The sequence below is a fragment of the Shewanella sp. NKUCC06_TVS genome (assembly GCF_019345515.1).
In the GTDB taxonomy this organism is placed as follows: domain Bacteria; phylum Pseudomonadota; class Gammaproteobacteria; order Enterobacterales; family Shewanellaceae; genus Shewanella; species Shewanella oncorhynchi.
Map to the genome: position 1 here is coordinate 1 of NZ_JAHKQX010000021.1, position 57,671 is coordinate 57,671.

48 protein-coding genes, 3 tRNA genes and 1 riboswitch are annotated in these 57,671 nt (G+C 44.5%); of the genes, 13 read left to right on the forward strand and 38 right to left on the reverse strand.

The annotated features are described in order from the left end of the window. Positions 1 to 33 precede the first annotated feature (33 nt). The 12 genes from KO531_RS19605 to motY all read right to left on the reverse strand — a co-directional run bounded on the left by KO531_RS19605 (position 34) and on the right by motY (position 9,765). Positions 34 to 109: transfer RNA gene (locus KO531_RS19605), tRNA-Lys, on the reverse strand. A gap of 37 nt (positions 110 to 146) precedes the next feature. Next, positions 147 to 236 (reverse strand) — tRNA-Lys (locus KO531_RS19610). 58 nt (positions 237 to 294) lie between these two features. Beyond that, positions 295 to 370, reverse strand: a tRNA-Lys gene (locus tag KO531_RS19615). A 142-nt stretch (positions 371 to 512) separates the two neighbouring features. Next, positions 513 to 1,259: a tol-pal system protein YbgF gene (gene ybgF, locus KO531_RS19620; RefSeq protein ID WP_028760345.1), complete on the reverse strand. Its 747-nt coding sequence runs from the start codon at positions 1,257 to 1,259 to the stop codon at positions 513 to 515. Positions 1,260 to 1,283: 24 nt separating this feature from the next. After that, positions 1,284 to 1,817, reverse strand: coding sequence for a peptidoglycan-associated lipoprotein Pal (pal, locus tag KO531_RS19625; RefSeq protein WP_028760346.1), 534 nt, complete (start codon positions 1,815 to 1,817; stop codon positions 1,284 to 1,286). 46 nt (positions 1,818 to 1,863) lie between these two features. Beyond that, positions 1,864 to 3,192 carry a Tol-Pal system beta propeller repeat protein TolB gene (tolB, locus tag KO531_RS19630; RefSeq protein ID WP_219234548.1) on the reverse strand — a complete coding sequence of 443 codons (1,329 nt, stop codon included), beginning with the start codon at positions 3,190 to 3,192 and terminating at the stop codon, positions 1,864 to 1,866. Positions 3,193 to 3,201: 9 nt separating this feature from the next. Next, the gene (gene tolA, locus KO531_RS19635; RefSeq protein ID WP_219252049.1) at positions 3,202 to 4,269 is read right to left on the reverse strand and encodes a cell envelope integrity protein TolA; all 1,068 of its coding nucleotides are present in this window, start codon (positions 4,267 to 4,269) and stop codon (positions 3,202 to 3,204) included. Further along, a complete protein-coding gene (gene tolR / locus KO531_RS19640; protein WP_028760349.1) occupies positions 4,270 to 4,704 on the reverse strand; it encodes a protein TolR in 435 nt (144 codons plus the stop codon). Beyond that, the gene (gene tolQ / locus KO531_RS19645) at positions 4,704 to 5,390 is read right to left on the reverse strand and encodes a protein TolQ (protein ID WP_028760350.1); all 687 of its coding nucleotides are present in this window, start codon (positions 5,388 to 5,390) and stop codon (positions 4,704 to 4,706) included. The genes tolR and tolQ overlap by 1 nt, the downstream gene beginning before the upstream one ends. Further along, positions 5,380 to 5,781, reverse strand: a complete 402-nt coding sequence (ybgC, locus tag KO531_RS19650; RefSeq protein WP_006081251.1) for a tol-pal system-associated acyl-CoA thioesterase — start codon at positions 5,779 to 5,781, stop codon at positions 5,380 to 5,382. Before ybgC ends, tolQ begins: the two co-directional genes overlap by 11 nt. A 171-nt stretch (positions 5,782 to 5,952) precedes the next feature. Beyond that, positions 5,953 to 8,136, reverse strand: coding sequence for a prolyl oligopeptidase family serine peptidase (locus tag KO531_RS19655; protein WP_168823900.1), 2,184 nt, complete (start codon positions 8,134 to 8,136; stop codon positions 5,953 to 5,955). A 759-nt stretch (positions 8,137 to 8,895) separates the two neighbouring features. Beyond that, complete coding sequence (gene motY / locus KO531_RS19660; RefSeq protein WP_113938782.1) at positions 8,896 to 9,765, reverse strand: flagellar protein MotY; 870 nt, start codon at positions 9,763 to 9,765, stop codon at positions 8,896 to 8,898. Between the two features lie 141 nt (positions 9,766 to 9,906). Between motY and rnt the strand changes: the two genes are divergently transcribed. After that, positions 9,907 to 10,578 (forward strand): ribonuclease T, encoded by a 672-nt coding sequence (gene rnt / locus KO531_RS19665; protein ID WP_219252050.1) that lies wholly within the window; start codon positions 9,907 to 9,909, stop codon positions 10,576 to 10,578. Positions 10,579 to 10,678: 100 nt separating this feature from the next. Here the strand turns inward: rnt and KO531_RS19670 are convergent, their stop codons facing one another. Further along, positions 10,679 to 11,284 carry a peroxiredoxin C gene (locus KO531_RS19670; RefSeq protein ID WP_006081247.1) on the reverse strand — a complete coding sequence of 202 codons (606 nt, stop codon included), beginning with the start codon at positions 11,282 to 11,284 and terminating at the stop codon, positions 10,679 to 10,681. A 385-nt stretch (positions 11,285 to 11,669) separates the two neighbouring features. Between KO531_RS19670 and KO531_RS19675 the strand changes: the two genes are divergently transcribed. Next, a complete protein-coding gene (locus KO531_RS19675; RefSeq protein WP_028760354.1) occupies positions 11,670 to 12,989 on the forward strand; it encodes a Na+/H+ antiporter family protein in 1,320 nt (439 codons plus the stop codon). A 152-nt stretch (positions 12,990 to 13,141) separates the two neighbouring features. Here the strand turns inward: KO531_RS19675 and KO531_RS19680 are convergent, their stop codons facing one another. Continuing rightward, entirely contained in the window at positions 13,142 to 14,557 is a 1,416-nt protein-coding gene (locus tag KO531_RS19680) for a GGDEF domain-containing protein (protein ID WP_219252051.1), read from the reverse strand. Positions 14,558 to 14,810: 253 nt separating this feature from the next. After that, the gene (gene upp, locus KO531_RS19685; protein WP_011789711.1) at positions 14,811 to 15,437 is read right to left on the reverse strand and encodes a uracil phosphoribosyltransferase; all 627 of its coding nucleotides are present in this window, start codon (positions 15,435 to 15,437) and stop codon (positions 14,811 to 14,813) included. Positions 15,438 to 15,767: 330 nt separating this feature from the next. Between upp and purM the strand changes: the two genes are divergently transcribed. The 5 genes from purM (at position 15,768) to asnB (ending at position 22,527) form a co-directional block, all read left to right on the forward strand. Beyond that, positions 15,768 to 16,805 carry a phosphoribosylformylglycinamidine cyclo-ligase gene (gene purM / locus KO531_RS19690; protein WP_219252052.1) on the forward strand — a complete coding sequence of 346 codons (1,038 nt, stop codon included), beginning with the start codon at positions 15,768 to 15,770 and terminating at the stop codon, positions 16,803 to 16,805. Continuing rightward, positions 16,805 to 17,449 (forward strand): phosphoribosylglycinamide formyltransferase, encoded by a 645-nt coding sequence (purN, locus tag KO531_RS19695; protein WP_028760357.1) that lies wholly within the window; start codon positions 16,805 to 16,807, stop codon positions 17,447 to 17,449. Before purM ends, purN begins: the two co-directional genes overlap by 1 nt. A gap of 159 nt (positions 17,450 to 17,608) precedes the next feature. Further along, positions 17,609 to 18,355, forward strand: coding sequence for an HAD-IIA family hydrolase (locus KO531_RS19700; RefSeq protein WP_028760358.1), 747 nt, complete (start codon positions 17,609 to 17,611; stop codon positions 18,353 to 18,355). 231 nt (positions 18,356 to 18,586) lie between these two features. Then, a complete protein-coding gene (locus KO531_RS19705) occupies positions 18,587 to 20,263 on the forward strand; it encodes a M28 family metallopeptidase (RefSeq protein ID WP_219252053.1) in 1,677 nt (558 codons plus the stop codon). A 599-nt stretch (positions 20,264 to 20,862) separates the two neighbouring features. Beyond that, the gene (asnB, locus tag KO531_RS19710; protein ID WP_105252850.1) at positions 20,863 to 22,527 is read left to right on the forward strand and encodes an asparagine synthase B; all 1,665 of its coding nucleotides are present in this window, start codon (positions 20,863 to 20,865) and stop codon (positions 22,525 to 22,527) included. Positions 22,528 to 22,710: 183 nt separating this feature from the next. Here the strand turns inward: asnB and KO531_RS19715 are convergent, their stop codons facing one another. From KO531_RS19715 to KO531_RS19725, 3 genes are all read right to left on the reverse strand, one after another. Beyond that, a complete protein-coding gene (locus KO531_RS19715; RefSeq protein WP_219252054.1) occupies positions 22,711 to 23,829 on the reverse strand; it encodes a patatin family protein in 1,119 nt (372 codons plus the stop codon). A 243-nt stretch (positions 23,830 to 24,072) separates the two neighbouring features. After that, positions 24,073 to 26,319 carry a TonB-dependent receptor gene (locus KO531_RS19720; protein ID WP_219252084.1) on the reverse strand — a complete coding sequence of 749 codons (2,247 nt, stop codon included), beginning with the start codon at positions 26,317 to 26,319 and terminating at the stop codon, positions 24,073 to 24,075. Positions 26,320 to 26,715: 396 nt separating this feature from the next. Continuing rightward, a complete protein-coding gene (locus tag KO531_RS19725; RefSeq protein ID WP_219252055.1) occupies positions 26,716 to 28,506 on the reverse strand; it encodes an acyl-CoA dehydrogenase C-terminal domain-containing protein in 1,791 nt (596 codons plus the stop codon). 246 nt (positions 28,507 to 28,752) lie between these two features. Between KO531_RS19725 and KO531_RS19730 the strand changes: the two genes are divergently transcribed. Further along, positions 28,753 to 29,601, forward strand: a complete 849-nt coding sequence (locus KO531_RS19730) for a D-hexose-6-phosphate mutarotase (protein ID WP_219252056.1) — start codon at positions 28,753 to 28,755, stop codon at positions 29,599 to 29,601. 205 nt (positions 29,602 to 29,806) lie between these two features. On the opposite strand, the gene KO531_RS19735 is transcribed toward KO531_RS19730, so the two are convergent. From KO531_RS19735 to yceD, 11 genes are all read right to left on the reverse strand, one after another. Beyond that, complete coding sequence (locus tag KO531_RS19735; RefSeq protein ID WP_219252057.1) at positions 29,807 to 30,682, reverse strand: NAD(P)-dependent oxidoreductase; 876 nt, start codon at positions 30,680 to 30,682, stop codon at positions 29,807 to 29,809. A gap of 168 nt (positions 30,683 to 30,850) precedes the next feature. Next, positions 30,851 to 31,330, reverse strand: coding sequence for an acyl-CoA thioesterase (locus tag KO531_RS19740; RefSeq protein ID WP_105252855.1), 480 nt, complete (start codon positions 31,328 to 31,330; stop codon positions 30,851 to 30,853). A gap of 117 nt (positions 31,331 to 31,447) precedes the next feature. Continuing rightward, complete coding sequence (locus KO531_RS19745; protein WP_028760367.1) at positions 31,448 to 31,816, reverse strand: hypothetical protein; 369 nt, start codon at positions 31,814 to 31,816, stop codon at positions 31,448 to 31,450. 232 nt (positions 31,817 to 32,048) lie between these two features. After that, positions 32,049 to 33,287 carry a beta-ketoacyl-ACP synthase II gene (gene fabF, locus KO531_RS19750; protein WP_219252058.1) on the reverse strand — a complete coding sequence of 413 codons (1,239 nt, stop codon included), beginning with the start codon at positions 33,285 to 33,287 and terminating at the stop codon, positions 32,049 to 32,051. Between the two features lie 236 nt (positions 33,288 to 33,523). Then, positions 33,524 to 33,757: an acyl carrier protein gene (gene acpP / locus KO531_RS19755; protein WP_006081231.1), complete on the reverse strand. Its 234-nt coding sequence runs from the start codon at positions 33,755 to 33,757 to the stop codon at positions 33,524 to 33,526. A 164-nt stretch (positions 33,758 to 33,921) separates the two neighbouring features. Then, entirely contained in the window at positions 33,922 to 34,668 is a 747-nt protein-coding gene (gene fabG / locus KO531_RS19760; protein WP_006081230.1) for a 3-oxoacyl-ACP reductase FabG, read from the reverse strand. 9 nt (positions 34,669 to 34,677) lie between these two features. Next, entirely contained in the window at positions 34,678 to 35,604 is a 927-nt protein-coding gene (fabD, locus tag KO531_RS19765; RefSeq protein ID WP_028760368.1) for an ACP S-malonyltransferase, read from the reverse strand. Between the two features lie 62 nt (positions 35,605 to 35,666). After that, the gene (locus tag KO531_RS19770; protein WP_028760369.1) at positions 35,667 to 36,626 is read right to left on the reverse strand and encodes a beta-ketoacyl-ACP synthase III; all 960 of its coding nucleotides are present in this window, start codon (positions 36,624 to 36,626) and stop codon (positions 35,667 to 35,669) included. Between the two features lie 9 nt (positions 36,627 to 36,635). Continuing rightward, positions 36,636 to 37,664, reverse strand: a complete 1,029-nt coding sequence (plsX, locus tag KO531_RS19775) for a phosphate acyltransferase PlsX (RefSeq protein WP_028760370.1) — start codon at positions 37,662 to 37,664, stop codon at positions 36,636 to 36,638. A gap of 15 nt (positions 37,665 to 37,679) precedes the next feature. Beyond that, positions 37,680 to 37,850, reverse strand: a complete 171-nt coding sequence (gene rpmF, locus KO531_RS19780; protein ID WP_006081226.1) for a 50S ribosomal protein L32 — start codon at positions 37,848 to 37,850, stop codon at positions 37,680 to 37,682. A gap of 16 nt (positions 37,851 to 37,866) precedes the next feature. Continuing rightward, entirely contained in the window at positions 37,867 to 38,391 is a 525-nt protein-coding gene (gene yceD, locus KO531_RS19785; RefSeq protein WP_028760371.1) for a 23S rRNA accumulation protein YceD, read from the reverse strand. Between the two features lie 262 nt (positions 38,392 to 38,653). Here yceD and KO531_RS19790 point away from each other — a divergent pair, with 262 nt between their 5' ends. Next, positions 38,654 to 39,238 (forward strand): nucleoside triphosphate pyrophosphatase, encoded by a 585-nt coding sequence (locus KO531_RS19790; RefSeq protein ID WP_219252059.1) that lies wholly within the window; start codon positions 38,654 to 38,656, stop codon positions 39,236 to 39,238. Positions 39,239 to 39,410: 172 nt separating this feature from the next. On the opposite strand, the gene KO531_RS19795 is transcribed toward KO531_RS19790, so the two are convergent. After that, positions 39,411 to 40,127, reverse strand: coding sequence for an HAD-IA family hydrolase (locus KO531_RS19795; protein ID WP_219252060.1), 717 nt, complete (start codon positions 40,125 to 40,127; stop codon positions 39,411 to 39,413). A 22-nt stretch (positions 40,128 to 40,149) separates the two neighbouring features. Continuing rightward, positions 40,150 to 41,109, reverse strand: coding sequence for a 23S rRNA pseudouridine(955/2504/2580) synthase RluC (rluC, locus tag KO531_RS19800; protein ID WP_219252061.1), 960 nt, complete (start codon positions 41,107 to 41,109; stop codon positions 40,150 to 40,152). Between the two features lie 542 nt (positions 41,110 to 41,651). On the opposite strand from rluC, the gene rne reads away from it, so the two are divergent. Next, a complete protein-coding gene (gene rne / locus KO531_RS19805; protein ID WP_219252062.1) occupies positions 41,652 to 45,092 on the forward strand; it encodes a ribonuclease E in 3,441 nt (1,146 codons plus the stop codon). A 1,004-nt stretch (positions 45,093 to 46,096) separates the two neighbouring features. Here the strand turns inward: rne and KO531_RS19810 are convergent. From KO531_RS19810 to KO531_RS19825, 4 genes are all read right to left on the reverse strand, one after another. Continuing rightward, the gene (locus tag KO531_RS19810; protein ID WP_011789734.1) at positions 46,097 to 46,306 is read right to left on the reverse strand and encodes a cold-shock protein; all 210 of its coding nucleotides are present in this window, start codon (positions 46,304 to 46,306) and stop codon (positions 46,097 to 46,099) included. Positions 46,307 to 46,613: 307 nt separating this feature from the next. After that, a complete protein-coding gene (rlmA, locus tag KO531_RS19815) occupies positions 46,614 to 47,429 on the reverse strand; it encodes a 23S rRNA (guanine(745)-N(1))-methyltransferase (protein WP_219252063.1) in 816 nt (271 codons plus the stop codon). Positions 47,430 to 47,468: 39 nt separating this feature from the next. Then, positions 47,469 to 48,296, reverse strand: coding sequence for a hypothetical protein (locus tag KO531_RS19820; protein ID WP_219252064.1), 828 nt, complete (start codon positions 48,294 to 48,296; stop codon positions 47,469 to 47,471). 288 nt (positions 48,297 to 48,584) lie between these two features. Beyond that, the gene (locus KO531_RS19825) at positions 48,585 to 48,992 is read right to left on the reverse strand and encodes a DUF1398 family protein (RefSeq protein WP_219252065.1); all 408 of its coding nucleotides are present in this window, start codon (positions 48,990 to 48,992) and stop codon (positions 48,585 to 48,587) included. Between the two features lie 452 nt (positions 48,993 to 49,444). On the opposite strand from KO531_RS19825, the gene KO531_RS19830 reads away from it, so the two are divergent. Beyond that, a complete protein-coding gene (locus tag KO531_RS19830; RefSeq protein ID WP_219252066.1) occupies positions 49,445 to 50,368 on the forward strand; it encodes a hypothetical protein in 924 nt (307 codons plus the stop codon). A gap of 174 nt (positions 50,369 to 50,542) precedes the next feature. On the opposite strand, the gene KO531_RS19835 is transcribed toward KO531_RS19830, so the two are convergent. Continuing rightward, a complete protein-coding gene (locus KO531_RS19835) occupies positions 50,543 to 52,807 on the reverse strand; it encodes a TonB-dependent receptor (RefSeq protein ID WP_219252067.1) in 2,265 nt (754 codons plus the stop codon). Positions 52,808 to 53,018: 211 nt separating this feature from the next. On the opposite strand from KO531_RS19835, the gene KO531_RS19840 reads away from it, so the two are divergent. Beyond that, a complete protein-coding gene (locus KO531_RS19840) occupies positions 53,019 to 53,480 on the forward strand; it encodes a Fur family transcriptional regulator (protein ID WP_219252068.1) in 462 nt (153 codons plus the stop codon). A gap of 335 nt (positions 53,481 to 53,815) precedes the next feature. Here KO531_RS19840 and KO531_RS22495 read toward each other — a convergent pair whose 3' ends face one another. Together KO531_RS22495 and KO531_RS19850 are read right to left on the reverse strand one after the other, a co-directional pair. Continuing rightward, positions 53,816 to 54,034, reverse strand: a complete 219-nt coding sequence (locus KO531_RS22495) for an Arm DNA-binding domain-containing protein (RefSeq protein ID WP_251069025.1) — start codon at positions 54,032 to 54,034, stop codon at positions 53,816 to 53,818. 953 nt (positions 54,035 to 54,987) lie between these two features. Next, the gene (locus KO531_RS19850; protein WP_219252069.1) at positions 54,988 to 55,728 is read right to left on the reverse strand and encodes a carbonic anhydrase; all 741 of its coding nucleotides are present in this window, start codon (positions 55,726 to 55,728) and stop codon (positions 54,988 to 54,990) included. A 550-nt stretch (positions 55,729 to 56,278) separates the two neighbouring features. Further along, positions 56,279 to 56,390: riboswitch (yybP-ykoY riboswitch) on the forward strand. 11 nt (positions 56,391 to 56,401) lie between these two features. Here KO531_RS19850 and KO531_RS19855 point away from each other — a divergent pair. After that, the gene (locus KO531_RS19855) at positions 56,402 to 57,487 is read left to right on the forward strand and encodes a hypothetical protein (RefSeq protein WP_219252070.1); all 1,086 of its coding nucleotides are present in this window, start codon (positions 56,402 to 56,404) and stop codon (positions 57,485 to 57,487) included. Positions 57,488 to 57,671: the final 184 nt, after the last annotated feature.

The following is a 57,671-nucleotide window of genomic DNA, read 5'->3' on the forward strand; positions in this document are numbered from 1 at the left end:
GGTATAACGCTGATTTATGCACTTTCAGTAAAGTGGTGGGTCGTGAAGGATTCGAACCTTCGACCAATTGGTTAAAAGCCAACTGCTCTACCGACTGAGCTAACGACCCATCTGATGTTGCGCTGATTTATGCACTTTCAGTAAAGTGGTGTGTCATTAAGGATTAGAACCATTCGACTGATTGGTTAAAAGCCAACTGCCCTAGCTTTATAAAAAAGCGACTGAGCTAACGACCCATTGTACTACTGACTATCTCACTAAATACCACTAACTTATTCTATTCATTAGAGTAAGTGGTGGGTCGTGAAGGATTCGAACCTTCGACCAATTGGTTAAAAGCCAACTGCTCTACCGACTGAGCTAACGACCCATTTACTGGTATTTCACGCCCCGAACGACCTCGCCGCTCTGAGGGCGCCTATAATACCTTTTTCATCTTCTCATGCAAGCGCAAATTCCCAATTTTTTGTCGTTTGCATGAAAAACAGACTAAGAGTATGTTTTTTAGTTAATTACGCTTTAATTGCAGCCAGTTGCTGCTGTGCAATGCGTGCTGCGGCGCTGTTTGCGTAATCTTTGACAACTTGTTGGTAGTATTGCATCGCACCAGCTTTATCACCGGTTTTCTCGGCGATCATGCCAAGCTTCACTAAACTATCGCCACGTTTATTAGAATCACTAAAACGATCAACCACAGTTTTGAAGGCTTGTTTGGCTTCTGCAAATTCGCTCTTATTAAATAATAGCTGTCCTAACCAATAGTTCGCATTCGCGGCATACACAGAGTCTGGGTATTGTTTGATAAAAGCACGGAAGGCAGGAATGGCATCGTCATACTTTCGCTCTTTTAAGACTAAGTTAACGGCATTTTCATAACTTGCAGTTTCACTTAAACTACTTGCGGCAGCATTGGTCGATACCACAGAGGGGATTGATGTCGCTGCAGCTGCAGGTGCGGCAGATGCCTTTGAGGATAAATTAGCAAGCTCATCATATAACTGACGCTGACGCTCTTGCATCTGCTCAATCTGATAATTCTGTTGTTCGGTTAAACCGCGTAAATCGAGAACTTCCTGCTGCAGTGTATCAAGACGACGTTGCATCTCGAGCTCACTTTGTTGTCTCGATTTTACAATACGTTCGATACGAGCAAGTCTGTCATCACCCGAACCACCAGCAATATCTTCCACAGGAGCAGGCGCTGCAACTGCAGCGCCCGCACCAAGGAACATTGCCGTAATTAAGACGGCACGTTTCATTGTGTTACTCTCCGAGATTCAATCTTAGTAAACTAAAACTGCACGACGGTTTTTGCCAAAACCTTCATCAGTGCGAGAAAAATCAAGTGGTTTTTCTTCGCCATAGCTGACTACGCTCATTTGGCTTGGCTGTACGCCCATACCTTGTAGGTATTTAGCAACGGCTTTAGCACGACGTTCGCCCAGAGCAATGTTGTACTCAGGAGTGCCACGCTCATCCGCATGACCTTCAATCAGTACGCGCACACTTGGGTGCTCAACTAAGTAAGTACCATGAGCTTCTAATACAGCGGCGAATTCAGTTTGAACTTCACTGCGGTCGAAATCGAAGTAAATGATGTGTTCTTTTCTCAACTCTTCTAACTGCTGACGTTGCTGCTCTTCAGATGACAACATAGCACCCACACCACCAGTTTGAATGCCACCATTCAGTTCACTACCTGAACCGTTTGTTGAGCCCATTGCATCAGTTTCTGATTCTGAAGTTGAGCTACATGCACTAATAGCCATAATTGGAAGTGCTACCAACATAGCTTTTAACAACTTATTCAGATCCATTACGTGTTCCTTATAAAATTAAATGTGATTAAATCAAGGTATAACATTAGAGAAACGGAGACCAAGAAGGTGATTTCACCTCGCCTTGACCCACGGGTAATCTCGCTTTAAAGCGTCCATCCGTAGAAACAGCTGCTAATACTTGCTTACCTTGGTGTGTAGTGCCATATATGACCATAGTACCATTAGGCGCCACACTTGGGGATTCATCCAAGCGTGTAGAGGTTAGCACCTGCATAAAACGCGTATTTAAATCCATACGCGCAATATTAAACTTACCGTTAGTACGGTTAACAAAAATCATACTACGTCCATCTGGCGTAATTGAACCACCAAGGTTCCATTCACCTTCAAATGTTTCACGACTCACTTTACCTGAACTTAACTCTACGCGATAAATTTGCGGTCTACCACCACGTTCAGAGGTGAAAATCAACGACTTTCCATCAGGATACCATGATGGTTCAGTATCGATAGCATAGTGATTGGTAATACGCTTAATCGCTTTTGTCGCAATATCGATAACATAGATCTCAGGCTGACCATCCTTAGACAGCGTCACAGCCAAAGATTTGCCATCAGGAGAGAAAGCCGGCGCACCGTTAATACCAGGGAAAGAGCTCACTTTAGTGCGCACTTGGGTATAAAGGTCTTGTACGAAAATCTCTGCTTTTTTATTTTCAAAGCTAACATACGCCAAACGACGCCCATCAGGCGACCAAGTGGGTGACATTAATGGCTCAGGTGAGCGCAGTAACATTTGCTCGTTAAAACCATCATAGTCAGCAACCATCAACTGATAAGGTGCTTTTTGAGTATGATTAACCACGACGTAGGAGATCCGCGTTAAGAATGCACCGCGAATACCGGTTAACTTTTCATAGACGATATCGCTAATTCTATGACCATATTGACGAAATTGCGCTGCTGAAATCACAGTTTGGCGACTGTCCATCAAAAATTCTGTAGCGCTGACTGAGCCTTTCAATGCTTGGTTTTGTGCTTTAACTAAATCGATTAAATCAAAGCTCACCAAATACTGATCGGTTCCGTAAGGTTTCACAGTACCTAACACCACAGCTTCTGCGCCAACGCTAGACCATGAACTAGGTTGAAACTGAGCCAAAGCACCAATATTGCGCTGAGGTAGTCCGAGCTCGTCTAAAGGTTTAAAGGTACCGCTACGAGCTAAGTCAGACATCACCACATCAGCAATCGCTTGTGGCGGTGCGCCAGGACCTTGCCATACAAAAGGCATCACAGCGATGGGACGCGCTGCGTCAACACCTTCTGTGATCACAATATCCAATGCCGCTTTCGCGGGGGTGGTGCACAGCATAACTGCCAGTGCTAACCATTTTGCCAATATTTTCATGGTGCTCCTTTAATTAAACGTTGGTTCAACGATTAAGTTAATTTCTTTCATCAAGTTATAAACCGCAGGATCCGGAGACACAGGCAGTTTGCCCGCTTTCAAAATCGCCGCTTTTGCTGCACGACAAACGTTGGGATCACCACCTTTTGTTTGGCTGCTGATCACAAACCCATCATTCGCTAAACGCACAGAGACAGTACAAGTCTTTCCACGCATAGATTCATCCACTACCAAATTACGTTGAATAGTTGATTTTATCATTGCCTGATACTTACCGACTTCACTCTGCATCTGCTTATTCATGGTTTGCGACAGCGCCGCTTGCTCAGCCGCTAATGCATCAGCCATTTCCTGCTCTTGATCGGCAAGGGCTTTAGCATCCGCTTTAGCTTTAGCATCCGCTTTAGCTTTAGCATCCGCTTTAGCTTTGGCATCTGCTTTAGCTTTGGCATCCGCTTTAGCTTTGGCATCCGCTTTAGCTTTGGCATCTGCTTTAGCTTTGGCATCAGCCTCCGCTTTAGCTTTAGCTTCCGCATCTGCTTTTTGCTTACGGTCAGTTTCAGCTTTCACTGCAGCAGCTTCTTCAACCTTGCGTTTTTCAGCGGCTTTTTGTGCAGCGTCTTCAGCAACCTTACGCTCCTGCTCTTTCAGCTTGCGGTCGGCTTCGGCTTTGACCGCTTTTTCCTTTTCCTGCTGCTGTTTCACCTGGGCTAATTTGGTCGCTTCATTGGCTTTTTGAATCTCAATTTCCTGCTGCTTACGTTCTTGCTCTAGCTGTTTAATCTGAGCTTGTTCGCGCTCGCGTGCCTGTTTCGCTTCTTGAGCTTTGCGTTCAAGCTCGGCTTGACGTTCTTGCTCACGGCGTTCGGCATCACGCTTTTCTTGCTTAAGTTTCTCAACTTGATTAGCCACTTTTTGCTGATCAACCATAACCGCTTTGATTGCTGGTGTGCTAACTTGTTGCATAGGCTCAGGTTTGTGAGAAAAATCTATTCCTAACGCCAGAATAATTATCACGCCAATATGAATACCCGCTGAAATTGACAGAGGTAATGTTACATCTGACTTATCTGCCACCTATTTCTCCTTGGGTGAATCCGTCATCAAACCGACTGATGGCACGCCAGATTGCTGCAGTGTCACCATCAACTGAATCACTTTATCGTAAGGAATATTTCTATCGGCTTTAACCACAACAGGACGCTCAGGTTCAGTCACGATAAGTGCAGCCACTTCCGTTGCCAATTCTTCCAAATCCATAGGCACATTCGTTGAACCGCCTTTATTGAGGAAGTAATCACCATCACCATCGATTGAAGCAACAATGGGTGGCTTACTGTCATTGGGTAACACTTCTGCCGCCCCTTGAGGCAGCTCCACTTTGACCCCTTGGGTCACTATGGGTGCTGTTACCATAAAAATAATTAACAGCACGAGCATGACGTCGATATAAGGCACCACGTTGATTTCAGCAACGGGGCGACGACGTTTGCGCTGATAAGCTGGTTGCATTATGCCCCTTCCTTCTCACTGTATGCTTGGCGATGCAAAATGCTGGAGAACTCTTCCATAAAGTTTGCGTAAGCCATTTCTAATTTATCGACTTGAGTCGAGAAACGGTTGTAGGCGATTACCGCTGGAATTGCAGCAAATAAACCCATAGCCGTTGCAATCAAAGCTTCAGCAATACCGGGGGCAACCATAGCTAAGGTGGCGTTTTCCATCGAACCAATAGCGATAAAAGAATTCATGATCCCCCATACAGTACCAAATAAACCGATATAAGGGCTAGTCGAACCAATCGTAGCCAATAACGGTAAGTTAGCTTCTAACTTTTCCATTTCGCGAGACAAGGTCACACGCATAGCACGCGATGTACCATCCATGACGGCATCGGGCACTTTGCTATTTAATTTATTCAGGCGTGAATATTCCTTAAAGCCAGTCACAAATAATGACTCTAAACCGCTATTATCTGGACGAGATGATAATTCTTTATATAAACGGTTTAAATCAACACCTGACCAAAATTTGTCTTCAAACTTCGCCGATTTACTTTTTGCGGATGTCAGTAAGCTACGGCGTTGTAAAATCACCGTCCAAGACATCACCGACAAGCAAAGTAAAGTGAACATAACAAATTTCACTAATAAACTGGCTTGTAAAAATAACCCAACAATCGACATATCAGCTTGCACTGTCAAACTCCTGCACAATATTTAAGGGAATAGCTCGGGGACGCATACGTGATAGCGCAACACAAACAACCAGCACTGTGCCTTCACAATAACAGTCTCCCTGTTTATCGACCAAGCGTTGATGAAAGATCAACGAGGCCTTTTTCAACTCTATGACCTTAGTTTCAACAATAAGGTTCTGTTCAAAACGTGCTGCTTTGCGAAAATCGAGTTCCGCACGCTTTACGACAAAAGCGGTGTCGTCGGCTAATAACGCAGTCTGACTCACGCCAAGGGCTTTTAGCCACTCGGTTCGCGCGCGCTCAAAAAAGTTGAGGTAGTTCGAATGATAGACAACGCCACCAGCGTCGGTGTCTTCGTAATAGACTGAAATTGGCCAATGAAACATCATTTGAAAATAAGCAAATTTTGGTTGAAAAATTGACGCTTACTATACCTAGGGAAACAAGACTTGTGAATGACCCGATGAAGATATAGATAGGAATAGCGCGGGTTTCAGATGAATAGGGGCAATTGTAAAAGAGAATGGGGTAAAACGACCCCATTTTATTAACATAGTTAGTTATTTTGCGATAGCTTGTGGCAAGGTTAAGCCAAAACTCTGCCACAAGAAACTGTAGATGTCGGCAAATTCGTCGATCTTCATCGCCGTGGGCTTACCCGCTCCATGACCAGCATTTGACTCGATACGCATAATGACTGGTTTATTGCCCTGCTGTTTCTCCTGCAGCATGGCCGCAAACTTGAAACTGTGTAATGGCACAACACGATCATCATGATCCGCTGTCATTACCATAGTCGCAGGATAAGCTTGCGCTTTTACATTGTGATAGGGCGAATAAGCCAATAGCGCAGGGAATTGCTCTGCTTTATCAGCACTGCCGTATTCACTCGTCCAAGCCCAACCAATAGTGAACTTGTGAAAACGCAGCATATCCAACACGCCCACCGCAGGTAATACGGCAGCAAAAAGTTCAGGACGTTGAGTCACAGCAGCACCCATCAACAGACCACCATTACTGCGGCCATAGGCACCGAGTTTAGAGCTGTTGGTGTATTTTTCGCTTACCAGATATTCAGCAGCAGCAAAATAGTCATCAAACACATTTTGCTTTTTATCGAACATCCCCGCTTGATGCCAGCTTTCGCCATACTCAGCACCGCCACGTAAACTCGGCACAGCATAAATGCCCCCCATGTCTAACCAAGCGATATTGGCAGGGCTAAAACGTGGTGTCATCGAAATGGCAAAACCACCATAGGCATAAAGTAATGTCGGATTTTGACCGTTTTTCACTAAGCCCTTTTTATAGGAGAGCATCATAGGCACACGCGTACCGTCTTTGCTGCTATAGAAAACCTGTTCAGAAACATAGTCATCGGGATTAAACGAGACTTTGGGTTTAGCAATGACGGTTGAACCGCCAGTTTTAAAATCAAACTTATAGGTGGTTTCAGGCTGAATATAACTATTGAACACATAATAGAAATAATCTTTGCTGGCTTTACCAAAAGGCCCTGCCACATTGCCAAGACCAGGCAATGCCACATCTTGACGCTTCTGACCACCCATACTGTAAATCGATAATTGACCTAACACATCATGTAAATAACTCACCACTAAATGGTCATTAATAATGGCGACATTATTAATCGGATCTTTAGACTCAGGAATAATCGTTTGCCATTGCGATTTATCACTATTGCGGGTATCAATCGCAATCACTTTACCATTAGGCGCCTCTAAGTCGGTTTTGAAATAAAACACTGAACCATCATTACCGAGAAATTCATATTCAGCTTCTAATTTGAGGATCAATTCCACCACTTGGGATTTAGGCTCAAATAACGATTTATAGAAGAAACGATTACGCTTATCCGTACCTTGAGAAATCGACAGTAATAAGTATTCACCTTTCTCAGAGACATCAATACCAAAGCCCCAATCTTTATTCTGTGGACGCTCATAAATCAATAGATCTTGATGTTGGTCTGTGCCTAATTTGTGGTAATACACTTTTTGGTTAAAATTAACGTCAGCTAAGACATCCCCCCCTGCTGGGGCATCATAACGGGCGTAGAACACACCTTGATTTTCTTTATCCCACACTGCGCTAGAAAATTTAATCCATTTCAGTTCATCGGCCAGTTTCTTACCGGTTGCAATATCAACGAACTGCCATTGCTGCCAATCTGAGCCAGAATTTGAAACGCCATAGGCTAAAATTTTACCGTCATTACTCACAGCAACGCCGGATAAGGCAACAGTACCATCCGCAGACAGTTTATTTGGGTCAAGAACAGGCTTTTCAACACCATCTAAACCTTTAACGTACAAAACCGATTGCGCCTGTAGGCCATCATTGCGGTAGTAAAATTGATTGTCGCCGTTTTCAAACGGAGCAGAGACTTTTTCGTAATTCCAAAGTTCTGTAATACGTTCGACCACAGCTTGTTTATTGGGGATCTTAGCGAGGTAGGCTTGACCAAAGTCTTGTTGTTCTTTTACCCACTCTTCAGTTTCAGGCGTATTGGCCTCCAGATGACGATAAGGGTCGGCCACTGCGACACCATGAATGGTTTCGACGAGGTCATCTTTTTCAGTAACAGGGTAAACGAGTTTAGTTGCGCTTGCCTGCTCAGTCGAATTTTGCTCAGGTGCATTGCCACTTTGGCAGGCACCGAGTGCCATCCCCAATGTGGCCACTAACAAACCTTGCTTTGCAAGGCGAAATCTTAATGCCATCGTGTTGTCGTCCTTCTTATGGTTTCGGGCTTAAGGCCTTTTCAGCAAGTACTATACAAGCAAAAAAAATCATGGCAATGGCGTAACTTAATATGAAGTTTTTTAAGCTGTATCGTGAATTTAACAAAATAGCAGCAAGGATAAGCTTATTGAAGTGTATTATTATGCATTAATAGTGAGTTATAAGTTATTAATCAAGGTAAATAGTGACTTAAGTGATATAAATCACCTTTGCAGTCATTAGAATTACTAATGTTTATGGGCAATTTTTCTCGTTTGTTTTACAACAGGTTTCCCAATAGAATGTGCTTGTTTTCAGGAGATAACTGCTTGCAGATATCGAAAACAAAGAACTTTTAAACTGGTGTGTTCCCAACACTTCAGTTTCTTTTCTGGTTCTTATGCTTGACTTCCTTCCTTCAATTTGTTGATTGCAAATGCATTATTTTTGCGGCCCGCTTAGTTTAAGCGGGCTTTTTTTTAGCATTTCAAACACAATCCTGATTATTGCAACGGCCAAGTTTTATACTTCATCTATATTACTCGTACTATCCCACTCTCGCTTTCTGCAGTACTTGTTGAGGTGGATATGTCATCACTACAAATTAAAAAATCTCATTATTTTTCCCCATACTCGCAAATTGAGCGAATCATTCGATTAAAGTGGCATACTGCCTGAACTCTCCTTCTTTTAAAAACGACAATGCCAAGTCATAAACTTGGCATTGGAAAACACTTAAAACCTAGGTAAAACAAACACTACAAAGGTTTACTGATCCGTATAACAACACGACGGTTACGCGCCCTTTCATCCATATCATCATTGGAAGCCACATGACGACGCTCACCATGCCCAAATGTGACAATACGATCTTGAGGAATACCACTGGCAACAAAGAACTCTTTTACCGACGCAGCTCGTGTATCCGACACTTTCTGGTTTACTGAACGGCCGCCATAGCTGTCGGTATACGCATCCACCAGCACTAACTCTACCAAGGGATCATAGGCTAAATATTCTTGCACCCGAGACAGTTGTTGCTGGGAGAAACGAGTTAAATCGGTTCCGCCTTCATCGTAATTTAATACAGTAAAAGCGATATCTTCAAAGCTATAGGGCAATAAATGCGCTAGACAAGCTTTAAACTCAGTATATTTACGGCCAAAATTAGCTGAAGACAAACCCACAGCTATCTTATTCGACTCGTTATACCAATCAGCATAGTAAAACGTTGGTTCCATACCGCGACTCAACTCTGCCAACATAGACCAAGCTGCGCGCTTAGGCACTTCACCGTTAAAGTACTTTTGATAATGTAATGACGTGATCTCTTTCGATACCACACCAGGACGCCACTGCGGCGCGCGGCTAATTAATTTCGCCTGCGTCACTTGATCAGGTTTTACCCACATATCTAAGGTAAAAGTCATATTCTGCTGTTTACCCGCTTCACTGGTAAAAATTGCTTTACCGTAAGAAGGAATATCATGCTCAAGGCGACAGACGATGGGAGTATTTTCACTCACTCGCCACTGGGAATCACTTAAAGAGGCGACATAATGGCGCAACTCTGCCATTGCAGTTGCTGGAACGCATAAAATTGATACTAATATCAGTTTTCGCCACATAGCCTTTACTCATGTTTAATCGGTTACATGGCTTTATCGGCAAACTATTTAGTTCCTTTAGCTCATAAAACCACCAATCAAGCATGACACACCCCAACACATTTAGCATAATAGCGCCCTGTGAATTTTCTTGAGTACTTTATGAGTGACATTTGCGACGCGAACAAATTGAAATACCGATTTCGAGGCTACTTTCCCGTAGTTATTGATGTCGAAACTGCGGGCTTCAACTCTCAAACCGATGCGTTGCTAGAAATTGCCGTCACCCTACTAAAAATGGACAATGAAGGTGTGATAGGAATCGATAAAACCCTACACTTCCACATTGAGCCCTTTGAAGGCGCAAATTTAGAACCCGAAGCGTTAGCATTCAACGGTATTGATCCCACTAATCCGTTACGGGGAGCGGTGAGCGAGAAAGAAGCCTTTTTAGAAATCTTTAAAGCCGTGAAGAAAGCCCAAAAAGCCTCCGACTGCCATCGCAGTATCATAGTGGCGCACAATGCGGCATTCGATCATGGTTTTGTGAGTAAGGCGATAGAACGTTGCGACTTAAAACGCTCGCCGTTTCATCCTTTTGCCACCTTTGACACAGCAACGCTCGCCGGACTCGCCATTGGTCATACCGTACTTGCCAAGGCATGCATTATGGCGGGTATTCCCTTCGATAATAAAGAAGCCCATTCGGCGCTATATGATACCGAACGTACCGCGGAGCTTTTTTGTCACATAGTGAATCGTTGGAAATCATTAGGTGGCTGGCCGTTACTGGCCGTGGATGCGCAGGATGCAGAAAGCAGTACTGTGGAATAAATTGAACAGTTAACAATAGATCTTCAGCAATGAAAAACAAAAAAGCTGCCATTGGCAGCTTTTTTCATTTAACAGGCGACTGTGATTAGAAAAGTACTAATTACAGTGAGCTTGCGTTTTCAGACAGGTAAGCAGCAACACCTTCAGTGCTTGCATTCATACCTTTATCGCCTTTTTCCCAGCCAGCAGGACAAACATCACCGTGCTCTTCATGGAATTGCAGTGCATCGATCATACGTAGCATTTCATCAACGTTACGGCCTAATGGCAGATCGTTAACGACTTGGTGACGAACCATGCCTTCTTTGTCGATCAAGAATGAACCACGGAAAGCCACACCCGCTTCTGGATGCTCAACATCGTATGCTTTACAGATTTCATGTTTAACATCAGCCACTAGCGTGTATTTAACTTGGCCAATACCGCCTTTTTCAACTGGGGTGTTACGCCATGCATTGTGGGTAAACTGAGAATCGATAGACACACCAATCACTTCTACGCCACGCTTAGTGAACTCTTCCATACGGTGATCAAAAGCGATCAACTCTGATGGGCAAACGAAAGTGAAGTCAAGTGGATAGAAGAATACGACGGCTGGTTTGCCTTTGATGGCTGCAGTCAAGTTAAAGCTATCAACGATTTCGCCAGAACCTAATACAGCTGCAGCAGTAAAATCAGGAGCCTGACGGCCTACTAATACGCTCATTTTATATCTCCATCTATGAGTTGAACTAAGTGTAAGGCAAGATGCCTTCTAGCCAGTATGTTCTCAACCTAGGTCAAGTTAAATCCTTACTGATTAAAAGGTGTTCTTACCAATCAAATCCTTAGGCATTATAAGTCGTGTGCTGTGCCTTACAACCTATTTAAGACCAATATCACATTTTTCAAGGGTATTTCCGTTTTGCCTGACTAAGGATAGAGCAATCTGTGTATCCAGTGTGCGGAGCAATCCACATTCAGCTAACAGACAAAAACCAGCATGATCACATTTTCAGATATTTTTCAGATAAGCCCTCGGCAAACTGGACATCCACTGCCTTTGCAGTCGAAAATAGCTCCTTTGGCTTAAAGAATTAAGAAAATTGATAATGAATGCAGTCGTAATTGCAGTGTGCTTAATGTTAGCACTCAGTTTAGCTAGGGTGAATGTGGTTATTGCCCTGACCGTGAGCGCCCTCGTGGCGGGATTGGTAGGCGGAATGGATCTGCACCAAACTATAGATGCCTTTAATACAGGCTTAGGTGGCGGCGCACAAATTGCGCTCAGTTATGCATTATTAGGCGCCTTCGCTGTCGCACTATCGCATTCAGGCTTAACGACGCTGATTTCTAGAAGCATCATTAGTAGCCTTGGACAAGATCCTAATCCCACTAACACTAACTGGGTACGATGGTTACTGCTGTTATCGCTACTCGTCATGTCGATGGCTTCACAGAATATTTTACCGATCCATATCGCCTTCATTCCGATTTTAGTGCCACCACTCTTACATGTGATGACCAAACTGAACATCGACCGTCGCCTTGTGGCTTGTGTTCTCACCTTCGGCCTAGTCACCACCTATATGATTTTACCGATTGGGTTTGGTGGCATTTTCTTAAATGATATTCTGCTTTCCAACTTAACCAGCAATGGCTTAGCCGCTGCTCGCGAGCAAATTCCGCCAGCCATGTTAATCCCTGCCGCGGGTATGGTCGTAGGGTTACTCACTGCAGTATTCATCAGTTACCGTAAACCTCGGACTTACGACGAGGCAAAAGTGTTGGTCGCTGAACCTGAAGAAAATCTCAACAAACGCAATATCATCATTGCTGCACTAGCAATATTAGCCACTCTCGTCGTACAACTCGAAACTGACTCTATGATTTTTGGTGCCTTAGTCGGCTTCATGATTTTCAGTTTTTCGGGTGCCTTGAAGCATGTCGCCGACCAAGATATTTTCAACCAAGGTGTGCGAATGATGGCCAATATCGGCTTTATCATGATTTCAGCCGCAGGCTTTGCCGCTGTAGTGAAAGAAACCGGTGAAGTAGGTACGCTTGTGGCCTCGCTTAGTGAGATTATTGGTAACAATAAAGCCCTCGCAGCCTTCTTAATGCTACTGGTTGGTCTACTGATCACTATGGGAATTGGGTCGTCTTTCTCCACCATTCCAATTATCGCGACGATATATGTACCATTGGCATTAAGTTTTGGTTTTTCAGTAGCGGCCACAATCGCGTTAGTTGGCACTGCCGCCGCGCTGGGTGATGCGGGCTCGCCAGCATCAGATTCCACCTTAGGTCCCACTGCAGGTTTGAATGCCGATGGTCAACACGACCACATTCGTGACAGCGTGATCCCAACATTTATCCACTACAATATTCCACTATTAGTGTTTGGGTGGATTGCGGCCATGGTGTTGTAAGTGTTATCGCAGATGTTTACATTACCGGATTAGAAAGTAACAACAGCGCGGCATTCTCCGCGCTGTTTTTTATCTCGGGTATTCACTTTATTGCGGGCAGCTGGTTAACTCACTGATTCACTCGATAACTCATGTACTAATTAACGTAATAATTAAGATGTCGGGTCAAGTTTGCGACTCCCTTGCCTATTCTTTTTATCTTCATATAACGCTTTATCCGCCGCTTGTAGCACTGCCTCAAAGGAAGCATAATCTTGCGAATCAGCCACACCGCAGGAGACTGTCAGCACATTTAAAAACTGCCGCTCTGCGACCGCCTGACGTAAATGTTCAGCCAACAATAAGGCCCGTTCAAAAGTACAATTGGCTAAGATAACGACAAACTCATCACCGCCGGTTCTGATTAACAAATCATTTTCTCGAAATACACTGCGCATCGCATCAACAATTTGCATGATCGCCATATCCCCGAGTTTATGCCCATAGGTATCATTAATGGTTTTGATTTTGTCGCCGTCCACGCAAATCACCGCGTAATGCCCCTTAGTTGCGACATCAAACAGTGTGGTCTCATAGACTTTCTTATTATAGGTTCGAGTAAAAGCATCCAATAACATCGCTTCACTAAACCGTTGACGCTCAGTACGAAGTTTCCTAAAACGATTGATATTAATTTGAACGAAGAAGATCACGATAGATAACAAAAACCACAGGGGCAAATTCCACACAATGAAACGAAATATACTGATTTTATATGTCAGTGAAGTCATGTTATCTAAATGATTTGTCATCGAATAAAACAAGAACTCCGGCGTCAGTTCAGCCCAAAGGCTATCTGTCGTGATCACCAACTCAGTACCATAATCCGTTTTCTGCAATTCAACATGTTTATTACGCATAAAAACCGACGTCATTAAGGCCGTGTCGGCAATAACATCACCGATGAAATGATTAGGATCATTAGATGATGAAATCGGTGATGCCATCGATAAAATGACTTTCCCACTGACTTCATCTTGATAAGGAATGGATAATACGATTCCATCGGCTAAGGACTCTGGGGTCGCGTCTTTCGCGCAATAGTGCAGACTCTGACAAAACTCATTCGTTGAAGTACGGTCTTTAATCAGCCGCGCTTTTACGTCCTCAGGAATTGGGGAGGCAAAATACATGGCATCACTGCGATAAAGTCCCACATACAGGAATATATCTTCGACATTGGTCTTTTTACTGGTTTTACTGGAATAGAGATAATCAAAATAGCGTAATACTTGCTCTTCTTCTGCGGAAAGCACTCCCCCTTGCGGCAGCATTAATCTGGAAGGGTCGAGTTGAAAAAGCGCTAAAGAGGATTTATTGAAATCAATAATATCGTGCAGAGATAAGCTTTTACCGAGCAGTTCAACATAACTCGGTGTAAGTTGCTCGTTTTTTACAAAAGACACAAAGGATTTATGCTCTCTATCGATTTTAATCGGTAATAGAATAAGTAGGAGTACGACAAACAAGAGGGTCGCAAATTCAAATGATCGACGCAATAATAACCAGTTGAGAGCCGAATTTCCCATAATTCCTCTTAATCCCTGTTCTACCGACAATGTACCTTGCACAAAACGTAAACTGCGATCAATAACATTGCAAAATAAGCCAATAAAAACAACTTCAATAGATAATTATTATTTAGCTTATTCTAAACTTTAGCAGCTTAAGATAAAGTTGTTATTTCTGTATTGAACAAAAACAAAAAGGGAGCCTAGGCTCCCTTACTGACCACATCCGCTCAATTGAGCATCAGCAACTCAGATTATTTAGCAACTTTGGCTATTTAGTACCAAAGATTTTATCGCCCGCATCACCAAGACCAGGCAGGATATAACCTTTCTCGTTTAAGCATCTATCGATAGCGGCAGTATATAATTCGATATCCGGATGCGCCGCTTCTAAGGCTTTAATGCCTTCAGGCGCAGCCACTAGCACTAAGGCCTTAATTGAAGTACAACCGCGCTTTTTCAATAAATCGACGGTCGCAATCATAGAACCACCTGTCGCCAACATAGGGTCGACAACTAAAGCGATACGCTCGTTCATGTCGCTGGCCAGCTTCTCAAAATAAGGCACTGGCTCAAGGGTCTCTTCATCACGGTAAATACCGACAACTGAGATACGCGCACTTGGAATGTGCTCGAGTACGCCGTCCATCATACCCAAACCCGCACGTAAAATTGGCACGACAGTGACTTTTTTACCTTTGATTTGATCGACCTCAACCGGACCATTCCAGCCTTCAATCGTCACCGTTTCAGTTTCGAAATCTGCGGTAGCTTCATAGGTTAATAAACTACCCACTTCGGCGGCTAGTTCACGGAAACGTTTAGTGCTAATGTCACCTTCGCGCATTAAACCGATTTTGTGACGCACTAAAGGATGTTTAACCTCGACAACTTTCATTTTTCTCTCCTGCTTATTTTTCGGCGTATTATTTTAGGCAAATTTTTCAGATTCTAGTTGATTTGTTTACTAGGTAAAACAGAAAGTTTTGCCATTCGGTCTAATCGTGAGCTATCTCCCAAGAATAATCCCCAATCGTCTAAGATACCTACTGTGATTTACTATTTTGTGATCAAACTTAAGACCTCTAAAAATAGAATATCTCGCATTCAGACCAAAAAAACTCCGCCGAGGGGCATAAATCCAAATCATGACTTTCGACCCCTAGCACAAGCTGGTAGAATACCGCCGCATAAAATCCAATAACGATGTACCCGAGAGGATCCCTCCGTGAGCACACCTACCCCACTGAGCTATAAAGATGCCGGCGTTGATATTGATGCAGGTAATGCACTGGTAAGTAACATTAAAGCAGCCGTTAAACGTACCCGTCGTCCAGAAGTTATGGGCAACTTAGGTGGTTTTGGCGCCCTGTGTGAAATCCCCACTAAATACAAACAACCGGTTTTAGTCTCTGGCACCGATGGTGTTGGGACTAAATTACGTTTAGCTATCGACTATAAAAAACATGACACTGTCGGCATAGATTTAGTCGCCATGTGTGTGAACGATCTGATCGTCCAAGGCGCTGAGCCACTGTTTTTCCTCGATTACTACGCAACAGGCAAACTCGATGTTGAAACGGCAACGTCCGTCGTCAATGGCATCGGCGAAGGTTGTTTCCAATCTGGTTGTGCGTTAATTGGCGGTGAAACCGCTGAAATGCCAGGCATGTATGAAGGTGAAGATTACGACCTAGCGGGTTTCTGCGTGGGTGTAGTTGAAAAAGCCGACATTATTGACGGTAGCAAAGTGGCAGCGGGTGATGCACTTATTGCATTAGCCTCAAGCGGCCCTCATTCAAATGGTTACTCTTTAGTACGTAAAGTATTAGAAGTGAGCCAAGCAGACCCTCAACAAGATCTCAACGGCAAACCGCTGATTGAACATCTACTTGAGCCAACCAAAATTTACGTAAAATCATTGCTCAAACTGATTGAAGCATCTGATGTCCATGCGATGGCGCACATTACTGGCGGCGGCTTCTGGGAAAACATCCCACGCGTACTGCCAGATAATTTAAAAGCGGTTATCCAAGGCGATTCATGGCAATGGCCCGCTGTTTTCAGTTGGTTAATGGAAAATGGCAACATTGCAGAATACGAAATGTATCGCACCTTCAACTGTGGCGTCGGCATGTTAGTCGCGCTGCCAGCCGATAAAGTAGATGCAGCACTTGCATTACTGGCTGCAGAAGGCGAACAAGCATGGCTTATCGGTGCTATCACACATCGTGAAGGCAATGAAGAGCAAGTGGAGATCCTGTAATGCCCCAGAGCTGTCGTGTAGTTGTATTAATTTCCGGAAATGGCAGTAACCTGCAAGCGGTTATCGACGGTTGCGATGATAATCTGCAGGCCGAAGTTGTCGGAGTCATCAGTAATAAACCCGATGCCTATGGCCTAGTGCGCGCCCATCATGGCGAAATTGATACCAGCTGCGTGATAGCTCACCAAGGTGAATCTCGCTCTGAATACGATGCACGTTTAATGACAGTGATTGAAAAGTATCAGCCCGATTTAATCGTGTTGGCGGGATTTATGCGGATCTTAACCGATGATTTCGTGAATCATTACCTAGGTCGCATGATCAATATTCATCCTTCGCTGCTACCTAAATACACTGGCTTAAACACCCATCAACGTGCCATAGACGCGAACGATAGCGAACATGGTGCTAGCGTGCATTTTGTCACGCCAGAGCTGGATGCAGGCCCAGTGATATTACAGGCCAAAGTGCCTGTTTATGAAGACGATACCGCTGATATGCTCGCCGCCCGCGTGCATGAGCAAGAACATGCCATTTATCCGCTCGTGGTGAAATGGTTTAGTCAGCAACGTCTTAACATGCAAAATGGCCAAGCCTATCTCGATGGCAACCTTATCGGCCCAAGCGGTTACGCGCCCGATTAGTTCCACTTGACCGTAAGTTGTACCAATCAAAAAAATAGAGACCTTCGGGTCTCTATTTTTTTAACTATTTTCAACAAAAGCATTGTTTTCTGAGGCAATGTGGCATTAGATAACTTAACGAAAAAGTGATTTTTGATCGGCATGACAAGAGACTATTAGATGAAAAATATTATCTGCGATATCGATGGTGTACTACTGCACGACAATAAACTGATCCCCGGCAGCGACAAATTTATCCAGCGCATTTTAGAGCAAGGCAATCCGTTAGTGATATTGACTAACTATCCCGTACAAACGGGTAAGGATCTGCAAAACCGTTTAAGTGCCGCCGGTATTGATATTCCTGAAGAATGCTTTTACACCTCCGCCATGGCCACCGCCGACTTTTTAAAACACCAAGAAGGCAGCAAGGCCTATGTCATTGGCGAAGGCGCCCTCACCCACGAACTCTACAAAGCAGGCTTTACCATTACCGATATTAACCCCGATTTTGTGATTGTCGGTGAAACCCGCTCCTACAACTGGGAGATGATCCATAAAGCGGCAGGCTTCATCGCACGCGGCGCGCGCTTTATTGCCACTAACCCCGATACCCACGGTCCAGCCTACAGCCCTGCTTGTGGCGCACTCTGCTCACCCATCGAACGTATTACCGGTAAGAAACCTTTCTACGTGGGCAAACCGAGCGCTTGGATTATTCGCTCTGCACTTAATCATATCGATGGGCACTCGGAAGACACTGTCATCATAGGCGACAATATGCGTACCGATATTTTGGCGGGCTTCCAAGCAGGGCTTGAAACCATTCTGGTCACTAGCGGCGTGAGTAAGCTTGAAGATATCGACAAAGAGCCCTTCCGCCCGAACCATGTGTTTGCCTGCGCTGGCGACATCGACGTTGTTTAAACAGATGTCTAATCCTATGTCTAGCAATTCATCCTTGCCAGTCGCTTAAACATTACCTATGCAACACGCCTCGCCCAAGGCGTATTGCATAGGGTAAAGCAACATTAAGTAACATATTCACCTTCTTCTCAACCTTGTGGCTCACCGCGGCTTGCTTCATGATAAGTCTCGCTTCTGATTGATTAACATAAATCTAAAATACCTTAATTAAAACAACAGTAGGATTAACCTATGCGACGTCTGTATCCACTCTGTGCGTTGGCCATGCTCAGCGCCTGTAGTCCAAATGTATCAGAGCCTGATAGCAACAGCACTTTGGCTGAACTCAAACCAGTGCAGTTTAATGAAGCGCGCTTTAGAAATGATATTAAAGCCCTGTCATCCGATGAATTTGAAGGCCGCGCGCCCACCACTCACGGTGAAAAACTCACCTTGGACTATTTGACCAAAGCCTTTACAGAGATGGGACTCAAGGGCGCGTACCAAGGCAGCTTTTTACAACCTGTGCCTATGGTGAGCTATACAGCAGATGAAGCGCAGCAAGTCACGCTGGCAGGATTACCCTTTAAATACCGAAAAGATCTAGTGCTCAGCAGTCGCCACGATAACGGTGGTATTAGTATTGAGAACGCGCCATTAGTCTTCGTCGGCTATGGGGTGAATGCCCCTGAATATGGTTGGAATGATTACCAAGATCTCGACATGAAAGGCAAAATCGCGGTGATCTTAGTGAACGATCCCGGCTTTGCTCGCCCTGACTCGGGGAAATTCAACGGTAAAGCCATGACCTATTACGGCCGTTGGAGCTACAAATTTGAAGAGGCCAGTCGTCAAGGCGCACTCGGCGCACTGATTATCCATGATACCGAGCCCGCCTCTTACCCTTGGTCCGTGATAGAAAATAGTTGGACTGGACCACAGCAAGATCTGGTCCTCAGTAAAGCAGAACAAGATAGCCGTATCCAAGTCGAAGGCTGGCTTACACTGGACGCGGCTACGCAACTGTTCGATAAAGCCGGTTTATCACTGCCTAATTTAATGGCACGCGCCGCCGACAGCTCAATCAATTTACCCCTTGAGCAAACGGCCAACATCGCCTTTAAAAATAAAGCCGAATACGCGAATAGCTACAATGTGGTCGCCACACTCCCCGGCAGCACACAAGCCGACGAGCAAATCCTCTACACCGCCCATTGGGATCACATAGGTAAAGACGAGACAAAAGCAGGCGATCAAATTTATAACGGCGCCATGGATAATGCCTCAGGCACTGCCGGCATTCTCGAAATCGCCAGACAATTAGCCGACAATGCCAAACAAGGCCATGGTTTAGCGCGCTCGGTCACCTTTATTGCCACCACAGGTGAAGAACAGGGCTTACTCGGTTCACGCTATTACGCCGCCAATCCACTTTACCCTATCGACAAAACCGTGGCAGTGTTAAACCTCGACAGCACGAATATCTACGGTAAAACCAATGACTTTACCATCGTTGGCAAAGGTAAATCTGAGTTAGAAACTTATCTTATCGATGCGGCTAAACAGCAAAACCGCATCGCCATGGGTGAGAAAAATCCCGCTTCGGGCGGTTTCTTCCGTTCAGATCATTTCAGCTTTGCCAAACTAGGCGTGCCCGCCGTCTTTGCCGGCGGCGGTAGCGACCCCGTTGACGAAGCCACGGCTGCTTATAAAACTCAGATGCAAGCGACAATGAAAGGCTGTTATCACAATGTCTGCGATGAATATCGTGAAGATTGGGATTTAAACGGCGCGCTGCAAGACTTGCAAATCTACTACCAAGTCACGCGCACATTGGGCAACAGCCAAGATTGGCCGGGATACTATCAAGGCACAGAATTCAATAGCCTGCGCCCAGCCAAAACAACACTGGTAACGGACGCAAAATAACAAGCTAAGTATTTGGCTTCTTGTGAGAGACAGTTGGGTTAGTCGTCTCTTATTGGCGCCTGCTAGTAGAACCTGCGAAATAAAGCGCCAGCTGAATAAAGCGTCTCCTCCACCAGCCAAAGCGCCAAACAAGACCTACAAGCACGTGAACCATTCACGTGCTTTTTTTGTTTTCAGCTCACAAACAATGCCGTTATCGCGAAATATCCATCCTGCCACACAATTCTGAATAGGCTTATGCCATTGGTTGATGTCAAACTCAGCGCATTAATTGATTAAAAATAAAACACTTAAACGGGACAACTCATTATTTAAGGTCTTTTTAGCGGTTTTTCTATCATCGATACTTTTTTAAAACACATTGTGAATTCCCCAAAACCCCTCATGCCAAATCAGACAATAAAAACAAATCATCAAAAATAACGCAAATTAAATGAATTATTCTCAAATAAAATCATTAAACATGAACATCTAAATCAATAAAAACACCAATAAACAGATAAAACATCAAAAATAGTATTTGGCAAATACCTAAATTGCTGGCACATTAAACCTCAATTGAGACATCCTCAAATGACAGACAGTGTGGGAGTTGTACTATGTGTTCAATCTTTTCGATTTTAGATATCCAATCTGATGCCAAAGAACTGCGCCAAGTCGCGCTAGAAATGTCTAAGCTCATGCGCCACCGTGGCCCTGACTGGTCAGGTATTTATGCCAGTGATAAGGCAATTCTTGCCCACGAACGTTTAGCGATTGTTGACATTGAACATGGTGCTCAGCCACTGCTGACCGAAGATGGCAGTTTGATCCTCGCGGTCAACGGCGAAATCTATAACCACAAAGAATTGAAAGCCCAGCTAGGCGATAAGTACAGCTATCAAACCAACTCTGACTGCGAAGTAATCTTGGCGCTGTATCAAGAATACGGCACTGAATTTCTTGATAAATTAAACGGTATCTTCGCCTTTGTGTTATATGACAAAGCCCAAGACAGATACCTTATCGGCCGCGATCACATGGGTATCATCCCGCTATATACAGGCCGTGACGCTGCGGGTAACTTCTATGTTGCCTCCGAGATGAAAGCGCTGATGCCAGTGTGTAAAACGGTAGAAGAATTCTTACCGGGCCAATATTTGTACTCAAGCGATGCCGCCGCGGTGAAATACTACACTCGCGATTGGCAAAGCTATGATGCGGTTAAAGATAACCCAGCCAGCCAAGAAGAATTGCGTGACGCATTAGAAGCGGCGGTCAAGCGCCAATTAATGTCAGACGTGCCCTATGGTGTGTTGCTATCAGGTGGCTTAGATTCATCGATCATTTCTGCCGTGACGCAAACCTTTGCTAAACGCCGCATTGAAGACGATGGCGAAACCAACGCTTGGTGGCCACAGTTGCATTCCTTTGCCGTCGGCCTTGAAGGTGCGCCAGATTTAATCGCCGCCAAAAAGGTCGCCGAAGCGATTGGTACAATTCACCATGAGATCCATTTCACCTTCCAAGAAGGCTTAGATGCGATTAAAGAAGTGATCTATCACTTAGAAACCTACGATGTCACCACCATACGTGCTGCCACGCCAATGTATTTAATGGCACGTAAAATCAAAGCGATGGGCATTAAGATGGTGTTATCGGGTGAAGGTGCTGACGAGCTATTTGGCGGCTATTTATACTTCCATAAAGCGCCAAACGCACAGGCATTCCACGAGGAGTTAGTCCGCAAACTCGATAAGCTGCATCTGTTCGATTGTCTGCGAGCCAACAAAGCCATGGCCGCTTGGGGATTAGAAGCTCGCGTGCCCTTCCTCGATAAAGAGTTTATGGATGTGGCGATGCGCATCAACCCTGAAGCGAAAATGTCTAAGGATGGCCGTATTGAGAAACACATTCTGCGTAAAGCCTTTGAGCACAAATTACCAAAAGAAGTGGCATGGCGTCAGAAGGAACAATTCAGTGACGGCGTGGGATACTCTTGGATTGACGGTTTGAAAGAACAAGCTGCAGCGCGGGTGGATGATTTACAATTGGCAAACGCGAAATTCCGTTTCCCATACAACACGCCAGAAACCAAAGAAGCCTATTTCTATCGCTGCTTCTTTGAGGAACATTATCCACTGAGCGGCGCTGCAGAAACGGTTCCAGGTGGTAAATCCGTCGCCTGTTCAACGCCAGAAGCATTGGCTTGGGACGAAAGCTTACGCGGCATTATCGACCCATCGGGCCGAGCAGTACGCTCTGTCCACACCTCAAGTTATTAATAGCCTAACCTTGAAGGACTAGGTTGATGAGCTAGATTGATGAGCTAAGTTAATTAATTAGATTGATGAACTGGTTAAAACTGCAAACCACAAGCGCCACCCTAGGGTGGCGCTTGTATTTTAATGCTTTTTACTTTTATTGCTTACTCACGTACAAAATGGTGACTTAGCTAAAATACCAAACTAGGCCGACAGCGCACTGAATGGCTTGATTTGAGAGTGGGCTTGAATGTGGGTTTGAGTGTGAGCGTTGGTTTGCACTTGAGTTTGAAAATAAGCATTACTCTGCGTCAAGGCCATCGGATCTAAGCTTAAAAACTGCTTTCCAGCACTCAGCCCCGCATGATAATCATGGCGTAAATCCGCATCGGTACTGCCCAGCAATTTACTTTGCAAATTTTCAGCAGCAAAAATCTGCACTATCTCCACATCCTCTGGTGGATTAGCGATAAAGTCCAATTCATCCTGATAGGCTTGTTCGTGCTGCACTAAGTAATCTATGGTTTTCGGGCAAAAGCCAGAAACACAAATCCAAGATTTTAATTTGTGAACCCAAGCCGATTGCGCCTGAAAATCCTCGCTCACAGTACGGATCACCACAATTTTGCGGGCACCACGACGATAGGCCTCACGCACAGGTAAAGGCGCAGCTAAACCGCCGTCGAGATAAAAATCACTGCCAATACCTTCGCTTAATGCTGTGCCGTGACCAGAGGCGCTATGATTAGCCGCGCCGTTATTACAGGCCTTGTCACTATTACAGGCCTTGTCATTTAGCCAAGGCGTGAGTTTCACCCCTTGTTTATATAAAAATGGTAATGCGCTAGAAGCTTTTAGCAATTCGCGCCACTGGCTTTTACTGCTTGGACTAAAAAAGTAACCTTTGCGATCACTGGCATTCGTAGTTGTGATCAGTAACTGCCGATGACCGAGTGAAGCTGTCGCCGCGTTAAGATCTAATTTAAACATCCCTTGTCGCGTCTGCTCAAAATACCAATCTAAATCGACTACATTGCCGCCGACTAACCCGCGACCGAGTCGATAGAAGCGTTTATGGCGCGATAAACCGCGGATTAAGCGTTTGGCATAACCCTTTTGGCGGGCCAAAAAACTGCTGAGATTCTGTGAACCTGCTGAGGTACCGATAAACAAATCAAAGGGATCGAATCCGCCATCAAGCCAAGCATCGAGCACGCCTGCGGTGAATATACCGCGCTGACCACCCCCTTCTGCAATCAGGGCCACCTGTGGGCTAGCGTTAGATTGAGGGTCTTTGGAGGCTAAGTGGCTGACGGCGTGCATAGGAAAACCTTATCGAATAATTCATATAAGGCGAGTCTAAACAAGCTGAATCAGAAAGGATAACGGATAGAAACTATCATCTTAATAGGTAAACACTATTAAGATGATAAGTCACACAAGGTTAATCCATGCTAAATGCACGAATACAGACAGAGAGCTACGGCGGTTATTCGCGCAAGATTAACCCATTCGCTCCAGCTTGCTCATAATCCTTAACGAACAAGCTATTTTTACATCAATACATTAAAACTTATGACTCAGTTCAAGCGTGATATTACGCGGCTCACCGGGGAAATGGCCATTACGCTCGCTAAAACCACTGACGGCATATTCTTTATCGAAGATATTTTTAAGATTTAAGCGAACTTGAGTTTGATCCCACTGGGTCGTCCAGCTCATGTCAAAAATCGTATGGGGCTTCACCGTTTGGCCATCGAGGCTGAACTGCTCGCCCACATAGTCCATACCAAAAGCAATCGCCGAATCGAGTGCATTGATATCGTAACGGGTCCATATCCCTGCTTGATGGCGCGGCGCATTGGCAAAGTGCTTACTATCAAAAGTATTGGTTAAACTATCGTTTGTTACCCCTTTAACCACTTCGGTCTCGTTATAGGCATAGTTTGCCGTGACGGTCAGGTTATCGGTTAAATCCCCCACCAGCGTCCATTCAAGGCCTTGACTGTGTACTTCACCCAAATTAAGTAAAGCGGGAATACCATCGTCATCGCCAGTATCTAAAGGGTTAGCTTGGGCGACATTTTGTTTTTCAATGCGATACACAGCAAGCGTGGTCATAAACTGGCCATCAAGCCATTCATTTTTCATCCCAAGTTCAATTTGATTGCCCGTTTCTGGATCGAGGAAACCATCACCAATATCTTCCGCTTGATTGGTTAAAGATGCTGGATTAAAGCTCTCTGAGTAATTCAAATAAAAGGACATTGAATCAATTGGGCGATAATTAAGCCCTGCTCTTGGCGTTATCGCGTTATCGCTGAAGGAGAAACCAGTATTTTTATCATAATCATCAAACTGGCTAAAACGCAGACCAGCAATTAATGACCACTGTTCATTAAAGTGCAGATGTTCCTGTACATAAATGCCGTAACGGTTAGCGCGGGTACCATCGGTATTTTTATCCTTCAAGTTGTAACTATTAGGGTTGGTTTCACCATAGTTAAGGTCAAAAATATTCAGGTTACCAACACCATCCTTATCAGTCGCCAATTTGTACTGATATTCGGTTTCGACATAGTGATAGTCGCCGCCGAACAGGAATTCATGTTCAAAACCTAAAACATCGAATGCATAGACAAAATCATTGGTTAAACTGATTTCATCATTAGCCCGTGCTTGAACTCGGTATTCACGCTTAATAGTGCCATCACCCATAATGGGCTTTTTATTGGCATCTAAGGTCGCCCAACCTCTCGATTCATGATATTGCTGCGTGGAATCATTATTCAGATAACGGATCTGAGTCTTGACAGAGAAATTATCGGTAAATTGATGATCGAGAATCGATTGCAGCACCAGTGCATCCATCTTCTGGAAGTCACTCTTCTCATTGGCATTATAGGATGGCGCAACCAGGAAGTTACCGTCATTATCGACAGGAACGCCGCGCAGTCGATTGCCACCTAAATCCTGCTTAATAATATCGAAAGTGGTAGTGAGCTTAGTATCATCACTGATTTCGTAGAGTAACCCACCCGCCACTTCGGCATTTTGGCTATCGGCATTATTTCGAAAGCTATCTTCCTGCTGATAATAGGCGCCAAAGCGATAGGCAAGATTTTGGGTTAAGCCACCGGTGAAATCCAGCGAGCCGCCCATCATATCCTCGCTGCCCGTACTTAAGGTCAGCTCTTTACTCTCGACAAAGGTTGGTTTTTTAGTGACATAGTTGATCATGCCGCCGGGTTCACCGCCGCCATAAAGTGCGGATGCAGGACCTTTTAACACTTCAACCCGCTGCACATTAAACAGTTGCGGCACAGAAAATCCCGAATAGGGATCGCCCCTTACCCCATCATAAAAGACGTTGGCATCGTCACGGAAACCGCGAAAGGTCACGCCAGAATAACTGAACTCACTTACGCCAGCGATTGAGCGGTATAAATCGGTAATATTGCGCGCTGCTTGGTCAACGATTAACTGCTCGGTCAGCACTTGCACCGACTGCGGCAATTCCATCACATTAATCGCCGTCTTAGTGCCAACCGTTGTTTCTTTATCGACGTACATTTGCATCGCGCGGCCATGAACGGCAATTCGCTCAGGTGCAGCCAATTTAACTTGCTCATAGGCTGCAGGCTCAGTCGATGCAGGACTTGCAACGGGTGAGCTTGTAGACAAGGTCTGCTGTGGAGCCTCTTTATCGAGTACGGTTTCAGCGGCGAATGCCGACTGATGTTGAGCGAGTGCAAGTGCGATTAATGAGTAGGCGAAACGAGTCTTCACAGAATGTCCCCAGCGCGAGCGCATAAAAATGGTATAAACCAAAGGGTTTACAAATGTATTCAAACGAATTGGCCGTCATTATAAATAATGATTTACGAATGACAATAATTATCATTTGAATTTACACAATTGTGAAACGCGCTTAATAAATCATCGACATCAACCCACATAGTCCTTGTTATGTTTGGTTATGACTCAAACAAAAGAACGTCAATAACACAGACCTTCGATGAAAGTTTTAATGTGGAATAAGAAAGAGACGCACAGCATCAAGCTGATGTATTTGTGTGTAACCTAATAAAAACATAAAGTTAAAGATTTAAACGATATAAAAATAAAAACCAGCGACAGTGCGCTGGTTTTTGGCTATTGTTGAGCTGTTTTTAAGCAAGGGCTTAACTCAGCCTATAAGGTGAATGCTTAAAAGATAGCTTCATCCAATTGCGTGAGCATTTCACTCGCCTGCTCAATTTGCTTACGCAGACTGCGACCTTGCACCGCCCAGTAAGCCATGTAGAAATCGGCAGTTTTCAATTTAGCTTGGTAAAATGCGGTTTCTTCGGTGCCCTGCTCCAACGCCGCTAATGCCACCGCGGCACTTCTGGCCCACATCCATGCCAGCGCAGTCACCCCAAATAACTCCAGATAAGCCATAGAGGCTGCGCCGATAATGTCAGGATTGGTCGCAGCTTGTGCAGCTAAATAACCACTAGCCTTTTGCAAATCACCCGCACAATCCATTAAACCACTCACGTAAGGTTGCATCGCCGCATTCGTGCTATGTGACTTAATAAACTCTGTCACTAACGCCGACCATTGCTGCATCGCCGCGCCGCGGTCGCTAAGCAGCTTACGTCCCACTAAATCCAATGCCTGAATACCGTTAGTGCCTTCATAAATCAGTGCAATACGGCTATCACGCACAAATTGCTCCATACCCCACTCATGAATATAACCATGCCCGCCAAACACTTGCTGTGCATCGACACAGGCATTAAAACCACGGTTAGTGATAAAACCTTTCACCACTGGCGTGAACAGTGCCGCTAATTGGGAGGCAACTTTGGCTTTGGCGGGATCGCTATGACGCTCAGCTTCATCGAGCCACAAAGCTTGTTGTCCAACTAAGGCTCTTGCGCCTTCATTGAAGGCTTTTTGCGACAGCAACATGCGGCGCACATCGCCGTGAACCAAAATCGGATCGGCGGCTTTTTCTGGGGCTTTGGCGCCACTTAAGGCGCGGCTCTGTAATCTGTCTTTGGCATAGGCTAGCGCATTTTGATAGGCAATCTCAGAGACACCCAGACCTTGCACGCCAACGCCTAAACGCGCTTGGTTCATCATAGTAAACATGGCGCGCAGTCCTTGGTGCGGCTCGCCGACAAGCTCACCCAGCGCAGCTTCAAATACCATCACACAAGTTGAGTTACCGTGAATGCCCATCTTATGTTCAAGGCCACTGGCATATAAAGTGTTCGGTGCGCCTAAACTACCATCGTTATTCACTAATACTTTAGGCACGGCGAACAAAGATATGCCCTTCACGCCTTCAGGTGCATCGGGCAAACGGGCTAATACGAGGTGCACTATGTTGTCGGTGAGTTGGTGATCGCCTGAGGAGATAAAAATTTTCTCACCGCTGATAGCAAAAACACCTTCGGATACTGGCACGGCTTTAGTGCGTAATAAGGCTAAGTCCGTACCGGCGTGGGACTCGGTCAAGTTCATGGTCCCAGTCCATTCACCGCTGACCAGTTTACTTAAATATTTTTGCTTGAGCGCATCACTGCCGTGGGTATGGATGGCGGCATAAGCGCCATGGGTCAAACCGGGATACATGGCAAAGGCCATGTTAGTTGCCGTTTGTATCTCAGTGGCAAAAATCCCCACCACTTCGGGTAAGCCTTGGCCGCCATATTCAGGATCGCAGGTCAGCGTCGGCCAGCCATTATCAACAAACTGCCGATAGGCATTATCAAATCCTTCCGGTGTAATCACCTTACCATCGACCAACTTACAGCCTTGCAGATCGCCGACACTATTGAGCGGTAACATAACTTCAGTACTAAAGTCGGCCATACCTTGCAGGATCGCATCGACAAGATCTGGATCGATTTCATCGAACCCCTTGAGTGCATCTTGCTGATAAATATGTAACATTTCATCGAGGATAAATTGATAGTCGCGCAGCGGCGCTTGATAAACTGGCATAATCGCTTCCCTTTTCTTGTTAGACTGCAACTCAACTAAGTGATCTGACCACTTTGGTGCTCTGACCACTTTAGCTAAATCTGCCGAAAAAGAAAGCACCTCAGTATCCGCCACAGACTTTTGTTTACACAAACGAACAGCGAAACCGTAAATTGATCGCAACAAAGCCTTATGTTATCGCGGAAAACTTTGTAAGCTAACTGCCTGTTTTTCTGATATGTCAGCAGAGTTAAGGATATTGTTACTATGGGTTCTGTCACTACTAAAAAGCACGCCAACGGGCTCGATTATGTCGAAGTGAATACGGCGTTATGTCAGGCAAGAATTTTTTTGCAGGGCGCGCAAATAGACTATTTTCAACCCGTAGGCAAACCACCTTTGCTGTGGGTTTCATCGGCTGACGATTATCAACCCGGTAATGGGATCCGTGGCGGTGTACCCGTATGCTGGCCTTGGTTTGGCATGAGTAGTGAAGCGAACTTTCCCCAACACGGTTTCGCCCGTACCCGAATTTGGGCGCTGGAATCGGTAGAAATGCGTAATCAGTTAGTGGATTTACGTTTTAGCTTAAAAGTCAGTGAGCAAGATAAAATCTATTGGCCGCATAACACTGAGGTCTGCGTGTTATTTACCCTAGGCGACACCCTGAGCATTAGCCTTGTGAATACCAACTTAGGCGATGAAACCGTCACGCTTACCCAAGCGCTGCACAGCTATTTCCCGATTGAGGATATCCACCAACTCAAAGCCAGCGGTTTTAGTGGGTCAAAATACATCGAATTTACACAAGGGCCTTATCCGCAAACCACGGATGAAGTGCTGTTTGATCGCGAGACAGATCGTGTCTATACCGATCTCGGCCCAGTGCAGTTATTGCATACGCCGCAGGGGACAATCGAAGTCAGCCGTGAAAACAGCCAATCCGCCGTATTATGGAACCCATGGATTGAAAAGTCACAACGCCTTGGCAGATTTAATCCAGAGGATTATCTGACCATGGTCTGCCTAGAAGCGGCCAATGTATTAGAAGATAAAGTCGTGCTCGCGCCAGGTGAAACTCACAGTTTAGTGACCCATATTCGCTGGAAAGACTAACGATTAAATATCCTAGCTCTTAATGTCCTAGTCAAAAAACGATACACACAAAAATGCCCAGTTCTATTTGCCAACGCAATCGAGACTGGGCATTTTTATCATTGCAAAACCTATCACTGCGAAACCAGAGTGTTTATCACTCCGAAACCTAAGTTTTATCACTCCGAAACCAGAGTTTTTATAACGATGAAACTTAAGGTAAAACTTATTTCGCCGATTTCTCTAAGCGCGCCAGCAAGCTAGACGTATCCCAACGGTTACCGCCCATGCCCTGAACTTCTGAATAGAATTGATCCACCAAAGCGGTCAATGGCAAGTGTGAACCATTGCGGCGGGCTTCTTCTAAGGCGATGCCTAAATCTTTACGCATCCAATCGACGGCAAAACCAAAATCATAGCTTTGGCCCCACATCGTCTTGTAGCGATTTTCCATTTGCCAGCTTTGCGCCGCGCCTTTGCTGATCACTTCAATGACTTTCTCGCCATCGAGTCCCGCTTTACGGGCAAATTGCAGCGCTTCCGCCAAACCTTGCACCACACCCGCGATACAAATTTGGTTCACCATCTTAGTTAACTGACCTGCACCAACCTCACCTAAACGTTCGGCGCAGCGGGCAAAGGCTTCAATAACGGGTTTAACACGCTCAAATACCGCTTCATCGCCGCCGACCATCACAGTCAAGGCGCCATTTTCGGCGCCCGCTTGACCGCCAGACACGGGCGCATCGAGGAAATCAATGCCCTTTTCCGCTAACACTTGATGAAGCTCACGAGCGACATCGGCCGAAGCCGTAGTATGGTCAACCAGCACAGTGCCCTTTTCCATCCCATGAATAACGCCATCACTGCCTAATACCACTTCACGCAGGTCGTTGTCATTGCCCACGCAAGTAAACACTATATCTTGACCCTCTGCCGCTTCCTTTGGTGTTGGACAGCAGCGGCCACCATAGGTGTCGACCCAAGTTTGCGCCTTGGCAAAAGTACGATTATAAACAGTGACCTCATGGCCTTTGTTCAGTAAATGCCTCGCCATGGGATATCCCATTACGCCTAAACCAATAAATGCGACTTTTGCCATGAGCTGATCCTTAAATAGATAAACAAAATGAATCGATTCAAAATAGTGGCCGCAGTTTAACATTCATCAACGGTAACGTCAGAATGAAATCGGAGCGAGTGATAAATGCACTTTTCGCTAAAAACAACAAAGGCGCCTTAAGCGCCTTTGTTGATTTAATTTATGGGGCTATTTCACCACATGGGCTTCCATTTCGGCGCCAATCTTTTTACGCATTTCCATCAAGCGCAGTGCAGAATCCCGCAAATGAATATCATGTTCCGTCTGTGGTATCCACTCAGGCACTGGCGTAGGTAGGCCATCTTCATCAACTGCGACCATGATCACAATACAATGGGTGGTGAGATGACGCTCAGAAACTTTAGGATCGCCCGCTCGCACATCGATACCGATATGCATAGAGGTTTTACCCGTATAAATCACTTTTGCGCTGACTTCAACGATATTGCCGACCAAAATGGGTTGCACAAAACGAATACCGCCCGCATAAGCAGTAATACAATATTTACCGCTCCAGCCCGCTGCACAGGCATAGGCCGCGAGATCGATCCACTTCATCACAGCACCGCCGTGAACTTTACCACCAAAATTCACATCCGCAGGCTCTGACAAAAATCTCAGGGTACTTTGTCTATCTATACCAGCCATATAACCTCAACTTATTCAGCCACTGTGGCTCAATGTTTCGTGCAATAGGCTGAGTTTACGATAGAAAGCCCCATTAGCGTAAAAATAATTACGATTGACCTCGTCAAAAAATTCGATTTAACCAAAGTGGCTAATAAGCACGCAGCAAAGCAATAAACTCGGCAACGCTAAACGATAAATCCATAGTTGAAATTCACTACTGACGAAACGTGTACCCTTAGCAAAAGTGTAAACGCCTAAGCCAAACATAAAGAAACCCAGCACTTCGAGGCCCGAAGACATATTGCTATCGCCACCGACGTTAATCGCCGTCACCAATAAGGCAAACCAAACCACCACGTAAGCAGCGATTGCTAAGGTAAAAGTCTTGATCCCAATGTCCATGTTTGGATGCCACACTTTAAACTCACCGCGGATCAATTCGGTCAGATTGGCAGTTAATGCGCCAATGAGGGGAACAAGCGGGATCACCGCGGGATTTAACATGACACACTCCATTAAGATTGAATATGTCTGTCATTATCTGTGGTCACTAGAATTAAACAAGCTTGATGAACAAATGTTAACACTATGGATATCATACAGTTAAAAAGTGACATCCATCACAATAAAGCCATAAGATAACGGAGTTCAACTCACATGAGCAATGAATTTGACCCATAAAAAATGCGCCCTCAGGCGCATTTTTTCACTGTGTTTTACACCATAAATGCGTGTTTTACACTTTCTTGAACAGTAATGAACCGTTAGTCCCACCAAAACCGAAGGAGTTACACAGAGCGTAATCCATCTTCACGTCACGGGCTGTATGGGCAACAAAATCTAAGTCACAACCTTCATCTGGATTATCCAAGTTGATGGTTGGCGGTACGGCTTGGTCGCGCAGTGCTAGCAAAGTGAAAATCGCTTCAACCGCACCCGCAGCACCTAATAGGTGACCCGTCATCGATTTAGTCGAGCTAACCAGTATTTTATAAGCGTGGTCGCCAAATACTGACTTAACCGCTGCCGCTTCCGCTTTATCACCTGCTGGCGTCGACGTACCGTGGGCATTGATATAACCAATTTGCTCCAGTGATAACTTAGCGTCATTAATAGCATTGACCATAGCCGCCGCAGCGCCTGCTCCGTCACTTGGAGGCGATGTCATATGGAACGCATCACCGCTCATACCAAAACCGACTAACTCGCCGTAAATGGTCGCACCGCGTGCTTTTGCGTGTTCGTACTCTTCCATCACCATCACACCAGCGCCATCACCGATCACAAAACCATCACGGTCTTTATCCCATGGACGGCTCGCCGCAGTCGGATCGTCATTGCGTGTCGATAATGCTTTCGCTGCACCAAAACCTGCCACGCCTAAAGGAGAAGTGACATCCTCAGCACCGCCGGCAACCATCACGTCTGCATCACCATAGGCAATGGTACGCGCCGCGAAACCGATATTATGCACGCCCGTAGTACAAGCGGTCGTCACGGCGAAATTTGGCCCTTTCATGCCAAACATGATCGACAAGTGGCCCGAAATCATATTGATAATGGTACTAGGTACGAAAAAAGGAGAAACCTTACGCGGGCCACCATTCATCAATGCGCTGTGACCTTGTTCAATCAACCACATACCGCCCATACCCGCACCAATAGCAGTACCGACACGACCAGGGTTTTCTTTACTCATGTCCAGACCTGAGTCTTGGATAGCTTGGATGCCAGCCGCCATACCGTATTGAATAAAGAGGTCCATCTTACGGGCGTCTTTTTTCGTTACGTATTGCTCAACATCGAAATCTTTTACTGAACCACTGAAACGAGTGGTAAATTCACTGGCATCAAATTTGGTTATCGGTGCAATACCACTCTTACCCGAAAGCAAAGCCTTCCAAGTAGTATCGACAGTATTGCCCACTGGAGTTACTAACCCCAAACCGGTTACCACTACACGACGTTTAGACACGGCAGTCACCTTTAAATGCTAATTTGTTAATTCAGATAGAGGACACAGGGTTTTCTATCATTAGACAATTTCTTAAATAACTTTTATTTAGAAAAATTCGCCAATCTGCGGCGAGCATCTCGTGGATAACAATTAAAACACGATCCAGAGACGATTGAATGGCACGGAGGCAGAATTTGACGGGGCTAAAACAAAAACAGGCGGCAAAAATGCCGCCTGTCTTCAAGAATTCAGAATTACTGATTCTTAGAAACGTAGTCGATCGCTGCTTGAACAGTAGTGATCTTTTCAGCTTCTTCATCAGGGATCTCGGTATCAAACTCTTCTTCCAGAGCCATAACCAACTCAACAGTGTCCAGAGAATCTGCACCCAGATCGTCAACGAAAGATGCCGCTGGCTTAACGTCTTCTTCTTTAACGCCCAGTTGCTCTACAATGATTTTCTTTACACGTTCTTCGATGTTGCTCATTAGTTTTCTTTCCTATTCAAATTACGCACTTGCGTAAGATTGCGAGTAGTTTATTAGATTTGGCTGACAATGCAAGCTTAGTTTTCGTGGTCTAACCACGAAATTTCACTATCAATTGATACAGATCACTACTCAGTTGCGACAGAAATCCCTGCCATTCGCCCTTAAACCATGTACATGCCGCCATTCACATGCAAAGTTTCGCCTGTGATGTAAGCGGCTGAGTCCGAGGCCAAAAAGAGCACTGCATTGGCAATTTCTTGCGCTTGCCCTAATCGTTCCATCGGAACCTGTGACATGATAGCTTTTTGCTGCTCTTCGGTCAGCTCATCTGTCATATCGGTCTGGATAAATCCAGGAGCGATAGCATTAACTGTAATTTGACGAGATGCAACCTCTCTTGCAAGAGATTTTGTAAATCCAATCAAACCCGCCTTTGCTGCCGAGTAGTTAACTTGACCTGCATTGCCCATGGTGCCTACCACTGAACCGATATTGATGATTCGGCCAAAGCGCTTTTTCATCATGGTACGCATCACAGGTTTTGACAGTCTAAATAACGATGTCAGGTTGGTGTCGATAATATCCTGCCATTCATCATCTTTCATCCGCATCAGCAGATTATCACGGGTTATACCCGCGTTGTTGACTAGAATATCAACATCACCCGCTTTTTCTTTGATCGAGGCGAATAAATGTGTAACAGATTCACTATCTGTGACATTAAGCACTAAACCAAAACCTTTGTCACCCAGATATTCTTGGATAGCCGCAGCGCCCTTCTCACTGGTTGCGGTTCCAATAACCACTGCACCCGCTTCGACCAGTGTCTCAGCGATCGCACGGCCAATACCGCGGCTCGCACCTGTCACCAAAGCCACTTTGCCTGTTAAATTCAGGTTGAAACTCATATAAACTCCTTACTCAGTTAATGCTGCTAATGAAGCAACATCATTAACCGCTTGGGCTGATAGTGATTTATTAATTCGTTTTGCTAATCCTGTCAATACTTTACCAGGACCACATTCCACCAGTTGGGTAATGCCTTTTTGGGCCATTAGCTCAACAGTTTCGCTCCAGCGGACAGGACAATATAACTGACGCACTAACGCATCTTTAATGTCATCAGCAGAGGTGGGTGATGCCACATCAACGTTATTAATCACTGTAATTGTTGGGGTATTAAACTGTACATCGTTTAATGCCACGGCCAGTTTATCCGCCGCAGGTTTCATTAATGCGCAGTGTGATGGCACGCTGACAGGTAAAGCCACCGCCATTTTAGCGCCCGCTGCTTTACAAGCTGCTGCAGCGCGCTCAACTGCGTCTTTTTGACCAGCAATGACCACTTGACCAGGACTGTTAAAGTTAACTGGACTCACCACGTCACCTTGAGCCGCTTCGGCGCAGGCATTAGCGATACTCTCGTTGTCCAAACCGATAATCGCATACATAGCACCCGTGCCAGCTGGAACCGCTTGCTGCATCAGTTGACCACGTAATTCCACCAACTTAATCGCGTCTTTAAAATCCATCACACCGGCGCAAACTAAAGCAGAATACTCGCCTAAGCTGTGACCCGCTAGTATAGCAGGCATAGGTTTGCCTGAAGCCACGTAGGTACGCCAAATCGCCACGCTCGCCGCTAATAGGGCTGGTTGAGTTTTATCGGTTTCATTTAAGCTTTCAACAGGACCTTGCTGAACCAATGCCCACAGATCATAACCTAAGACGTCACTCGCCTCAGCAAAGGTTTGTCCAACAACAGCATGAGATTCGGCAAGCTCGGCTAACATGCCTAGGGCTTGTGAACCTTGGCCCGGAAATACAAAAGCAACATTTTCCATATTCAAATTACCTATGGCTAACTTAATTTATTGAAAAATCATGTGGAACACACATGTAGAACTTAGAAACGAATGAGCGCACTGCCCCACGCAAATCCAGCACCAAAGGCCTCAAGCAGCAGTAGTTGTCCGCGCTGAATACGGCCATCACGTACGGCTTCATCCAATGCAATGGGCACTGACGCGGCAGAAGTATTACCGTGTTTAGCTAAGGTCAATACGACTTTATCAAGACTCATATCGAGCTTTTTAGCGGTAGCATTGATAATTCGGAAGTTGGCTTGATGAGGCACTAACCAGTCAATTTCTGACTTATCGATATTGTTAATGCGTAACGTCTCAGTCACCACATGGGACAATTGAGTCACAGCCACTTTAAAGACATCGTTACCTTTCATGGTCATAAAACCGACCGCTTCAGAGGTTTCGCCTTTTCGTGGTGGGAAAGCGCATTTCAATAAGTCACCTTGGCGACCGTCGGCATAAATGTGGGTCGAAATGATCCCTGGTGTTTCGGATGCGCCTATCACAACCGCGCCCGCACCATCACCAAATAAAATAATCGTTGAACGATCTTCTGGCTCACATAAGCGAGACAGTACATCGGCACCAATCACTAATACTTTTTTAGCCGCGCCTGTTTTTACAAATTGATCGGCAACAGATAAAGCATAAACAAAGCCTGAACACGCCGCTGCGATATCAAAAGCTGGAATGGTATGCACGCCAAGCATGGCTTGAATTTCACAGGCCGCAGCCGGAAAAGCATTGGGAGCACTGGTGGTGCCGCAAACGATCATGTCTAAATCTGATGCTTCTATGCCAGCCATTTCTAGCGCTTTTAATGCCGCTTGGTAGCCCATAGTTGAAACGGTTTCATCGAAAGCCGCAATGCGACGTTCTGATATACCTGTACGTTCAACAATCCATTGGTCAGTGGTTTCCACCATTTTTTCCAAATCTTGATTGCTACGCACCTGCACCGGTAGATAACTACCAGTTCCGAGAATTTTTGTATGCATAAGGAGAGATCAGTTATTTATATCTAAAAGAATCGACTCCAAACGATCTTTTATCATTTCAGGGAGTCGACGTTGAGCTTCCGTTACTGCCAAACTAATTGCTTGTAAATAGGCAGTTTCATCCGCGTTTCCATGGCTTTTTACAACTATTCCGCGCAATCCTATCAGACTTGCACCGTTATAGTGGTCGGGGTTCATCTGACTAAGGACCGCCTGGATACGAGGGGCGATAAGTTTAGCCAGAAAACGAACGAATAAACCTTGGGTTAGTCCCCGTTTTAACTGATGTACTAATAACTTGGCAATACCTTCTGAGGTCTTGAGCGTGATGTTACCCACAAACCCATCACAAACAATCACATCCACATTACCGGAATAGATTTCATCCCCTTCGATAAAACCTGTGTAATTGATTTGTTCTGTGTGTTGCAGCAACTGCGCGGCTTGCTGAACTTGGTCATTACCTTTAATTTCTTCAACGCCCACATTGAGCAAGGCGACTTTTGGCCGAGATTTCTTATCTACCGCTTCGCACAGGACTGAGCCCATCACGGCAAACTGAAATAAGGTTTCAGAGTCACAGGAAATATTCGCGCCCAAATCCAACAAATAAACCGGTTTTTGAGTCACCGCAGGTAAACAACTAACTAATGCGGGTCGATCAACACCAGGCAAGGTCTTCAGCAATACTTTCGCCATTGCCATCAGCGCCCCTGTGTTACCGGCACTCACACACGCTTGTGCGCGGTCGTCACGCACTAACTCAATAGCCAATCGCATGGAACTGTTTTTACGTGTACGCAAGGCATGCACAGGCCTATCGGACATACTAACGACTTCATCGGTATGAATGATTTCTATGCGCGAAAGTAAACTCGCTTCGGCTTGACGTAGATAGACATCAATTTCAGTCTTGTCACCGACTAAAATGATTTTAAGAAAAGAATGTAATTGTAGTGCCCGCAAGGCTGCAGGCACCGTGACGTGGGGGCCATGATCACCACCCATTGCATCTAACGCAAGCGTCAGATTCGTCATTAGGAAACCAACAAATTACTTGTTGATTACCTTTTTACCGCGATAGAAGCCATCTGCAGTCACATTGTGACGCATATGGATTTCACCGCTGGTAGCGTCTACAGACAGCTGAGCAGTGCTCAGTGCGTCATGTGAACGGCGCATTCCGCGCTTTGAACGTGATTTTTTGTTCTGTTGTACAGCCATTGGCCTGTCTCCTCGATTACTTGCTCTTCAGTTTTTCTAACACTGCAAACGGATTTGGACGCTCCTCTTGAGCGGGTTCTATCTCGCCTACAACCATGTCTTTAGATCCTGCACTGCAATCAATTTCTTGATGCATTGGGATTATCGGCATAGCGACTATCAATTCATCTTCGATCAATTGATGTAGACGCACTTCGCCAATTTCATTGCACTCAATTGGGTCATACGCATCCGGGAGCTCATCGATTTCTGCCTTAGTCCGACATGGACCAAAACAAAACTCGACCGTAACCTCAGTGGTAAATAGTGTCATGCAACGTTGACATATCAGAGTGAGCTCCGTCACAGCCTTCCCTTTCAGGTAGACTATCCCCTGTAAATCTACGCCACATTCAAGCGACACTGCCACATCGGAACAGTCGCCGGCACATAACTCAGTTAATCTTTTCAGTTGCACACCAGGAACAACGCCCTGATAAACTAGGCGACTCGAGGCGGCGCGAAATGGATCAATTGAAACCGGTATCTTTACTGTTTGCATAAGGCGCGCATATTATAGTTTGAAAACGCTAGAGTCAAAGAAAAAATACTAACTTAAGTCCCAGTTTGCGACTTAAGCCTTTCCCCTGCCCCAACATTGAAATTGACGGAAGCGAAATAGTACCCAAGCATGGGGCCGCATACAAGCGCAAGCCGCCTAAAATAGTCGCATTCATTGAAAAGAAACCGTAAAAGACGAAACTCTTGCACTCTCGCGCATTGATTGGTCACAATATGAGTCACTCTTTTGCGGATATCTCATTATGCCAACCCCATTAATCTTAGCTTCGACGTCTGTATACCGACAATCTTTACTGCAAAAACTCGGGTTACCCTTCGAATGCTGCAATCCTAATATTGACGAAACGGCGTATCTCGAAGAATCGGCCCATGCTTTAGTGCTGCGATTAGCCAAAGCAAAAGCCGTCGCGGGGGCAGAACAATTCCCCGACGGTCTGATTATTGGCTCCGATCAAGTTGCCGTCATTGATGGCAAGATTATCGGTAAACCCCATCATTTTAATAATGCCGTCGCGCAGCTCACTCAAGCCTCAGGCAAGGCCATCACCTTTTATACTGGTCTTGCACTCTATAATGCCAAAACTGGCGCTATGACCGCTGAGGTTGAACCCTTTACGGTTCATTTTAGGCACCTTAGCCATTCGCAGATTGTGGCCTACATAGAAAAGGAAGAGCCTTATTATTGCGCAGGGAGTTTTAAGAGCGAAGGTTTAGGTATCGCGTTATTTACAGCGCTCGAAGGTCGCGATCCCAATACCTTAGTTGGCTTACCACTGATATTACTGACGGAAATGCTGTTAGCCCAAGGTGTAGACGTTCTCGCTTAAACGTTTACCAAGGCTTTGCTCTATTTGCTCAGTTTATTGAATCAATGACGCGCATCAAAAATACCGAGCTACTGAGTCGTTTCATCGACGAGAAGATGAGACGTAAATAAAAGTGATAAGGAAGTCTCATGCGCAGCGGCATGTATTGCCGCTCCAGCATTAAATAGCAGTGTTAGAGGTATTGCAGTAATTGCTTTGGTGAATCTATCAAGGCGATAGGTTTTGCCCGCAGCAACTTTTCGGCACTGTGAGCGCCATAGGTCACGCCAACGCTATCAATCCCAGCATTGGCCGCCATGGTTAAATCCAGCAGAGAATCACCCACCATTAAGGCTCTGTTCGGTGCTATATTCAATTCTTTCAGCAAGCTTGAGATCATTTCAGGGTGGGGTTTGCTGTGCACTTCATCGGCGCAGCGTGACGCAACAAAGTATCGACCTAAGCCTGTTTGCTCAAAGACGCGATCAAGTCCCGCACGGGCTTTACCAGTTGCGACGGCTAACTTATAGCCTTGGCTATACAAGTCATCGATTAATGCAGGAGTTTGTACAAACAAGGGCGTTGGCGTGGTGTCTAAATGCAAATATTGTACTTTAAACTCAGCGCGCATCTGCTGATATTGATCATTTTCGCCTTGGCTGAATGCATTATTAGAATGTAGAAGCTGAGAATATACAGAAGAAGCGCTGCAATTAAGCCCCTGTGGGAACAGGACTCGCAGCGCTTCTGTCATAGAAAGACCAATAATATCGCGAATGTCACTTTCAGTTGGGATAGGTAACTGCAATGCCTTAGCCATATTTTCAATACAAGTGATAATTTTACCGATGGAATCCATCAGAGTGCCATCCCAATCGAAAATCACTAAATCATATTGCTTTATCTTCATCCTTGAAACCTATCCCCGTCGATTACGCACGCTTTAACTTATCGAGTAATTGCGACAAATTTTCATCTAAAGGCGCTGAAACCCGCATCACTTCATCATTTTCTGGATGAATGAACATCAATTCAGCGGCATGTAAAAAGAGTCGAGTTAAGCCTAATCCACGCATGCTATCGTCAAACCCTTGCTCGCTGTACTTATCATCACAGGCGATTGGATGACCGGTAAATTGACAATGCACCCGAATTTGATGGGTACGTCCAGTGACAGGGCTTGCCTTCACTAAAGTACAACCTTGGTAACGCTGCATAATTTTAAAGCGCGTTTCTGAAGGCTTACCCTCAGCATTAACGCGCACTATGCGCTCACCGGATTTAAGGGTGATCTTCAATAAAGGCTGTTTAACGGCTTTATCTTGAGCAGACCATTCACCTTTAACTAAGGCCAAATAGTCTTTCTGCATCTTTTTATACCGAAGCTGATCATGCAGATGTTTAAGCGCGCTACGCTTTTTCGCCACCAATAACACGCCCGAAGTATCTTTATCGAGACGATGTACTAGCTCTAAAAACTTTTGTTGAGGACGCAGTGAACGCAATGCTTCAATCACACCGTAATCGACTCCACTACCACCATGCACGGCAATGCCAGCAGGTTTATTCAGCACGATCAAATGATTGTCTTCATGCAAAATACGATCTTCGAGTTGCGAGACTTTACTTAAGTTCGCCGATGGTGCGGTACGGTTATCCGGCTCTGCCACGCGAACTGGCGGAATACGTACTATGTCGCCAATCTGCAACTTGTACTCGGGTTTGATGCGTTTCTTATTCACTCGAACCTCGCCCTTGCGGACAATGCGATAGATCATGCTTTTCGGCACGCCCTTCAGCTTGGTCATTAAGTAGTTATCGATACGCTGTTCGAAGTGATCTTCATCAATCGTGATCAACTGAACCTGTTGTGGGGTGGATTCTATATTCATGATGCGCCATCTAATTATAACGGTCGCCATTGTACAACAACTGAGAAGAATTGTGCCTTTCCATTGCTGAATTTTTTGATTATTGCTATATTTCACCAGCGATTAGGGATAAGCCGTGAATAAAGTGTTCACAACGCCCTGATCCCAAGCGGAAAATTTAACGGATAAAAAAAGATTTTCTTGATAGCAAATCATTGATTTGCAAATCGTATACAGAGTAAAAATACCACAAATGCGTTTTTTACGATTAAATCGAGAAAGTCACCTTACTTTAATAAGGTTTACCCTAGGTTTTCCTCCCCGATTTCGAAGGATATTTTAACTTGTCGTCAGACAAACCGATTCGACTTGGGCATTACCGGAACGAAACTAAAGAATTTATGGGGTTGGTTGATGTTTTACAACGAATTCCTTGTTTTTGTAATCATTAAAAAATAAGCCATAAATAGGATGCGACACGCAGCGACTGCGTCTAACAGTAATGCGCACCTCTTGCCTAGCCACCAGCCGTGAGGCTCAGTTGACCTACTGCTAGGCCCGTAATGCAGCGAAGCGCGATGTTTGATGACCTCTATTTAAAGAAGAATGACGTCATCATGAAACGTATGTTAATCAATGCAACTCAATCAGAAGAGTTGCGTGTTGCCCTTGTTGATGGGCAACAACTGTATGATCTAGACATTGAAAGCCCAGGTCATGAGCAAAAAAAATCAAACATTTACAAAGGTAAAATTACCCGAGTAGAACCGTCTTTAGAAGCCGCTTTCGTCGACTACGGTGCCGATCGTCACGGCTTTTTGCCACTGAAAGAAATCGCTAGAGAATATTTCCCGAAGGGATATTCGTTCCAAGGTCGCCCAAATATCAAAGAAGTGGTCAGTGAAGGACAGGAAGTTATTGTCCAAATTGACAAAGAAGAACGCGGCAATAAAGGTGCAGCCTTAACGACCTTCATCAGCCTTGCAGGCTCTTACTTAGTATTAATGCCAAACAACCCACGTGCTGGCGGGATTTCTCGTCGTATCGAAGGTGATGAACGCACTGAGCTAAAAGAAGCGATGGCTGACTTAGAAGTGCCTGCGGGCATGGGTCTTATCGTGCGTACTGCGGGTGTAGGCAAAGAATCTGCCGAGTTAAAGTGGGACTTAAAAGTTCTACAACACCACTGGGCGGCGATCACCGAAGCTTCACAAGTTAAAGGCGCACCTTTCTTAATTCACCAAGAAAGCAATGTGATAGTTCGCGCTATTCGTGACTATTTACGCCGTGACGTGGGCGAAATCCTCATCGATCATCCACGTATTTTTGAAGAAGCGAAGCAACATATCGCCTTAGTTCGCCCTGATTTCGTTGAGCGCGTAAAACTGTACGAAGCTGAAGTGCCATTATTCACTCACTTCCAAATCGAATCACAAATTGAATCCGCCTTCCAACGCGAAGTGCGTCTGCCATCTGGCGGTTCGATTGTTATCGACCCAACTGAAGCCTTAACCTCAATCGATATCAACTCTGCCCGTGCCACTAAAGGCGGCGATATTGAAGAAACAGCACTTAACACTAACCTCGAAGCCGCCGATGAAATTGCCCGTCAATTGCGTCTCCGCGACTTAGGTGGCTTAGTGGTTATCGACTTTATCGATATGACGCCAGTGCGTCATCAACGTGAAGTTGAAAACCGTTTACGTGATGCTGTGCACCATGATCGTGCTCGCGTGCAGTTAGGTCGCATATCTCGTTTCGGTTTGATGGAAATGTCACGTCAACGTCTGCGCCCCTCTTTAGAAGAATCTGCAGCGCATATCTGCCCTCGCTGTCATGGCCAAGGCACGATTCGCAGTACCGAGTCTTTAGCACTGTCAATTTTACGTTTGATGGAAGAAGAAGCCATCAAAGAAAACACCTCACAAATCGAAGCGATTGTGCCTGTGGATGTTGCAGCTTTCTTGTTAAACGAGAAACGCAAAGCCATTCGCATCACAGAACAGCGTCACGATGTCGAAGTGTATGTGATACCTGACGCACACATGATGACGCCTGATTACCGCGTGATCCGTCACCGTAGTGATGATGAAATCAGTGAATCAAGCTATAAGCGTATAGAGCATCCTGAAGCCAAATTGTATGAGCCACGCAAACTGGAACGTACTGCGGCGCCTATTCCGGCATTAAAAGGTTTTGCAGCGCCACAAAAAGTAGAACAAGCCCCATCACCAACGGTGAAAGTTGAAGCGCCACAACCAGGCTTCTTCAGCAAGCTTGTGAGTGCAATCAGTGCCATGTTTGCGCCAAGTGAAAAAGCTGAACCCGTAAAAGTTGTTGAAACTAAAGCAACTGATACCAGTGCGGCTAACGCAAATCGCCGTAACCGTCGTAATGACACTCGCCGCCCACGCAATGCCCAAGATGCCGACAAAGCAAAAGAAGGCACTCGTGAGCCGCGTAGCCGCAATCCAAAAAAGCCGACTGATGCAGTAGTCAGCACACAAGAACGTCCAGTACGCGAAAAAGAAGAAGCGGCTAAACGTCCAGCTAAAGCTGAACCGAAGCCACGCGTACAAGCGCCAAAAGATGTTGTTGCCGACATTGAAGCAGATGATGCCCCTAAGCAAGAAGTCGCCCGCGAGCGTCGTCAGCGCCGTAACATGCGTCGTAAGGTGCGTATCGATAATGGCCATAATACGCCAGATAATGCGATCCCAATTGCACCTGAAGATGCCGCAGAAGTGTTAGCGGAAATTGCAGCCCTTAACGCCGCAGCGGCAAGTACTATCAGTGTTAATGCCAAAGCTGAAGTCATTGCACAAACGCCAGTAGAAACTAAAGCACCAAGAACACGTCGCCAGCCTCGTAAAGAAGCCGCACCCGCTCAAGAAGCGCAAGAAAATATTGTGCTAGAAGAGACAACTGTAATTTCTACTGTAGTAGAAACACCTGCGGTTGATGCTGTTAACACAGCTGAAAACACCTTAGTTGACACAGCAGCTCATACTGTAGCAGCGGATGCATTATCGCAAGATAGCGAAGTTGATTCAGACAACGAAAATGCTAATGCTGATGATCAATCAAAACGCGAGCAAAGAGATGGTCAACGTCGTAGCCGTCGTAGCCCTCGTCACCTTCGTGCAGCGGGTCAACGTCGTCGTCGCGACGAAGATGACCAAGGGACATCAACCCCAGCGCAATTTGTTCCAAATGACGAATTAGGTGCTGACCAAGAGTACCCAAGCGAAATCGTCAGTGTTCGAGTGGAAACTCCTGTTGTTGCAACTCAAACAACAGCGGTAACTGAACCGGCCGTTAAAACTGCTGACGTCGAAATAGCTGAAACAAGTGCAACTCCAGCTGTTGAAGCTCCTGCTGTTGTTAAAGTAAAAACAAAAGTTGAGCCTCAGCCTCAAGCAAATGACGTTGCAGCAGTTGAAACTCAGCAAGTTGAAACTAAACCTGTTGTGACTCAAACCACTGAAACGAAAGTGGAAGAGCCAAAGGCTGCTGACGTAAAAGTTGACCTTGCGTCAATCGTTGAAACTCAGGTGACCAGCGTTACTGCTGAAGCCGTAGTCGCTGCAGTCCCTTCAGTTGAAAGCTCAGTGACTAAATCAGTAGCAGAACACAAAGCTGAAGTAGTTAAAACCGAAACACTTGTCGAGCCAAGTGTTGCACCGAGCGCTGAAGTAAAAGAAGCCGTGAAAGCAACAGCCTCTGCGCCAATGGCCAGACCGGCAGCTATCGCTAAGCCTCAAGCCACAATACAAACGGCTCCAACAACACCGCAAACCACGGATGCAGTTATTGTCAGCAAGCCGAAAGCCGCCAGCCGCTTTGGCTCTATGGTGTCTTCGGATATGACCAAGCCTGTCGTTGAGGTGAGAGAACAAGTGGCAGTCCCTAAAGGACGAGAGTATGAGAATACTGCGAACGAAGAGTCTACTGCCAAAATCAAACTCGCTAATGGTGCAGAGTCGGATATGGCGCGTCCATAATCACTTAAGCTAAACCAGAAAAGCCATGCAATTGCATGGCTTTTTTATTTACACTGTAATACTCCACAATATTTAAATTTAGCTCTATCCATTTTTCGGCTTAATCGTAGTCCCCTTGAATAACATAACTCATCAAAAGATCCTCAGTATATAGTTATCAACTTTAAGTATTCTTGTATTGTCACTAACGTCACATTAGAAGCAATAAACATGCTAACAAAATATTAGGCCAATACCGCCAGTAGAAAGGGCACTTAATCCATTTAGTGCTAACTGTAGACCCTCCTTTATAAGTTAGGGAAACTAGTCGAGGGAGAGCATTATCCCGCTATAAAGTGGCCGATAATTAAGTTGGATTAGCAGTCTAAAGCTTCTGTCAGAAATACTTAAATGTACGAAATGCAAGGCATCTCAATAGCAATATTCGTTTTTTGGTCGGCTCCAAAACACATCATAAATAAGCTAATGTTCTTTAATATCAAGCACTAAACGCTTTACCAGCCTCAAATCTTTACTACAAGGCTTTCAGCCTTAGGTGCAGCTTAGTATATGTAGGATGACTAAGTGCAAGAAATGTAAATGCACCAATAATATTCGGCAATATCTGAAGTCACTGATTTACAACAAATGAATGATTAGACACATTCGCGTTCGACATTGAATATAAGATTACGCAAAAACTAAACTCTATAAGAGCAAGCGTTAAGAGTTAGTATATAAAGGAATTGAATGTTAAAGGGGTAAAAATAAGGAGAGTGTATCAAATGGTTTTATTGAAAATCTTGGAGATATCAGAATTGGGTTCTAACAGAGAAAGATTAGAGGATTAACTTCAGATTTAAGCATTAAATTAATGCGACATGTTAAGTGGATCTCGTCGCTTTACTGGATTCAACAATCTAAACTAAATGAAATTTCATCTTTCGCAAAAATAAAAAGAGCCACGGAATTAACCATAGCCCTTTAATCCATTGCTATCAGCTCTAGGCTAACAGCACTGAAAATTAACCAATGATAGTTACGTTTTCAGCTTGTGGACCTTTTTGACCTTGAGTCACAGTGAAAGACACTTTTTGGCCTTCATCAAGAGTTTTGAAACCGTCAGAGTTGATCGCACGGAAGTGTACGAATACATCTGGACCAGATTCTTGCTCAATGAATCCGAAACCTTTGTCAGAGTTGAACCACTTAACAACACCAGTAACTTGAGACATAATATAAATCCTGTAAATAAAAAATTAAAGCCTTAACGGCGGGTGGAGCTGGAAAATGCCGGTATTACTTATGTTTACAGGACGAACTGGTCGTATTGAACACATAAATATAAGCCCAACCTTCAAGCTGATAAGACTATAAACCATTCTAAAGATAAGTCAACACACTGCGACACTTTGGATTATTTATTTTGCCTAAATCTACTTTACGGTTTTGCAACCGGCTAGCAGAACACTAGGTTCATGCTGTTTAGCAAGTACAGTTAAGCATTTTAAATAATTTATTTCAATAGCTTAATCTTATCGCTTACTTTGAAATCCGATGCACTTCAATTTGGAAATCCAATTCACAGTTCAGTCCTTGCAACGCAAATGCTTGCTTTTGGGCATGAGTAAACTTCCAAGCATAGGGCGTCATTTCTAAAAAATGAGCAATATGTTCACTGTTTGCCAGTTCTAACTGGGAGATTAAGCGCTCCTGATGAAGACACTCAAATCCAGCAATATGCGCTGTGGAAACGGGATGTAATCTTGGCTCAGCATAAATTTGTTGTTTCAACGCAAAATGGTGTAAAGGTCCCGGAGAAACCGTTATCAGTAAGCCTCCATCAGCCATAATCCGTTGTAACTCTTCTACTTTTGAAGGGGCATAAATACGAATGGCAAGATCGACACTTTGGGATGCGATTGGCATTTCATAGGCACTTGCGACACAAAATTGCAAATTAGGGTAACGTTTAGCTGCATATTTAATTGCAGACTTAGAAATATCTATACCTTGTAAATTGCAATCATGGTGCTGGCTCAACACATGGAATAAACGTTGACTGTAGTACCCTTCCCCACAGCCTATATCGAGGATTTGTTTTGCTTCGACACCAAACTCAAGCGCGAGCTCATTCACTCTATCACTCAAACCTTGATAGTAACCCGCGTTTAAAAATTCACGCCGAGCAAACATCATCTGTTTATTATCACCAGGATCTTTTGAGTTTTTCTTCTGTACAGGTAATAAGTTGACATAGCCTTCTTTGGCCATATCAAACTTATGTTGCTGTAAACAACCCCAAGTTCGCTCCGTTAACGTCAGTGGGGCGGCACACAGGGGACATAAATAATGCATAATGGACTCTTATCATTTAGCTAAATTTGGGTAAAAAGTTTATGTTTCGTCTTCCATCAATCGATCTACCATCAGGGTCAATTCCGGTGAAGCGAGTAATTCATAACACTCTAATTTTCTTAATAGCTTATCAGTGTTATCAACATCATTAGCAGCGCGGCTGTAGTTTGGTCGCTCAAACATATGGGTATAGGTTCTAAATAACCATTGTTGTTTCTGCAGTAGCAAGGGATCGATCCTTAATACTTCATCAGCAAGGCTGGCGTGACATTGACCAAGCTCCCCGCGAATAAACGACTGCAATTCTAATCTAACCTGCTCGATTTCGGTCATGTAAATTGCAAGAGATTCAGATGATGCGGCATAGTCGTAGTGCCTTGCTAACAGTGCTTTAGCAACCATTAACGCTTTGGGCTCGTGCAAAACCCGCAAATCCGCTTCTAAGGGTACTAACTCAAACTTTGAATTGGCTTGTAAGGCAAAAGTTAAGTCATTATCTGCACCTAAATGACGAGTCGTGTCTAAGGTAAAAGATACACCTCGCCTCAATTCAGCCGCACAAAATTTCGCAGCAGTTCCCATCCGTGTATAAAGCCTAAAACCTTGCCCAATGCTGCGGGTTATTGGCGTATTGAAAGCCTGAGGGCTTTGCGGTAACGATTCGACCTTAAGACCCATAAACGGCTGGAAGCGGATGACTATATTTTGCTGAATTCCGGCTTCAGCTATGACGATAATCTCTAGTAAAGGGGCATTGATCGCCTGTGACACAATAAAATCACTCACATCGTCGGGTAGCCGTAATGTGAGTATTGATGCCTTTTCAATATCAAGCACCATAGGTTCATTTAGAAATTGATGGTACATAAGACATTATTCTCCTATTTAACCGCAATTGTACCGTCCAATACCAATTAAAATCACCCCGTAAACCATTACCATCGCAAGATATGACTTAATCTTCATGATGCCGTAAATCGGCATTCGAGAAATAGTAGTGACATTGCGTGGTAGCATATTTATGCCTCCAGTGATCTATAACGTTAAGCACAGGAAGATGTAAGTGACGTATACAATGAACTTCACGTAACCATTCACCCAATGTAAAACTCACGATGCACCCTGCCCAGAAAGTGACGAGCCTAGTCAGCATTGTTAGACATCGCTCGGCTTAGCACCAGAAAACCATTCGGTATGCTGGTCACCTTGACGGCCAAAATAGGTTACACGTTTACCTCGCAAAAACACGAAATAACCTTGAACTCCAGCATTCATAGCGCGCTGGCAGAAAAGCCGAAATGTTTGCCCATGCTGCTGACTATCCAAGATGGCAGCTCTGAGTTCAATCACATTAAAATTTTCAGCAATTAATGGAAGCCACTCAAATGATAAAGATGCTTGCACTGTAGAACCTGCTGCGCTATAGAAAGTAAATGACTTCGTGGCATAGTCTAAATAGTAATACTCGACACCTTCAGCAATAAGATTGCCGACAATTTGAGGAAATGGTATTAATCCAGACAAGGTTGCTTGTGCAGATTCTAAAATTTTATCCGAGTTCATTGATGTCCTCTCTGGGTCTTGAGTGGTCAATTTATATGTTTAACATCAGCAGTAGAGCCAAAGTGATAGCACTGTAAAAACCTGGAGCATGCGCCGGCGCTGGTTAAACGCTCAAAGCACGTTCTCATAAATGATTAACGCAATAAACACGACCTTCAAACTTCCCCCAAAATCGTTGCCAGACTACAAACACGTTTATGCATATATAACGTAAAGCCATATTAAAAACACTATGGCTAAACAACATAAGGACTTTAAAATATTCTGCGAGCCACTCGCACCCAGTGCCAACACCGTTGGGCTGTCTAAATTGATTTACAACTCACATAAACCCAAACTAAAAAAATATATCATTTACGCTTATCATCTGTTTCTTTATCCCGCAAGCCATCTAGGCTACTGCTAAAATAAGCACACCGAATCAATTTCAACCTCTAGCAATGAGTTTATTGATGGATAATTTACAGCGACTGGGCATTATTTTTTGTATTCTTTCCCTGTGGGTCTTGGCAAACATACCCGTCACTTCTGCTAATGATCAATTCATTATCAATCAGTCAGAATCCAAGCTTGATCACAGATATCAGTATACTTATGACCTTTTACAATTAGTTATTGATGTAACCAAAGCCGATTTTGGTGAAGCATCACTACAAGTCTCAGATCTAATAATGAGTCGAAATCGTATCTTCAGAGCATTACAAGAGGGTGAAACCATCAATGTTATTGCAGAAGCCTCTAACCTACAGTGGAATAAACAGCTTATTCCAATAAAAATTCCCATTAGAAAAGGCATTCAAGGATTTAGAATTTTTATTATTAAAAAGGAAAATGTACCTAGGTTAGCTCAAATCACCTCGCTAGCGCAGTTAACTGCTCTTGATACTGGTTCAGGTAGCCAATGGTCAACTAAAGTTGCCATGCAACAAGCAGGATTTAAGATTATAGAAAGCAATCAATATGACAGTTTATTTAATATGTTATCAAAAGGACGGTTTATAACATTTGGCCGCGGAGTGAATGAAGTCTTTCAAGAGGTTAAGCAGTTTAATCAACAATATCCAGATCTCGTTGTTGATGAAAGCATCATGCTACATATTCCGCTAGCGACATATTATTATGTTTCACCTAACAAACCTCGCTTAGCTCAGCGAATACAAATTGGCCTCCAGAGAATTATCGATAATGGTCAATTTGACCAGTTATTTTATCAACGCCATTGCGATTTTTTGATAAAAAGTAAATTGAATCAACGATTATTTTTTAAAATTGACAATCCTTTTATATCTGAATCAGAAATGACTTCCATTGTCGGTAAAGATTTCTTACTCAATCCAATGGATGACTTTTCCATATTATGTAAGAAATATCATTGAATAGGCTTCATCAGATAAACGCTTAGGGTCCGTCATGACTTAAAAACATCTCTCGGAAAATAGGATAAAAAACAGCAAATCGCGGCTTGAATTGAAGGAGGTTAGATTTTTGGCCTTGGGTATCAAGAAATCAAACGAAAACCTTCAAGGGCATTAGCCTTGAAGGAAACTTTTTTAGAATTGCACTCTGACACCAATAGCCGCTGAGCGACCTGGCATAGGGGATAAATGCCTTAGGAAACTGTTATGTGGGCGCGCATCTACATCGGTAAGATTATCTAAGCTTAGGTAGAATTGAGTCGGCACTTTCGAAATGACTTGATCTAAAGTGATATTGGCTCCGAGCAAAGCATAAGATTCAGAGGGCCTCTCAAATCTGCTAACGTCACTTTGTGAATGATAGCGAACATAATCGATGGACACAGTAAGCGCATCATACTGCCAATTTAGTGAAGTGCCTGTTTTGGATTGTGGTGTACGAGGCATTGAAGTGCCTTCTAAGCTACGGCGAAAGAATTCGTCCCGCTCACCAGTGAGAGGTGGACGAGTACTAAAGATGTCGTAACTACCATCGTATTGATATCGAGGAGTATTTCTCACTCTGTCAGTAAATGCGCTGAGTTCAAAAACTCCCCACCTTTGCCACGGGAAGGTATAGATAGCTTGTACCTCTAACCCTTGATTGTTTGTATCTGCTTGGCGCCATTCACGAACATAAGTACCATTACGCTCAAGGCCTGTACTACCAAGATAAATAAAATCATTGAATTGATTTTGATACCAACTTGCCATTAGCTGTAAATCGGCGATTTTAGCGGTGGTATTTATTTCAAAGGAGTGATTAATTTCCTTTTTAAGATTTGAGCTGCCCTGTTCTTCAATTAACAGAGCATAGTGTGGGTTACTGGCGTAAAGCTCATTCATTTCAGGAGCACGCTCGGCATGAACGTAATTGACTCGTGTTGACCAATTTTGCAATATGTCCCATTGCAGTGATCCTGAGTAGCTTTGGAGATAAAAATTTCTATCTTTAACATTCGCTCCTGAGCCTCGACCTACCTTGTAACCCTCTGCGTTTACTTGGTGCTTAATCGCATCATAACGACCTCCAAACTCAAAAGTAACCGGACCAAAGTGCAGGGTTTGTAGCGTATAGGCTGCATAGTTTTGACTATCGACATCAGGCATGTAATTGTCATAGCCCTCCCCTTTATAGGCTTTAGTGTCGTACTGTAATCCTAAGACACCATCGAAGTTTGATGTCCAACTATGATAGAGCTTAGGGCTAATGACCCAAGAGGTAAGTTCGAATTGGTTGACGGATACCTCTGCCATATGCTCATCATCGACTTGATTCGAATAGGCGCCATCGAGGCTAAATGAGTTTATCCAATTGTCATCCCAGTTTTCGACATACTTCATATCTACGCGATCACCACGGGAGAAAATTCGAATATTACCCCGTTGATCAAAATCCACTGGTGCGCTGCTGCCACGACGCATAAATCCCGGAATACCGCGATGAGTGTCCGTATAACCGTAAGCCAAACCCAAAAGACGTTGTTGGCCAGTGTAGCTTCCGCCTGCCGAGAATGATGATGTGTGGTGGCTGCTGTTAAGCACAGTGCCATTACTGTCTATTGAGTAGTCGGTGATAATTTGTTGTTCTAAAGGTGTAGCATCTTCATAACGTTTTAATTGATTGTTCATCTGCCACACAGGTTGCGCATATTTGATTTGGCATAGATCGGCAAACTGTGCGGCACCTACGACTTTTGACCACGTTTTACAATCGCTGTCTTTAGAATATCCAGGAATATCGTAGTCACCACGGTCTTTGTTGATCATATTAAGCGCAAAGTTAAAAGATTCATTCCCTGCGGTAAGTTTTGCCAGTGCGGTACTTGTACTATTGAAGCCAGCTTTCACTTCAGCGCGGCTGTTAAACCCATTGATTGGACTTAATGGAATACGACCATCTTGGAGATCAACAATGCCTGCCATCGCTTGCCCACCATAGGCAATCACAGCTGTAGGACCTTTAATGACCAAGATACTGTCAGCAAGAAAGGGCTCGATGGGGATGTATTGATCCTCACTCACCGACGACATATCCTCAACTTGAGTTCCATTGAGCAACATTTTAACCCTGTTTCCACCAAATCCACGGATTTGTGGCCTACCCGATGAGCTACCAAAAAAACCACTGTCTACCCCCGGTAATTGGCTTAAAGTTTCTCCTAAGGTATCGGCTTTACGATTATTAAGTTCATCGCCGCTGAGTTCGATTTTACTGGCTTGTATTCTTTGACTTAGTGGTTTTTCTAAAGCATGCCCAGTGACATTGATACGTTCAATAGGTTCTGCTGAAACAGCTAAAGTGCCAACACCTAATAACAGAAGGTATTTGTGGAAGTTCATTTTGTGGGTCGTCTCCATATGATTACTGCTAAAAATGATATGTTATAACGTATCATTATGTATCAATCGGGTTCAATATAAATGAAAGTAAATTAAGTTACTGATTGTAAATGGCAATCAGAACAACACTCGGTATGGTGACTGATGATTGCTAACAAAGATTGTCATTAGAAGGGGTGGATCAGGTAAACTGTGCAAGTATGATCATTTCAAAAAAATTGGCAGTTCTATGACGGGAAAAAATCTTGATTTACTGCGTGAAGTAGTGAAAAAGTGTGAAGAAAAAGGCATCAATCTTACCAGTAAGCGCAAAACAGTACTTATCGTATTACAGGAACATGATGTTCCTTTGTCTGCCTATGAAATTGCCGATGTGTTAAAACAAAGTTTGGGCGAGAGTTTACCCATAATGTCTATCTATCGCATGTTGGATTTCTTAGTACAGGAACAATTAGTGCATAAGTTATTAACGGTGAATAAGTATATTGCCTGCCATCATGTATGCGATCATCACATTCACAATCAATTTTTAATTTGTAATACTTGTCAAAAAGTCACAGAGATAGCATTGCCCACTGCTCTTGTTGAACAGTTACAGTTGAATGTTAGCCAAGCGGAATTTACCTTATCGAGCCCACAGCTTGAATTAACGGGTTGGTGTCATGAATGTCAGCAGCAACATAATAGTTAAGTTATGTACATTAACTAATTTGGAACGCTATTTATCATGGTTGCTGAACTTATTCCATACTCACAGTAACGCTATAAATCCCCCAGCTTCCGATATTCTGGTCGATAATGTCCGTCTAAAATCATGGATATGCCAGTCTTGGTTTAATATCGCGGACTAGCTCATTAATGAAAGCAACATTACCCGGTCGCTTGCTGTGGGAAAGCGCCATGGCGAGTGATATAAGTTCCACTGTTCTTATAATATCTCGAGTAAAGCGGAACTGATCGGCCTTCGAATGTGTTAAGCGGTTTCCAAAACGCATGGGGATCTATAATATTTACCCATGAATTTAGTCACGCAGGGACCAGCTTACATGCGTCAGCAAGTTCTAAATCTGGGTAACGACCAAAGGTTAAGCACCCTGATGGATTATCAATCCTAAATCGATACTGCCATGTTATAGTCCCTGCAGGGGTAATACGAACGCTTAAGCCGTCGCGGTCTGCAAGCTCTGGTTTCTCTAAATATGGTTTGCCGTTTATTGCACGTAACCAATTGTCAGATAAAGACATTTTAATTCCCCTGTGTACATGTGATTTTAGCTAATCTGACGCAGAACCCAATATATACAGATATGTACTCACATCTAAGTTGTAGCAAACTAAATTGATGTGAATGACAACGAATCCCAATAAAGCTATTTAACTTTCAATAACATCATGTTAAATGCTTTAGAGAACGAAAATAAATGAAGATGAAAGATGATAAAGCTGGGTCAATATTTTAGCACGACTACGGGAACATGTAAGATTAACCATTGATTTATAATAAATATGTACAAACTTCGTTTAAGAACCTTCCAATATCACAGCTGCTAAACAACAAAATCACTTCTAAATTCGATACTATTTTTAATTGCAAAAAAATGTTGTCTAATTATGTTTATCTATTAAAAATTGGTGTGTATGACAAGTGCTTAAGAACTTCCGGCTCAATACTTCTGATTACTTTAGCAGAGTGTTCTAATTCTAAATTAAGCTCAGACCAACCATCAGTGCTCATAAACTCTGCCAGTAGATAACAAATCCTAGGTGTAACGGCTCACAATCGAAATCCCTTGTGCTCGCCATTAGCGCAATCTTCGGCTCAGATGAAGTGACAATAAAATCTTACTGAGCTCACATTAAGTGATAGACAGATGACGGTCAGCTTTATTGGTAGTGCTTAATTTCAATGCAGTGTTCAGTTTACAATAGTGTTCTGTCGCGCAGAGTTTGCGTCAGCAAGGCGAGCTCCTGATCTTTGCTTCAAACCCGAGCATAACCGTAAAAGGCCATTGTTATAAAAAATGTCTCGTTAGGCTTTAGATGAGGAAAACATAACATCCAAATGAGACAGAAAAACCGTCTCATTTGGATGTATGCTTTAGGTATACTCAAAACATACATTAGCATCAGAGATAAAATTTAATAATCTCTTAGTAGAGTGCGAGGCAGACTTTTGGGGCTACGGACTTCTGTTGCAGTTATACCTCGAAAAACTCAATCTTACCGCCAGTAAGGTGATACATACTACCAACGATTTTAATTTTATTCTGGTCTTCCAGCTGTTTCAGTACCGGGCTGTTTTTGCGGATATTCTCGATAGTCAGTTCAACATTCTTCCTTGCCACAGCATTGACAAAATCGTAATTACTCCCTTTACGCTCTCCGGTGTACTCGGTTTTTTCAATAGCCGGTTTAATTTCATTCAGCAGGCCCGTCAGGTTGCCTAGTTCTGCATTATCAATAGCGCCACGTATCGCACCACAGCGGGTATGCCCCATAACCAGCACCAATTTCGCACCAGCAAGAGCACAGGCGAATTCCATACTGCCCAATATATCGCGATTACTGATATTACCCGCAACACGAGAATTGAACGTTTCGCCGATCCCCGCATCCAGCACAATTTCCGCTGGCGCACGTGAGTCAATGCAGCTAAGGATCACTGCAGCAGGATACTGACCCGTGATACTGTTGCGTTTCTGCGCCAAATAATCATGTTTCGCCGTGCGATTCTCCCGGAAGCGCAGATTGCCCTGCTTAAAATGTTCAATCACAGCCTCAGGTGTCATACCATCACGTTCATCTTTACTGAGGGATGCCGCAAAAGAGATAGAGGGCACCGATAAGGCCGCCAGCCCAGTTACCGAAAGGGCCGAGACAGCAAGTGTTTGTTTCAGGATTGTCCGGCGTGAGGGTTGAGCCGGTTGGTTATTTTTCATAATGTTCTGCAGTCCAGTTTGTTGAGTTAACAAAGGTTGTTGCGATAGTACTGTTAAACAAATCACAGCTTCAACCTAATGATAGTGGAGACCCAGTCAACGCGATTAAATACGGGCGGCAGGGTTACAGGTATGGCGTTTTTCATTTGCAGTTATTGTGAGCCAGAAGCAATGGATAGCTAGCCCGAGGGATTTCGATTGCGAGCCGCCACACCTAGGTTCTTCCACTGATGCCTGTAACATTCCTGATAAACGAAATATTCCAAAATTTGTATGAATACGATTATCGAAAATTTCTTCATATGCTGCCTATAATTTCGCAGCTCAACTACCATAAGTCTAACAAAGCTAAGAGAAAGGGCGCATAAAGCAAAGATCAAAAGATCACAAAATAGATCTGTCAAAGTTGTTGTTTCCCGCATACCTACTATTTTCAACTTCTGAGCAGAAAAAAAATAACAACGCAAAATCAATACAATGCACAGAGCTTGAAATTATGAGCACACTAAAACCTAATGGCGACATTTACCTGCAAGAACGGTAAAATGCCCCCATTGTCATTGGGGAGTAGTCATCCTTAGCCTCCCACTAAGGAGTCCACGTCAACAAAATTGAGGTCTAATACCTCATGGCGTGGTCAGCCTCTGCGAATGCGGAGAGCCAGGCGAGACCTTTGGCCGCAATACGCTTTCCCAGCCGGGCGAGCAGTGTTGTCGTGCCATTGGATTATTGCTCGCCCGGCCGGATTGCTCACATGATCCTTACTCTTACTCTGTTTTTCCTCTCAGCAGGTACCATTTATTTGGCCTGCGAATACTTCGTCAACGGCATCGAATGGTTCGGCCGCCGTTTGAATCTTGGAGCTACTGCAGTAGGTTCAGTACTTGCAGCCTTCGGTACAGCACTACCTGAAACGGCGGTGACCTTCATTGCCGTTGTCTTCGGCAAAACACCAGAGCAAAAGGACATTGGCGTCGGCGCAGCCATGGGCGGTCCGCTCGTGCTCGCAACCTTAGCCTATGCAGTGGTCGGCTTGGCACTGATTTACCACCATCGCCGCCTTCAACGGGAAACGTATCATGTACGTGCCGCTCACACCCGTATGAGTCACGACCAGCTCGCCTTTCTCGCAGTGTTTGTAGTGAAAGTAGCACTTGGCCTAATCGCCTTTGCCATCAAGCCGTGGCTGGGTGTCTTGTTTCTCGCCGCCTACGCAATCTATGTCTGGCGCGAAATTCAGGAGAGCGACACAGCGCCTGAAGAAGAAGAGATTGAACCTCTCAAAATTCAGCCTTCCGTGACGGAGCCATCGTTAAAATGGGCGGCGCTGCAAGCCGTGTTGTCCCTGATAGTCATAGGCATTGCATCCCATATATTCGTAGGTCAACTTGAGGCCATTGGTACAGCGCTACAATGGTCACCACACTTGGTAGCATTGCTGCTGAGTCCGGTGGCGACGGAGCTGCCCGAGATGATGAACACACTCATATGGATTCGGCAAGGAAAGGAACGCTTGGCATTGGCCAATATTTCTGGTGCCATGATGATTCAGGCAACGATTCCCAGTGCGTTGGGTATCTTCTTTACGCCATGGCTTTTTGATGGCCCACTGATGGCGGCAGGAGTCATTACTGCTTTGGCTATTATTTTTCTGTGGCAGCTATTTCGACGAGGCGTTGTCGATGCGCGTGCATTGGTCGCAGTAAGCTCATTGTACGGCGTATTTGCCTTGCTGATTGCGTTCTACTTCCCTCTCTAAGGAGCAAAGTGTCAGAGAACGCCGTGTGGTACGGCGTTCCTATTTGGCTAAATTTGCCCTACACGCCAAGAGTGTAATGTTAAATTTTGTAAATATTGCAAAAAATTGATTTAAATGAATTAAACTTTTCAGCGATCCTTGTGACCATCACTAGTGATGATCAATGTATATATCTCGTCACAAA

Coding starts and splice junctions, on each gene's coding strand:
- KO531_RS22495 (WP_251069025.1), bottom strand. CDS start 54,034: ATGTCTTTATCTGACAATTGGTTACGTGCAATAAACGGCAAACCATAT.
- pal (WP_028760346.1), bottom strand. CDS start 1,817: ATGGATCTGAATAAGTTGTTAAAAGCTATGTTGGTAGCACTTCCAATT.
- asnB (WP_105252850.1), top strand. CDS start 20,863: ATGTGTTCAATCTTTTCGATTTTAGATATCCAATCTGATGCCAAAGAA.
- KO531_RS19730 (WP_219252056.1), top strand. CDS start 28,753: ATGGGTTCTGTCACTACTAAAAAGCACGCCAACGGGCTCGATTATGTC.
- KO531_RS19700 (WP_028760358.1), top strand. CDS start 17,609: ATGAAAAATATTATCTGCGATATCGATGGTGTACTACTGCACGACAAT.
- yceD (WP_028760371.1), bottom strand. CDS start 38,391: ATGCAAACAGTAAAGATACCGGTTTCAATTGATCCATTTCGCGCCGCC.
- KO531_RS19835 (WP_219252067.1), bottom strand. CDS start 52,807: ATGGAGACGACCCACAAAATGAACTTCCACAAATACCTTCTGTTATTA.
- purN (WP_028760357.1), top strand. CDS start 16,805: ATGCCCCAGAGCTGTCGTGTAGTTGTATTAATTTCCGGAAATGGCAGT.
- rlmA (WP_219252063.1), bottom strand. CDS start 47,429: ATGCATTATTTATGTCCCCTGTGTGCCGCCCCACTGACGTTAACGGAG.
- KO531_RS19830 (WP_219252066.1), top strand. CDS start 49,445: ATGGATAATTTACAGCGACTGGGCATTATTTTTTGTATTCTTTCCCTG.
- KO531_RS19735 (WP_219252057.1), bottom strand. CDS start 30,682: ATGGCAAAAGTCGCATTTATTGGTTTAGGCGTAATGGGATATCCCATG.
- KO531_RS19850 (WP_219252069.1), bottom strand. CDS start 55,728: ATGAAAAATAACCAACCGGCTCAACCCTCACGCCGGACAATCCTGAAA.
- KO531_RS19670 (WP_006081247.1), bottom strand. CDS start 11,284: ATGAGCGTATTAGTAGGCCGTCAGGCTCCTGATTTTACTGCTGCAGCT.
- KO531_RS19675 (WP_028760354.1), top strand. CDS start 11,670: ATGAATGCAGTCGTAATTGCAGTGTGCTTAATGTTAGCACTCAGTTTA.
- fabG (WP_006081230.1), bottom strand. CDS start 34,668: ATGAGTTTCAACCTGAATTTAACAGGCAAAGTGGCTTTGGTGACAGGT.
- ybgC (WP_006081251.1), bottom strand. CDS start 5,781: ATGATGTTTCATTGGCCAATTTCAGTCTATTACGAAGACACCGACGCT.
- KO531_RS19725 (WP_219252055.1), bottom strand. CDS start 28,506: ATGCCAGTTTATCAAGCGCCGCTGCGCGACTATCAATTTATCCTCGAT.
- KO531_RS19795 (WP_219252060.1), bottom strand. CDS start 40,127: ATGAAGATAAAGCAATATGATTTAGTGATTTTCGATTGGGATGGCACT.
- KO531_RS19655 (WP_168823900.1), bottom strand. CDS start 8,136: ATGGCATTAAGATTTCGCCTTGCAAAGCAAGGTTTGTTAGTGGCCACA.
- motY (WP_113938782.1), bottom strand. CDS start 9,765: ATGTGGCGAAAACTGATATTAGTATCAATTTTATGCGTTCCAGCAACT.
- KO531_RS19680 (WP_219252051.1), bottom strand. CDS start 14,557: ATGGGAAATTCGGCTCTCAACTGGTTATTATTGCGTCGATCATTTGAA.
- KO531_RS19745 (WP_028760367.1), bottom strand. CDS start 31,816: ATGTTAAATCCCGCGGTGATCCCGCTTGTTCCCCTCATTGGCGCATTA.
- KO531_RS19715 (WP_219252054.1), bottom strand. CDS start 23,829: ATGCACGCCGTCAGCCACTTAGCCTCCAAAGACCCTCAATCTAACGCT.
- KO531_RS19705 (WP_219252053.1), top strand. CDS start 18,587: ATGCGACGTCTGTATCCACTCTGTGCGTTGGCCATGCTCAGCGCCTGT.
- KO531_RS19840 (WP_219252068.1), top strand. CDS start 53,019: ATGACGGGAAAAAATCTTGATTTACTGCGTGAAGTAGTGAAAAAGTGT.
- KO531_RS19820 (WP_219252064.1), bottom strand. CDS start 48,296: ATGTACCATCAATTTCTAAATGAACCTATGGTGCTTGATATTGAAAAG.
- KO531_RS19810 (WP_011789734.1), bottom strand. CDS start 46,306: ATGTCTCAAGTTACTGGTGTTGTTAAGTGGTTCAACTCTGACAAAGGT.
- plsX (WP_028760370.1), bottom strand. CDS start 37,664: ATGACGAATCTGACGCTTGCGTTAGATGCAATGGGTGGTGATCATGGC.
- rne (WP_219252062.1), top strand. CDS start 41,652: ATGCAGCGAAGCGCGATGTTTGATGACCTCTATTTAAAGAAGAATGAC.
- upp (WP_011789711.1), bottom strand. CDS start 15,437: ATGAAAGTTGTCGAGGTTAAACATCCTTTAGTGCGTCACAAAATCGGT.
- ybgF (WP_028760345.1), bottom strand. CDS start 1,259: ATGAAACGTGCCGTCTTAATTACGGCAATGTTCCTTGGTGCGGGCGCT.
- fabD (WP_028760368.1), bottom strand. CDS start 35,604: ATGGAAAATGTTGCTTTTGTATTTCCGGGCCAAGGTTCACAAGCCCTA.
- KO531_RS19770 (WP_028760369.1), bottom strand. CDS start 36,626: ATGCATACAAAAATTCTCGGAACTGGTAGTTATCTACCGGTGCAGGTG.
- tolR (WP_028760349.1), bottom strand. CDS start 4,704: ATGCAACCAGCTTATCAGCGCAAACGTCGTCGCCCCGTTGCTGAAATC.
- acpP (WP_006081231.1), bottom strand. CDS start 33,757: ATGAGCAACATCGAAGAACGTGTAAAGAAAATCATTGTAGAGCAACTG.
- rpmF (WP_006081226.1), bottom strand. CDS start 37,850: ATGGCTGTACAACAGAACAAAAAATCACGTTCAAAGCGCGGAATGCGC.
- rnt (WP_219252050.1), top strand. CDS start 9,907: ATGAGTGACATTTGCGACGCGAACAAATTGAAATACCGATTTCGAGGC.
- KO531_RS19720 (WP_219252084.1), bottom strand. CDS start 26,319: ATGCGCTCGCGCTGGGGACATTCTGTGAAGACTCGTTTCGCCTACTCA.
- KO531_RS19790 (WP_219252059.1), top strand. CDS start 38,654: ATGCCAACCCCATTAATCTTAGCTTCGACGTCTGTATACCGACAATCT.
- rluC (WP_219252061.1), bottom strand. CDS start 41,109: ATGAATATAGAATCCACCCCACAACAGGTTCAGTTGATCACGATTGAT.
- KO531_RS19825 (WP_219252065.1), bottom strand. CDS start 48,992: ATGAACTCGGATAAAATTTTAGAATCTGCACAAGCAACCTTGTCTGGA.
- tolB (WP_219234548.1), bottom strand. CDS start 3,192: ATGAAAATATTGGCAAAATGGTTAGCACTGGCAGTTATGCTGTGCACC.
- KO531_RS19740 (WP_105252855.1), bottom strand. CDS start 31,330: ATGGCTGGTATAGATAGACAAAGTACCCTGAGATTTTTGTCAGAGCCT.